General features: G+C 51.9%; 49 protein-coding genes and 1 tRNA gene (2 of these 50 running past the window's edge). 16 read left to right on the forward strand and 34 right to left on the reverse strand.

Annotated elements, in window-relative coordinates; all coding sequences use genetic code 11:
* From atpA to KHQ09_RS15615, 4 genes are all read right to left on the reverse strand, one after another.
* A protein-coding gene (atpA, locus tag KHQ09_RS15600) for a F0F1 ATP synthase subunit alpha (RefSeq protein WP_022709894.1) crosses the window boundary here: on the reverse strand, positions 1 to 1,174 show its 5' portion. It extends 356 nt beyond the left edge of the window; the window shows 1,174 of its 1,530 coding nt (coding positions 1-1,174); its start codon is at positions 1,172 to 1,174; its stop codon lies beyond the left edge, outside the window.
* Complete coding sequence (locus KHQ09_RS15605) at positions 1,174 to 1,734, reverse strand: F0F1 ATP synthase subunit delta (protein WP_022709893.1); 561 nt, start codon at positions 1,732 to 1,734, stop codon at positions 1,174 to 1,176. The genes atpA and KHQ09_RS15605 overlap by 1 nt, the downstream gene beginning before the upstream one ends.
* Positions 1,735 to 2,264: 530 nt before the next feature.
* Entirely contained in the window at positions 2,265 to 2,654 is a 390-nt protein-coding gene (locus KHQ09_RS15610; RefSeq protein WP_022709892.1) for an AGROH133_08824 family phage infection protein, read from the reverse strand.
* A 195-nt stretch (positions 2,655 to 2,849) separates the two neighbouring features.
* Entirely contained in the window at positions 2,850 to 4,985 is a 2,136-nt protein-coding gene (locus tag KHQ09_RS15615; protein ID WP_213600049.1) for a primosomal protein N', read from the reverse strand.
* Between the two features lie 267 nt (positions 4,986 to 5,252).
* Here KHQ09_RS15615 and fsa point away from each other — a divergent pair, with 267 nt between their 5' ends.
* A complete protein-coding gene (fsa, locus tag KHQ09_RS15620) occupies positions 5,253 to 5,906 on the forward strand; it encodes a fructose-6-phosphate aldolase (RefSeq protein WP_121994152.1) in 654 nt (217 codons plus the stop codon).
* 300 nt (positions 5,907 to 6,206) lie between these two features.
* Here fsa and lptE read toward each other — a convergent pair whose 3' ends face one another.
* On the reverse strand, positions 6,207 to 6,740 hold the full coding sequence (gene lptE / locus KHQ09_RS15625) for an LPS assembly lipoprotein LptE (protein ID WP_213600050.1): 534 nt from the start codon (positions 6,738 to 6,740) through the stop codon (positions 6,207 to 6,209).
* Between the two features lie 34 nt (positions 6,741 to 6,774).
* Complete coding sequence (gene leuS / locus KHQ09_RS15630) at positions 6,775 to 9,390, reverse strand: leucine--tRNA ligase (RefSeq protein WP_213599178.1); 2,616 nt, start codon at positions 9,388 to 9,390, stop codon at positions 6,775 to 6,777.
* Between the two features lie 114 nt (positions 9,391 to 9,504).
* Here leuS and KHQ09_RS15635 point away from each other — a divergent pair, with 114 nt between their 5' ends.
* A complete protein-coding gene (locus KHQ09_RS15635) occupies positions 9,505 to 10,197 on the forward strand; it encodes a YggS family pyridoxal phosphate-dependent enzyme (RefSeq protein ID WP_213599180.1) in 693 nt (230 codons plus the stop codon).
* A gap of 303 nt (positions 10,198 to 10,500) precedes the next feature.
* A complete protein-coding gene (gene acs, locus KHQ09_RS15640; protein WP_022709886.1) occupies positions 10,501 to 12,456 on the forward strand; it encodes an acetate--CoA ligase in 1,956 nt (651 codons plus the stop codon).
* A gap of 19 nt (positions 12,457 to 12,475) precedes the next feature.
* On the opposite strand, the gene KHQ09_RS15645 is transcribed toward acs, so the two are convergent.
* Positions 12,476 to 13,354 (reverse strand): NAD-dependent epimerase/dehydratase family protein, encoded by an 879-nt coding sequence (locus KHQ09_RS15645; protein WP_213599182.1) that lies wholly within the window; start codon positions 13,352 to 13,354, stop codon positions 12,476 to 12,478.
* An 89-nt stretch (positions 13,355 to 13,443) separates the two neighbouring features.
* Here KHQ09_RS15645 and KHQ09_RS15650 point away from each other — a divergent pair, with 89 nt between their 5' ends.
* A complete protein-coding gene (locus tag KHQ09_RS15650) occupies positions 13,444 to 13,896 on the forward strand; it encodes a GNAT family N-acetyltransferase (RefSeq protein ID WP_213599184.1) in 453 nt (150 codons plus the stop codon).
* A gap of 18 nt (positions 13,897 to 13,914) precedes the next feature.
* On the opposite strand, the gene KHQ09_RS15655 is transcribed toward KHQ09_RS15650, so the two are convergent.
* Positions 13,915 to 14,166, reverse strand: a complete 252-nt coding sequence (locus KHQ09_RS15655; RefSeq protein ID WP_213599186.1) for a DUF1674 domain-containing protein — start codon at positions 14,164 to 14,166, stop codon at positions 13,915 to 13,917.
* 149 nt (positions 14,167 to 14,315) lie between these two features.
* Between KHQ09_RS15655 and htpX the strand changes: the two genes are divergently transcribed.
* The 4 genes from htpX to purH all read left to right on the forward strand — a co-directional run bounded on the left by htpX (position 14,316) and on the right by purH (position 20,445).
* Positions 14,316 to 15,356, forward strand: coding sequence for a zinc metalloprotease HtpX (htpX, locus tag KHQ09_RS15660; protein ID WP_213599187.1), 1,041 nt, complete (start codon positions 14,316 to 14,318; stop codon positions 15,354 to 15,356).
* Complete coding sequence (locus tag KHQ09_RS15665) at positions 15,353 to 16,792, forward strand: RsmB/NOP family class I SAM-dependent RNA methyltransferase (RefSeq protein ID WP_213599188.1); 1,440 nt, start codon at positions 15,353 to 15,355, stop codon at positions 16,790 to 16,792. Before htpX ends, KHQ09_RS15665 begins: the two co-directional genes overlap by 4 nt.
* A 176-nt stretch (positions 16,793 to 16,968) precedes the next feature.
* A complete protein-coding gene (locus KHQ09_RS15670) occupies positions 16,969 to 18,696 on the forward strand; it encodes a heparinase II/III family protein (protein ID WP_022709880.1) in 1,728 nt (575 codons plus the stop codon).
* A 135-nt stretch (positions 18,697 to 18,831) separates the two neighbouring features.
* On the forward strand, positions 18,832 to 20,445 hold the full coding sequence (gene purH, locus KHQ09_RS15675) for a bifunctional phosphoribosylaminoimidazolecarboxamide formyltransferase/IMP cyclohydrolase (protein ID WP_213599189.1): 1,614 nt from the start codon (positions 18,832 to 18,834) through the stop codon (positions 20,443 to 20,445).
* A gap of 52 nt (positions 20,446 to 20,497) precedes the next feature.
* Here purH and KHQ09_RS15680 read toward each other — a convergent pair whose 3' ends face one another.
* The 8 genes from KHQ09_RS15680 to ffh form a co-directional block, all read right to left on the reverse strand.
* Entirely contained in the window at positions 20,498 to 21,820 is a 1,323-nt protein-coding gene (locus tag KHQ09_RS15680) for an MFS transporter (RefSeq protein WP_213600051.1), read from the reverse strand.
* A 164-nt stretch (positions 21,821 to 21,984) separates the two neighbouring features.
* On the reverse strand, positions 21,985 to 26,793 hold the full coding sequence (locus KHQ09_RS15685) for an NAD-glutamate dehydrogenase (RefSeq protein ID WP_420801456.1): 4,809 nt from the start codon (positions 26,791 to 26,793) through the stop codon (positions 21,985 to 21,987).
* A 198-nt stretch (positions 26,794 to 26,991) separates the two neighbouring features.
* A complete protein-coding gene (locus tag KHQ09_RS15690) occupies positions 26,992 to 27,639 on the reverse strand; it encodes a TPM domain-containing protein (RefSeq protein ID WP_213599191.1) in 648 nt (215 codons plus the stop codon).
* A 12-nt stretch (positions 27,640 to 27,651) separates the two neighbouring features.
* The gene (locus KHQ09_RS15695; RefSeq protein ID WP_213600052.1) at positions 27,652 to 28,461 is read right to left on the reverse strand and encodes a TPM domain-containing protein; all 810 of its coding nucleotides are present in this window, start codon (positions 28,459 to 28,461) and stop codon (positions 27,652 to 27,654) included.
* A gap of 129 nt (positions 28,462 to 28,590) precedes the next feature.
* Complete coding sequence (locus tag KHQ09_RS15700) at positions 28,591 to 29,220, reverse strand: LemA family protein (protein ID WP_022710766.1); 630 nt, start codon at positions 29,218 to 29,220, stop codon at positions 28,591 to 28,593.
* 216 nt (positions 29,221 to 29,436) lie between these two features.
* Entirely contained in the window at positions 29,437 to 29,856 is a 420-nt protein-coding gene (gene rpsP, locus KHQ09_RS15705) for a 30S ribosomal protein S16 (RefSeq protein ID WP_022710765.1), read from the reverse strand.
* A 103-nt stretch (positions 29,857 to 29,959) separates the two neighbouring features.
* Positions 29,960 to 30,277 (reverse strand): chorismate mutase, encoded by a 318-nt coding sequence (locus tag KHQ09_RS15710; RefSeq protein WP_028233597.1) that lies wholly within the window; start codon positions 30,275 to 30,277, stop codon positions 29,960 to 29,962.
* A complete protein-coding gene (ffh, locus tag KHQ09_RS15715; protein ID WP_075657353.1) occupies positions 30,274 to 31,854 on the reverse strand; it encodes a signal recognition particle protein in 1,581 nt (526 codons plus the stop codon). The genes KHQ09_RS15710 and ffh overlap by 4 nt, the downstream gene beginning before the upstream one ends.
* A gap of 521 nt (positions 31,855 to 32,375) precedes the next feature.
* Here ffh and KHQ09_RS15720 point away from each other — a divergent pair.
* Positions 32,376 to 33,215, forward strand: coding sequence for a lytic murein transglycosylase (locus KHQ09_RS15720; RefSeq protein WP_022709787.1), 840 nt, complete (start codon positions 32,376 to 32,378; stop codon positions 33,213 to 33,215).
* A gap of 65 nt (positions 33,216 to 33,280) precedes the next feature.
* Here the strand turns inward: KHQ09_RS15720 and KHQ09_RS15725 are convergent, their stop codons facing one another.
* The 4 genes from KHQ09_RS15725 to KHQ09_RS15740 all read right to left on the reverse strand — a co-directional run bounded on the left by KHQ09_RS15725 (position 33,281) and on the right by KHQ09_RS15740 (position 37,824).
* Positions 33,281 to 33,967: a carbonic anhydrase gene (locus tag KHQ09_RS15725; protein ID WP_075657241.1), complete on the reverse strand. Its 687-nt coding sequence runs from the start codon at positions 33,965 to 33,967 to the stop codon at positions 33,281 to 33,283.
* Positions 33,968 to 34,232: 265 nt separating this feature from the next.
* The gene (gene pdxY, locus KHQ09_RS15730) at positions 34,233 to 35,120 is read right to left on the reverse strand and encodes a pyridoxal kinase PdxY (RefSeq protein WP_116089105.1); all 888 of its coding nucleotides are present in this window, start codon (positions 35,118 to 35,120) and stop codon (positions 34,233 to 34,235) included.
* A gap of 108 nt (positions 35,121 to 35,228) precedes the next feature.
* The gene (locus KHQ09_RS15735) at positions 35,229 to 36,011 is read right to left on the reverse strand and encodes a DUF6065 family protein (protein ID WP_213599192.1); all 783 of its coding nucleotides are present in this window, start codon (positions 36,009 to 36,011) and stop codon (positions 35,229 to 35,231) included.
* A gap of 316 nt (positions 36,012 to 36,327) precedes the next feature.
* Positions 36,328 to 37,824: a CoA-acylating methylmalonate-semialdehyde dehydrogenase gene (locus KHQ09_RS15740; RefSeq protein ID WP_213600053.1), complete on the reverse strand. Its 1,497-nt coding sequence runs from the start codon at positions 37,822 to 37,824 to the stop codon at positions 36,328 to 36,330.
* Between the two features lie 113 nt (positions 37,825 to 37,937).
* On the opposite strand from KHQ09_RS15740, the gene KHQ09_RS15745 reads away from it, so the two are divergent.
* The gene (locus tag KHQ09_RS15745; protein ID WP_213599193.1) at positions 37,938 to 38,819 is read left to right on the forward strand and encodes a LysR family transcriptional regulator; all 882 of its coding nucleotides are present in this window, start codon (positions 37,938 to 37,940) and stop codon (positions 38,817 to 38,819) included.
* Positions 38,820 to 38,828: 9 nt separating this feature from the next.
* Here the strand turns inward: KHQ09_RS15745 and KHQ09_RS15750 are convergent, their stop codons facing one another.
* Positions 38,829 to 39,488, reverse strand: a complete 660-nt coding sequence (locus KHQ09_RS15750; RefSeq protein WP_213599194.1) for a YoaK family protein — start codon at positions 39,486 to 39,488, stop codon at positions 38,829 to 38,831.
* 84 nt (positions 39,489 to 39,572) lie between these two features.
* On the reverse strand, positions 39,573 to 39,827 hold the full coding sequence (locus KHQ09_RS15755) for a GlsB/YeaQ/YmgE family stress response membrane protein (RefSeq protein WP_022709794.1): 255 nt from the start codon (positions 39,825 to 39,827) through the stop codon (positions 39,573 to 39,575).
* Positions 39,828 to 40,176: 349 nt separating this feature from the next.
* Between KHQ09_RS15755 and KHQ09_RS15760 the strand changes: the two genes are divergently transcribed.
* Complete coding sequence (locus KHQ09_RS15760; protein WP_213599195.1) at positions 40,177 to 42,087, forward strand: PAS domain S-box protein; 1,911 nt, start codon at positions 40,177 to 40,179, stop codon at positions 42,085 to 42,087.
* Positions 42,088 to 42,150: 63 nt separating this feature from the next.
* Here the strand turns inward: KHQ09_RS15760 and KHQ09_RS15765 are convergent, their stop codons facing one another.
* The 12 genes from KHQ09_RS15765 to rplU all read right to left on the reverse strand — a co-directional run bounded on the left by KHQ09_RS15765 (position 42,151) and on the right by rplU (position 52,686).
* Complete coding sequence (locus KHQ09_RS15765; RefSeq protein WP_238481661.1) at positions 42,151 to 42,663, reverse strand: RNA pyrophosphohydrolase; 513 nt, start codon at positions 42,661 to 42,663, stop codon at positions 42,151 to 42,153.
* A 76-nt stretch (positions 42,664 to 42,739) separates the two neighbouring features.
* On the reverse strand, positions 42,740 to 44,077 hold the full coding sequence (locus KHQ09_RS15770; protein WP_022712243.1) for a S41 family peptidase: 1,338 nt from the start codon (positions 44,075 to 44,077) through the stop codon (positions 42,740 to 42,742).
* Positions 44,067 to 45,437: a murein hydrolase activator EnvC family protein gene (locus KHQ09_RS15775; RefSeq protein WP_213599196.1), complete on the reverse strand. Its 1,371-nt coding sequence runs from the start codon at positions 45,435 to 45,437 to the stop codon at positions 44,067 to 44,069. The genes KHQ09_RS15770 and KHQ09_RS15775 overlap by 11 nt, the downstream gene beginning before the upstream one ends.
* A 203-nt stretch (positions 45,438 to 45,640) precedes the next feature.
* On the reverse strand, positions 45,641 to 46,123 hold the full coding sequence (gene rlmH, locus KHQ09_RS15780) for a 23S rRNA (pseudouridine(1915)-N(3))-methyltransferase RlmH (protein WP_213599197.1): 483 nt from the start codon (positions 46,121 to 46,123) through the stop codon (positions 45,641 to 45,643).
* 95 nt (positions 46,124 to 46,218) lie between these two features.
* Positions 46,219 to 46,644, reverse strand: coding sequence for a ribosome silencing factor (gene rsfS, locus KHQ09_RS15785; RefSeq protein WP_238481662.1), 426 nt, complete (start codon positions 46,642 to 46,644; stop codon positions 46,219 to 46,221).
* A 138-nt stretch (positions 46,645 to 46,782) separates the two neighbouring features.
* Positions 46,783 to 47,454 carry a nicotinate-nucleotide adenylyltransferase gene (locus tag KHQ09_RS15790; protein ID WP_420801457.1) on the reverse strand — a complete coding sequence of 224 codons (672 nt, stop codon included), beginning with the start codon at positions 47,452 to 47,454 and terminating at the stop codon, positions 46,783 to 46,785.
* Positions 47,455 to 47,462: 8 nt separating this feature from the next.
* Positions 47,463 to 48,743, reverse strand: coding sequence for a glutamate-5-semialdehyde dehydrogenase (locus KHQ09_RS15795; protein ID WP_213599199.1), 1,281 nt, complete (start codon positions 48,741 to 48,743; stop codon positions 47,463 to 47,465).
* Positions 48,733 to 49,902: a glutamate 5-kinase gene (gene proB / locus KHQ09_RS15800; RefSeq protein ID WP_213599200.1), complete on the reverse strand. Its 1,170-nt coding sequence runs from the start codon at positions 49,900 to 49,902 to the stop codon at positions 48,733 to 48,735. The genes KHQ09_RS15795 and proB overlap by 11 nt, the downstream gene beginning before the upstream one ends.
* Positions 49,903 to 49,909: 7 nt before the next feature.
* A complete protein-coding gene (gene obgE, locus KHQ09_RS15805; protein ID WP_213599201.1) occupies positions 49,910 to 50,968 on the reverse strand; it encodes a GTPase ObgE in 1,059 nt (352 codons plus the stop codon).
* 227 nt (positions 50,969 to 51,195) lie between these two features.
* A complete protein-coding gene (locus tag KHQ09_RS15810) occupies positions 51,196 to 51,867 on the reverse strand; it encodes a GNAT family N-acetyltransferase (protein WP_022712236.1) in 672 nt (223 codons plus the stop codon).
* Positions 51,868 to 52,008: 141 nt separating this feature from the next.
* Positions 52,009 to 52,278 (reverse strand): 50S ribosomal protein L27, encoded by a 270-nt coding sequence (gene rpmA, locus KHQ09_RS15815; RefSeq protein WP_022712235.1) that lies wholly within the window; start codon positions 52,276 to 52,278, stop codon positions 52,009 to 52,011.
* A 24-nt stretch (positions 52,279 to 52,302) separates the two neighbouring features.
* On the reverse strand, positions 52,303 to 52,686 hold the full coding sequence (rplU, locus tag KHQ09_RS15820) for a 50S ribosomal protein L21 (RefSeq protein WP_022712234.1): 384 nt from the start codon (positions 52,684 to 52,686) through the stop codon (positions 52,303 to 52,305).
* Between the two features lie 368 nt (positions 52,687 to 53,054).
* Between rplU and KHQ09_RS15825 the strand changes: the two genes are divergently transcribed.
* The 5 genes from KHQ09_RS15825 to KHQ09_RS15845 all read left to right on the forward strand — a co-directional run.
* Positions 53,055 to 53,144, forward strand: a tRNA-Ser gene (locus KHQ09_RS15825).
* A gap of 95 nt (positions 53,145 to 53,239) precedes the next feature.
* The gene (locus tag KHQ09_RS15830) at positions 53,240 to 54,976 is read left to right on the forward strand and encodes a site-specific integrase (RefSeq protein WP_213599202.1); all 1,737 of its coding nucleotides are present in this window, start codon (positions 53,240 to 53,242) and stop codon (positions 54,974 to 54,976) included.
* A gap of 125 nt (positions 54,977 to 55,101) precedes the next feature.
* Entirely contained in the window at positions 55,102 to 56,118 is a 1,017-nt protein-coding gene (locus KHQ09_RS15835) for a hypothetical protein (RefSeq protein WP_213599204.1), read from the forward strand.
* Positions 56,119 to 56,415: 297 nt separating this feature from the next.
* Positions 56,416 to 57,516, forward strand: a complete 1,101-nt coding sequence (locus KHQ09_RS15840; protein ID WP_213599206.1) for an AAA family ATPase — start codon at positions 56,416 to 56,418, stop codon at positions 57,514 to 57,516.
* A gap of 4 nt (positions 57,517 to 57,520) precedes the next feature.
* Positions 57,521 to 57,671 carry the 5' portion of a site-specific integrase gene (locus KHQ09_RS15845; RefSeq protein ID WP_213599208.1) on the forward strand. The gene runs 875 nt beyond the window's last position, so only the first 151 of its 1,026 coding nucleotides appear in the window; it begins with the start codon at positions 57,521 to 57,523; the stop codon falls past the right edge of the window.

Consider the following 57,671-nt stretch of genomic DNA (forward strand, 5'->3'; position numbering starts at 1 on the left):
CCTTAATCGAACCGGCAACCTGTTTCATCGCTTTAATCTGAGCGGCAGAACCCACGCGGGAAACCGACAGACCAACGTTAACAGCAGGGCGGATACCCTGGTGGAACAGGTTGGTTTCAAGGAAGATCTGACCGTCTGTGATCGAAATCACGTTGGTCGGAATAAACGCGGAAACGTCACCGCCCTGAGTTTCAATAACCGGCAGAGCGGTCAGAGAACCTGCACCGAGTTCGTCATTCAGCTTAGCCGAACGCTCGAGAAGTCGGGAGTGAAGATAGAATACGTCACCTGGGTAAGCTTCACGGCCCGGAGGACGACGCAGCAGCAGGGACATCTGACGATAAGCAACAGCCTGCTTGGAAAGGTCATCATAACCGATCAGAGCGTGCTGGCTGTTATCGCGGAAATATTCACCGATTGCACAGCCTGTGAACGGCGCCAGATACTGCAGAGGCGCAGCATCAGAAGCAGTCGCAGCGATAACAACCGAATATTCCAGAGCGCCGCGCTCTTCGAGCACTTTAACGAACTGGGCAACGGTCGAACGCTTCTGGCCGATCGCAACGTAGATGCAGAACAGCTTGTCTTTGTCAGGGCCGTTATCATGGATCGGCTTCTGATTCAGGAAGGTGTCGAGAATGATTGCGGTCTTACCGGTCTGACGGTCACCGATAACCAGCTCGCGCTGACCACGACCAACAGGGATAAGAGCGTCAATGGCTTTCAGACCGGTCGACATCGGTTCGTGAACCGATTTACGCGGAATGATACCAGGAGCTTTAACGTCTACGCGGCGACGCTCGGTTGCAACGATCGGGCCTTTGCCGTCGATCGGGTTACCAAGAGCATCAACAACGCGGCCGAGCAGGCCAGGACCGACTGGAACGTCAACGATGGCGCCGGTACGTTTAACGGTATCGCCTTCTTTAATGTCACGGTCAGAACCGAAAATAACAACACCAACGTTGTCGCTTTCAAGGTTGAGCGCCATACCGCGGATGCCACCCGGAAATTCGACCATTTCACCGGCCTGAACATTGTCCAGACCGTATACACGGGCGATACCGTCACCAACGGAAAGAACCTGACCAACTTCGGAGACTTCTGCCTCCTGGCCAAAATTCTTGATTTGCTCTTTCAGAATTGCGGAAATTTCCGCAGCGCGGATGTCCATCAGCCGACCTCTTTCAGTGCAAGCTTAAGAGAAGAAAGTTTAGTGCGAAGGGAAGTGTCAATCTGACGCGATCCCAGCTTCACAATGAGACCGCCAAGAATCGACGGATCGACAGTGACATTGATTGTCACGTCCTTGCCGGCCACACTCTTCAGCGTCGCCTTCAATTCATTTTGCTGCGCCTGCGTCAATTCGCGGGCAGAAGTCACATCAGCTGCAACTTCACCGCGGCTTTCGGCGGCGATCAGATAAAAAGCTTTGATCATGTCCGGCAATACGAAAAGCCGGCGATTACCAGCAACAACACGCAGGAAATTGCCGACCAGACCGGTGATACCGGCTTTGTCTGCAACTGCGGCGATTGCATGGAGCTGATCTTCAGCAGAGAAGACCGGGCTGTGGATCAGGCGGCGAAGTTCTTCGCTTTCACCGATCATAGCCTCGATGCGGCCAAGATCTTTCTCCACCTGAGCAACGGATTTAGACTCAAGCGCCAGATCAAACAGGGATCCAGCATAGCGCTGAGCAACACCGGAAATGAGCGAAGACGATCCTGTCACGAATAACCATCTCTCTTGGTTGAAATCCCGCTTTTAACGCATAGTTTATCCATGCACAAAAACAGCGATTTTATTGATGTTTTTCAATACCCCCGATGAAGTGCCGATTTGCACCGCCATCTGTGCCCTGCGGACGACCCGCCTGACTGCATTGAAATTCGAAAGCCGTCTAGCATAGACAATCAGGACTCGCAACACGCGAATCCCGCCGTTTCATGCGCTTTACAGTGCTATTTTGATGCTGCGGACAAGTTTCATGAGCTAAAGTTCATAAGCACTGCAGACTGCGAAAATCAGCACCGCTTATAATTATTCAAATATAACAATAGCTTAAATGAATATGCAGGATGATTTTACCGCGAAGAAAATGCCGGATTATCCAAACAGGCATTTCGCTAACCATTTGCAGAATTCCGGCAAAATTATGCTCACATCATACGATTTTTCTTTGGAGCATAATTCAGCCGCAACTGATTCCCGCTTCAGCCTCTGTCTGACAGATTCTGCTGAAGCGCGGCCTGTTTCAAGAGTCAGGCAACAAAGCCGAAAGCAAAGAGCAACGGACCTGCGGCCAGCATCAGCTCAACCACAACGGCAATCCAGTTATAAAAACTGTTAGCCTTATCCGACATCATCGAAATCAGACGGCCGAAAAGCACAAAGCCCCAGACGCAACCCAGCGCCATCCATAAGAACGGTTGCGCGAATAACAGGCAGGCCACGCCAAGGCCGATATAAGGCCCTGCAATTGTCGCCCGTACCGATGAAAGAGCATTGGCACGCAGATCAGGCGCGTTGAGACGCAGAATTTTCAGCGAAATTCCCGGTGCAAACATCAGGATCAAACCAAAGAGCAACGTGATAACGCCCACAGTCCATGCCAGCCATTCACCCTGACTTGAAGGTAGATAAAACGCCACGTTACACCTCTTAAAACCGTCGTTGTTTGTTCGTCAGAGCAAGTTTTTAGCCTGATGGAGCACCTGCCGCTCTGCTCTGACAGCACCGAATATAACTAATTTAACGAGCTATATTCCTGACCTGTGGCCATGGAAAGCAAAATTATCGACATGCAGTATGACAGCGGTCTTATCAGAGATTCTGAAATCCGCAGATTACAGGAAGCTTTGCGGATCAATATCAACCTGAACACGCAGAGAACCACGCGCTTTAGGCGCTGCCTGTAACAAAGCCCGCAGATAGGACTGGATGTCTGAACGCTTCGAGCCCTGTACCAGCAGACGAAAACGGTGCCGCCCGCGAATCACCGCTAGTGGCGCTTCTGCGGGCCCCAGCACTTCTATATCCCCGTCACGCGGTGCCGCACGCCGCAGTGCACGCGCATGGCTCTCTGCCTCTGCCCTGCTGTCAGCTGAAACAATCAGTGCCGCCAGCCGTCCGAATGGCGGCAGCATCCCGCGCTGACGTTCATCGATTTCACGCTCATAGAAAGCCTGCGCATCACCGGCAATAATCGCCTTCAGCACCGGATGATCTGGCTGATAGGTCTGAATGAGACCAACACTTTTACGTCCCGTGCGTCCTGCGCGGCCTGTCACCTGATTGAGCAGCTGGAATGTGCGCTCAGCAGCACGCGGATCACCATTGGCAAGGCCGAGATCCGCATCAATCACACCAACAAGCGTAATCAGTGGAAAATTATGCCCTTTAGCAACCAACTGGGTGCCGATCACAATATCCGCCTCCCCTTTGGCAATTGCCTCCATCTCCATACGCAAACGCGTCACGCCACCAGCCATATCAGATGAGAGTACGATAATGCGTGCATCCGGAAATGTTGCTGCGGCTTCTTCCGCAATGCGCTCCACACCGGGACCGCATGCCACCAGATGATCCAACGCCCCACAGGACGGACAGGCATCAGGACTTTTCTCGTGATAGCCGCATTGATGGCACATCAGCTGACCACGGAAGCGATGCTCCACCAGCCAGCTTGAACAATCCGGACATTGAAAACGGTGCCCGCAAACGCGGCACAAAGTCAGCGGCGCATAACCGCGCCGGTTGAGAAACAGCAAAGCCTGTTCTTTACGTTGCAAAACCTGCCCGACAGCTTCCGTCAAAGCAGGCGACAAAAACCGTCCTGCCGGTGGCGGTGAGCGGCGCATATCAACCGGCTTTAAATCCGGCAAAGCCGCATCAGCATAACGTCCCTGCAATGGCACATAGCGATAGCGTCCCTGATTGGCATTGACCAGACTTTCAATCGACGGTGTTGCCGAGGCCAGAATAACAGGGAACTTGCCGATAGAACCACGCACCACCGCCATATCGCGGGCATTATAAAACACACGGTCTTCCTGCTTATAGGCAGGGTCATGCTCTTCATCGACAATAATCAGACCGGGATTAGCAAAGGGCAAAAACAATGCGGAGCGTGCACCGGCAACAACCTTGACCGTACCTTCCGCAATCTGCCGCCAGACGCGCTCCCGCTGGCGGGGCGCCAAATCAGAATGCCATTCTGCAGGACGCGTGCCGAAACGGCTTTCAAAGCGATCAAGAAATTGCTGGGTCAGCGCAATTTCCGGCAGCAGGATCAGAACTTGTTTGCCAAGCTCGACAGCGCGCGCCACCGCTTCAAAATAGACTTCTGTTTTACCGGAACCGGTCACACCATGAAGCAGCGAGACCGAATAGGTTTGCTCTTCCACCGCTTCGACAAGACATTGTGCTGCAGCCTGCTGATCCTCGGACAGCTCCGCCTGCCCGTAAAACGGATCAGGTTCACCGACCACCGGCGGCGGCGGGATCATCACCTCTTCGAATAGCCCCTGTGCTTTCAGTCCTTCAACCACGCTGCCGGAGACACCGGCTGCATGGGCAAGGCCGGACTTCGTCCAGCTCAGACCATTATTGGCGACCTCCAGCACTTTTTCACGCGCTGCTGTCAGCCGCTCGGCTTTGCCGCCAATATAGCGCAAGCCCGGAATGAACGGTTCAGGATCGAAAGCTGCCGGTGCACGCAGCACCATTTTTGCCACCATACCGGGCGGCGACAGTGTATAATCTGCCGTCCAGCGGATAAAGCGCAGCATATCGCGGCTCACCGGCGGACAGTCAAAAACATGCAGAATGGATTTCAGCTTTTTAGGATCGACCTGATCGCTCGCATCATCAGTGACAACACCGGCCACTTCACGTGGGCCCAGCGGCACGCGCACAATTGAACCAGCCTGAACATCCATCTCCTCAGGAACCAGATAGCTATAGGGACGTTCCGCTGGCATCGGCACAAGAACCGGAACAACACGGCGCGTCTTAATCTCTGTTTTCCCGTTCAAAAAATTATCCCGATCAGTTCCGGCATGCTGTTTTCACCGCTATTTTGCACAACTGCACTTAACCGCAAACACTGCTTATATTCAATTCTTGATGAGATGCGCTGTTATTCACCAAAGGCAGTTTCGGTTTATGGAAATATGCGTTAAACAATCCTATCTTTGTCGGATATAATACCGTCTGTACAGCAAGCCCATAACGGAGGATAAGCTGAAATGAAATTCTTTGTGGATACCGCCGATGTCAAAGACATCCGTGAACTCAACGATCTGGGACTGGTTGACGGCGTTACCACCAATCCATCGCTGATCCTGAAATCCGGTGGCAACATCATTGATGTGACCAAGGAAATCTGCTCGATCGTTAAAGGTCCTGTTTCCGCAGAAGTCACCGCGACTGACTATGCAGGCATGATGAAAGAAGCAGCTGTGCTGGCGAAAATCGCCGACAATATCTGCATCAAACTGCCGGTAACGCTGGATGGTCTGAAGGCGTGTAAGGCTCTGACCTCTGATGGCCATGAAACCAACCTGACCCTGTGCTTCTCGGCCAATCAGGCATTGCTGGCAGCCAAAGCTGGTGCGACATATATTTCGCCTTTCATCGGTCGTCTTGATGATATCGGTCTGAATGGCATGGATCTGATTGGTGAAATCCGCACCATTTTCGACAATTACGATTTTGAAACCCAGATTCTTGCTGCTTCCATTCGTACAGTGAACCACGTTAAGGAAGCTGCACTGATCGGCGCGGACGTCATCACTGCACCGCCTGCCACACTGAAAGCCCTCGTCAAGCATCCGCTGACAGATAAGGGTCTGGAAGCATTTCTGGCAGACTGGGCAAAAACCGGTCAGTCGATTGCTTAATCCGGCAATAAACGAATGAACAAAAAAGCCCGCTTTTCAGCGGGCTTTTTTTATATTCAAAACAATGTCGCAGCGTTTTAGAGCGGTTGCGCTTTCCATTGAAACGTGGAACCGCTCTAATTCTTTGTTTATACGCATTATCCCACGCAAAACCGCTTCGTACTTTTGCTGGAAATGCTTTAAAAAAGCGGATGATCGTGACGAAAATGGTGATTTTCGAGAACCGGAGCGGAGCGTACTTATAGTACGTGAGCACCGGAAGAGAAGAAAATCGCCATTTGCAGGCCGATCAGGCGTTTTTTATGGGAGTTTCTGCATATCCTGAGCCAAAGATAGTACAAGATACTGTGCCAGCTCTTCGGCTGCACGCTGCTGGGCATCACGATGGGCACGCAGGTTCGCAAATTCCTGACGCGGACGGTCATAGGATGAACTGACCTGACGGCGGCCGGTGGCAACAACCTTGCCATCCCTGTCACGCAGCACATAATTTGAGCTCATACGAACAGTACCGGCAGATGCACGACCTTCCGTTGAATCACCAACATCCACTTCAACAGCAGATTCTGTACTTGTCGAGAAACCAAGCGCCAGATGATAGGCCGGCTGTGACGGTTCCCCTGCCCCGCCGGACAGCCCGAAGATCAGGCGGTTACGCACCGCCTGCGCCGGAATGGAATCCACATCATCCACTTTGATGGTTGCCAGCTTGGTTTTAACACTGGAAGGCACACCGCCGACACCGGCACTGCCACTTGATGAATAAAGCGGCTGCACCGTACAACCGGCAACAAACGCTGACAGGACGAGACCTGTCAGCACTGCCAGCCGCATTTTGCGAATCGGCGATTTGTCTTTAGTGTGATGATCAGACAACGACATTCACAATCCTCTGCGGTACAACAACAAGCTTTTTAGGCTGACTACCGTTCAACGCAGCCTGAACAAAGTCAAGAGCCAAAACCGCTGCTTGCACTGTTGCCTGATCCGCATCACGCGCAATTGTAATGTCACCACGCTTCTTACCGTTAATCTGTACCGGCAGCGTAATGTCATTTTCAACGAGCAATGCTTCATCAATCACCGGCCAGCCACGGGTGGCAACCAAGTCCGTCGCGCCCAGCACCGCATTACACTGTTCAGCCAGATGCGGCATCATCGGTGCAATCATGCTGATGAACATATCTGTCGCTTCACGGGTGGCAGCTTTGGTCACATCATCGGCTTTACCGGCAGCAACAGCCTGCAAAGGTGTGCTCAGCACATTCAGCAGCTCATAAAGACGGGCAATCGCACGGTTGAAAACGATTTTCTCGATATCGTCGCCAACGGCTTTCACAGTCTTATGGGCAGCCTTGGAAATCTGTGCGGCATCGCCTTCATAGGCAGCTTTCGGTGCAACACCTTTCAGGTTTTCACCGGCTTCAGAAATCAGACGCCAGACGCGCTGCACAAAACGATGCGCACCTTCCGCACCGGCTTCTGTCCACACGATATCGCGCTCCGGAGGGCTATCCGACAGAGTGAACCAGCGCGCGGTATCCGCACCGTAAGACGAAATAATATCATCCGGATCGACAACGTTTTTCTTCGACTTCGACATTTTTTCAATCGAACCGATTTCTACCGTTTCACCGGAATCCAGCATGGTTGCCGAACGAACACCGTTTTTGTCTTCAATACGGATTTCCAGCGGCGACACCCACTGACCATTATGCTTATAGGTCTCGTGAACAACCATGCCCTGTGTGAACAGACCCTTGAACGGCTCTTCCACTTCCAGATGACCGGCCACTTTCATGGCGCGGGTAAAGAAGCGCGAATAGAGCAGATGCAGGATCGCATGTTCCACACCACCGATATACTGATCGACCGGCAGCCATTCATCAGCAGCCTTGCGGTCAGTCGGTTCATTTTCCCAAGGAGCAGTGAAGCGGGCAAAATACCAGGATGAATCAACAAATGTATCCATCGTATCGGTTTCACGGCGGGCTTTATTGCCGCATTTCGGGCAGTTAATATGGCGCCAGCTGTCATGACGATCCAGCGGATTGCCCGGACGATCAAACGCAACATCATCCGGCAGCTGCACCGGCAGATCATTGCGCGGCACAGGCACGGTTCCGCAGGATTCGCAATGAATCATCGGGATCGGGCAACCCCAATAACGCTGACGGGAAATACCCCAGTCACGCAGACGATATTGTGTTTTGCGGAATGCCTGCGGCTTGCCATAGAGATCAGTCTTTTCCAGACGATCCGCCACTTCATTAAACGCAGCTTCCGGTGTCATGCCGTCGAGGAAACGCGAATTGATCAGCGTACCTTCGTCGCTGTAGGCCGTATCGGTGATTGTGAAGCTTGCCGCATCGGCACCGGCAGGCAGAACAACCGGTGTAACGGTCAGCTTATATTTATTGGCGAAATCCAGATCGCGCTGATCGTGTGCAGGGCAACCGAAGACCGCGCCTGTACCATATTCCATCAGCACGAAATTGGCGACATAGACCGGCAATGTCCATGAAGGATCAAACGGATGCTGAACGCGCAAACCAGTATCGAAACCTTTTTTCTCAATGGTTTCGAGCGTGGCAACAGATGTGCCATGCTGACGGCATTCAGCGGCAAAAGCAGCCAGACCTTCATTACTTTCCGCCAACTGCTTCGCCAGCGGATGATCGGCAGCAATCGCCACAAAAGACGCACCGAACAGCGTATCCGGACGGGTTGTATAAACCTCAATATCGCCTTCGCGTTCAGCAAGCGCAAAACGCAGCTGCAGGCCTTCCGACTTGCCGATCCAGTTCTTCTGCATCAGACGCACTTTGTCCGGCCACTGGTCAAGCGTATCCAGACCGGCAAGCAGTTCTTCGCTGAAATCGGTGATCTTGAAGAACCACTGGGTCAGTTCGCGCTGCTCAACCAGCGCACCGGAGCGCCAGCCACGGCCGTCAACAACCTGCTCATTGGCCAGAACCGTATTATCGACCGGATCCCAGTTGACCTTGGATGTTTTGCGGGTCACCAGACCTTTTTCAAACATATCAAGGAACAGCATCTGCTGACGGTGGTAATAATCCACATCACAGGTCGCAAATTCACGAGACCAGTCCAGCGACAGACCCATGGTTTTGAGCTGACGTTTCATGGTGGCGATATTCTGATAGGTCCATTCTTTCGGATGAACCTTGTTCTGCATCGCCGCATTTTCTGCTGGCATACCGAAGGCGTCCCATCCCATCGGATGGAGAACATTAAAACCGCGTGCGCGCTTATAACGGGCAATCACGTCGCCCATTGCGTAATTGCGCACATGACCAATGTGAATGCGGCCGGACGGATAAGGAAACATTTCCAGCACGTAATATTTTTCGCGTGGATCATCATTGGACGTTTCGAAGATCTTGTTTTCTTCCCAGATCTTCTGCCAATGGGCTTCGCTTACGCGCGGATTATATCGTTCGGTTGCCCGTTCAGTTACCATGGCTGTATTTACTCATGCAAAGAGAATGGAATATGTAGTGCGACCTTCATCATGGATTGGCCAAAGCGTCAACCTTCTCCCATAGTGAAGCGGCAGAAAAAGGAGATTTATACCATGAATGCACCCGCCAGCCCCCTTGCTGACAATCTCAAAGCAGTTTGCACGGCCATTGCGCAAAGTGAACACGAAGCGCAGCGGACAGCAGGTTCGGTGCAGTTGGTTGCGGTTTCCAAGACCTTTGATGCCGCAGAAATCACACCTGCATTGGAAGCTGGACAGCGTATTTTCGGTGAAAACCGCGTTCAGGAAGCTGAAGCCAAATGGCCGCAACTGCGTGAGCACTTCTCCGGTATTGAGCTTCATCTCATCGGCCCGCTGCAATCCAACAAAGCGGCGGATGCTGTAGCCTTGTTCGATGTGATTCAGACGGTTGACCGCGAAAAGATTGCCGCAAGTCTTGCCGGAGAAATCAGGAAGCAGAACCGCGCTGTTAAATTATTCGTTCAGGTTAATACCGGCAGCGAAGAGCAGAAAGCGGGTATTGATCCGCGTGAAGCTGTTGCCTTTGTTGCCCGTTGCCGTGATGTGCACGGGTTGGAGATTGCCGGTCTGATGTGCATTCCGCCGGTTGATGAAAATCCGGGCCCGCATTTTGCCCTGCTACGCAAGCTGGCGGCTGAAGCAGGCGTTTCTGAATTATCAATGGGTATGTCCGGTGACTTCGAGACCGCCATTGCTTTCGGCGCGACTTATGTGCGTGTCGGCTCAGCAATTTTCGGCAGTCGTCCGCCTTTAACAAAGGCCTGACCAAATCTTCTTTCCAGGCTGTGCAGTTTTTCACTGTAATCTTACAGTACAACAACTTGTCGCAAATAATTGTCTTGCTTCACCCTGTAACAATTATAAACTCCGGCGCAATTCCGACAATTGTGCCGGAGGGATTACGCCGTCATTGAACCCTATGAGGGAACGCTATGTGGCACCCCGACACCAATACGGGAGCAGATCAGACTTTTTGCCTGATTTACGATGCGAACCGCACGCATTAACAATGGTGCGGTTTTTTATGCAATGTGCCGGCAAGGAGGGCCGCCGGCGCGAGGAGGAACTATGTCCGAGAAGAAATATCCGATTTTGCCGGAGGCGAAAGCGCGCGCGCTGATCGACAATGACACCTATCTTTCATGGTACAATGAAAGCATCAGCGACCCTGACGCATTCTGGGGCAAACACGGCAAACGTATTGACTGGTTCACACCTTATACCAAGGTGAAAGATACGTCTTTCGAAGATAACGTCTCTATCCGCTGGTATGAAGACGGCGTCACCAATGTCTCTTATAACTGTATTGACCGTCACCTGGAAAAGCGCGGAGATCAGACCGCGATTATCTGGGAAGGCGACAACCCTTATATCGACAAGAAAATCACCTATCGCGAGCTGCATGAAAATGTCTGCCGCCTTGCCAATGTGATGAAAAAACACGGCGTTCGCAAAGGCGACCGCGTTACCATCTATCTGCCGATGATTCCGGAAGCCGCCTATGCGATGCTGGCTTGTGCGCGTATCGGCGCAGTACATTCTATCGTCTTTGCAGGCTTTTCACCGGAGGCGCTGGCCGGTCGTATTATTGACTGTGAATCCACATTCGTCATCACCTCAGATGAAGGTATCCGCGGCGGCAAACCTATTCCGCTGAAAGAAAATACCGATACCGCAATTGATATCGCCGCTAAACAATATGTGTTTGTAAACAAGGTTCTGGTTGTCCGTCGTACCGGCGGCAAGATCAACTGGGGTCGCGGCCGCGATCTCTGGTATCATCAGGAAGTTGCAAGCGTCGATGCGGTCTGCGAACCGGAACCGATGAAGGCTGAAGACCCGCTCTTCATCCTTTATACATCCGGCTCGACCGGCAAACCGAAAGGCGTGCTGCACACCACCGGCGGCTACCTCGTTTATGCCTCGATGACCCATGAATATGTCTTCGATTATCATGAAGGCGATATTTACTGGTGTACTGCGGATGTGGGCTGGGTCACCGGTCACTCCTATATTGTCTATGGCCCGCTCGCCAATGGCGCAACTACGCTGATGTTTGAAGGCGTACCGAACTTCCCGGATCAGGGACGTTTCTGGGAAGTGGTCGACAAGCATCAGGTCAATATTTTCTATACCGCACCAACGGCAATCCGCGCTCTGATGGGTGCCGGTGATGAATTCGTAACCCGCAATTCCCGCAAATCCCTGCGCCTGCTCGGCTCGGTCGGTGAACCGATCAATCCGGAAGCATGGGAATGGTATTATAATGTGGTCGGCGATCAGACCTGCCCGATTGTTGATACATGGTGGCAGACCGAAACCGGCGGCATTCTGATTACCCCGCTGCCGGGTGCAACCGATCTGAAACCGGGCTCGGCAACCCGTCCGTTCTTCGGCATCAAGCCACAGCTGGTGGACGCGGAAGGTGCCGTGATCGAAGGCGCAGCCGACGGCAATCTCTGCATCACCGATTCATGGCCGGGTCAGATGCGTACACTCTATGGTGATCACCGCCGCTTCATTGAGGCCTATTTCACCACCTATAAGGGCAAATATTTCACCGGTGACGGCTGCCGCCGTGATGAAGACGGCTATTACTGGATTACCGGCCGCGTCGATGACGTGCTGAATATTTCCGGCCACCGCCTCGGCACTGCGGAAATCGAGTCGGCTCTGGTTTCGCACCACTCGGTATCGGAAGCTGCCGTTGTCGGCTATCCGCATCCGATCAAGGGTCAGGGCATCTATTGCTATGTCACGCTGATGACCGGCGAAGCAGAGCATGATGAAGATGCGCTGCGCAAAGAACTGACCAAGCATGTGCGCAGTGAAATCGGACCGATTGCAACACCGGATATGATCCAGTTTGCACCGGGTCTGCCAAAGACCCGTTCGGGCAAGATCATGCGTCGAATCTTACGCAAAATTGCGGAAGATGATTTTGGTGCACTCGGCGATACATCAACACTGGCCGATCCGGCAGTGGTGGATGATCTGATCGAAAAGCGTCAGAACCGTAAGTGATAGAATAGAAAAGGCCGGTTTAACCGGCCTTTTTATTTATATAGGTATCGGCCATTGCAGCCATATCCGGCTGGCCGTCATGATAGGTAAAACCAGCTGCCTTCAGATCATTGCCATCAATAATCAGATCTTCAAAAAGCTGCTCATAGATGGCTTTTTTGCCCAAGAGTGTCAGCCCTGCTTTCATCAGCGGGCGCGGCACCGGCACCATTCTGTTCGCTTTGCCCATTGCCTGCCGCAACCTTGTGACAAGCTGTTTTGTCGACAGCAACACCGGATCAGCCAGATGGAAAATCCGGTGATCAATCTGCGCCTGATCAGCCTGAGCCATAAATTCCAGTGCCCGCACCACATTATTACAAGAAACAAAACTGCGCTGATTATTGGCACAGCCAAAGGGCAGAGGCACAGCACTGTCGCAGAGCTTCAATAACAGGCGCAGATTACCGGGAGCACCGGCACCATAGACCAGTGCAGGCCGTGCAATTCCGATCTCAATGCCCTGCATTTTCAAAAGCCCCTGTTCCGCCAGTGCTTTTGTATGCCCGTAATCAGACAGCGGGCGATAGGACAAATCTGTTGTCAGCGGTGACGGATGCCCCGCTACCACATTAATTGTCGAAACAAAGATAAAGCGCTTCACGCCCGCTGTACGAGCCTGTTCAGCCAAAGCCACAGCCAGTCGATGATTAACTGCATCCATCTCTGAGGGATCGGCAGCATTTTTTCCGCTTCTATGCGCAATGCCGGCACAATGAATCACGCATTCCACACCGGAGAAGTCAGGTTCACTCAGTTCATGACGCGCAATAATCTGCACCTCATGCGCCTGCTCCCGCAGATACACGACCAGTCTGCGCCCGATAAACCCGCCTGCACCGGTAACCGCAATTTTCATCTGTCAAATCCGTATCTGAAATCGTACTTTCTCTGATAGCAATGCTCTGACAATAATCATACCGCTTTGCAGCCAAATGAGACCGGATCATGCATTTTCACTTCAGCCCCGCACGTTCAGAAGATTTCAGCAGATTATTGGAGCTGCGTCTGCTCACCATGCAGGAAAGCCTTGAACGGATCGGCCGTTTTGACCCTCAGCGGGCATTTGAACGTTTTCAAAATAGTTTCCGCCCGCAGCACACACGCTTAATCTTGATCGGCAACCAATTCGCCGGATGTGTTGCGTTGGGGCCTGACGAAGGCGACTGGCTTCTGGAGCATTTTTACATTGCACCGGCTTTTCAGGGGTGCGGTTTAGGAAGGCTCGTCTTAGCGCAACTGATTACCGAAGCTGAACAGGCGAAGAAAATTATAAAGCTCAGTGTCTTACAAAGAAGCGATGCTGCAAGGTTTTATGAAAAACACGGCTTTCACAAAACCGGCGAGGATGAATGGGACATCTATTATGCCCGCCTCCCCACCATTTCACGTGAATCATAGAACCGGAAAAATCTGCCTTTAAAAATCAATCGTGCGGCCTTTGATTTCCCAATCACCATAACGCGCCGGATCTTTACCACCGCGACCACCGATTTCTTTTGCCGTTTCTGCCTGCTGTTCTGCGGCGCGGCGCTCTTCAGCCTCCAGCAAAGCGCGCTGGGCAGCAGGCGGCAGGTCTTCAAATTTTTTGCGTGCTGCAGGAGCATCCGATTTTTGATAATCTGCCAATGAAACCACATTATTATTCGCTGATGGTGTTTCATTATCCATGGTTTTTGTCCTGTCCGTCTGCAGCATATATCAAATTAAGTTTTAGCAGTGCTATCATAGCCCGTGTCTTATTGAAGATATAGTCTGCAAGCCCCATTTTATCATCACATGAAAATGACCTTATTGACGAACCGGAACGGAGATACTGAATGAACATGATGCGTACTGCCATGCTGATTGCCTTCATGACAGCCATGTTTATGAGTATCGGTTATCTGATCGGCGGCTCAGGCGGCATGATGATTGCTCTCGTGATAGCTGTTGCCATGAATTTCTTCAGCTACTGGAATTCTGACAAGATGGTGCTGCGTATGTATAATGCGCAGGAGGCGGATGAAAATATTGCACCGGAATATTACCGCATCGTCCGTGAATTGTCAGATCGCGCCGGTCTGCCAACACCTAGAATCTATGTCATCAACGAAGATCAGCCCAATGCTTTTGCCACCGGCCGTAATCCGGAAAATGCAGCTGTTGCTGCCACCACCGGCTTGTTACAGCGCCTGAACAAGCAGGAAGTTGCTGCTGTGATGGCGCATGAACTGGCGCATGTGCAGAACCGCGACACGCTGACCATGACAATCACCGCGACGCTTGCCGGTGCGATTTCCATGCTCGGTAATTTCGCTATGTTCTTTGGCGGCAATCGTGAAAACAACAATGCGCTGAGCATGATCGGCACGATCATCGCGATGATTGTTGCACCGTTTGCGGCGATGATTGTGCAGATGGCTGTCAGCCGCACCCGTGAATATGCTGCTGACCGGCGCGGCGCGGAAATCTGCGGTAATCCGCTCTGGCTGGCCTCGGCTTTGAACAAGATTGCGCGCGGCGCCCATGAAACTGTGAATGAAGAGGCGGAGCATAATCCGGCAACCGCGCATATGTTTATTATCAATCCTTTGAGCGGCCGCGGCGCGGATAATCTGTTCTCCACCCACCCTGATACGGCAAACCGTATTGCCGCTCTGGAGGGCATTGCGCAGGAAATGGGCATTAATTCTGTCTATGATAATACAGATAATGGTTTTCAGAACCGTCAGTCTGGTGCATATAGCCCGACAAATAACCAATCACAGAACCGCCCGCGCAGCACACCGTCACGGAATAATCCGTGGGGGCAAACGCCGCAGAGTGGTTCATCACCGGATGATGAGCCGGAAAAACCCTATAAAGGACCGTGGTCTTGAACGATAAAAACCCTGCCGCAAAACGCACCGGCTTTCGCTCAGATAAAAAGCCGTTTGATAAGCAGAGTCAAAATCAGGATCATAATCTTGGTCAGTCTGAAGTCGAATATCGCGCAAAGCTGGAAGCAGAACATCCGGGTCTGAATGTGCGCCAGTGTGCTGCCAAACTGCTCAATGCGGTGGTTGCCAAAAACACATCGCTGGACGGCCTCACGGATGCGCATCACGGCCATCCGCAATATATGGAACTGGATGACCGCGACCGTTCGCTTGTGCGTGCTATTCTCGGCACGGCTTTGCGCAATCGCAACACCATTGAAACAACCTTGTGCAAGCTGCTCGACCGTCCGCTGCCTGCCAATGCGACTGCCTTGCAGCAATTGCTCCATGTCGGTGCGGCACAAATCCTCTATCTCGACGTGCCGGATCATGCAGCCGTTGATCTGGCTGTAACTTCCGCCAATATCGATCCGCGCAACCGCAAATATGCCAGCCTCGTCAATGCCGTGCTACGCCGCCTCACCCGTAATAAAGAGCGCGCCATTGAGTTGAAAATTCCGAATGGCCCTGAATGGTATATTGAAAGCCTGTCCAAGACCTATGGCAAAAAACAGGCAGAAGCTATTCTGGCGATGCAGGCCTATGAGCCATCCATTGATCTGACGGTTAAAAACAATCCGGCTGCATGGGCTGAAAAGCTCGGCGGCACACTGCTACCAAACGGCTCTGTACGTCTTGGTTCTTTTGAAGGCGCCCTCACCTCGCTGGAAGGTTTTGCGGAAGGCGAATGGTGGGTGCAGGATGCGGCAGCAAGCCTGCCTGCAACTTTGCTCGGTGACATCAAAGGCAAACGCGTTGCCGATCTTTGCGCCGCACCCGGCGGCAAAACGGCCCAGCTGATTATGGCCGGTGCTAAAGTCACTGCATTCGATATCAATAAGAACCGCCTCAAGCGTCTCAAAAGCAATCTCGACCGTCTGCAACTGGACGCAGAGCTGATCGCGACCAATATTCTCGACTATCAAACGGACGAGTTGTTTGACGCCATTCTGCTGGATGCGCCTTGCTCATCCACCGGCACAGTGCGCCGCCATCCGGATGTACTCTGGACAAAAACACCGGATGATATTGTCCGGCTGGCACAGGTACAGGCCAAACTTCTTCGTCATGCCATTTCTCTGGTCAAACCGGACGGGATTATTGTCTTCTCCAATTGCTCGCTCAACCGCGAGGAAGGCGAAGACATGGCACAGGCTATTCTTGCAGAAGGCGTGCTGAAATCCGAACCTTTCAAGGTGCAAGAGCTGAAGGGCATGGAACCGCTGATTACAGATCAGGGCTTCCTGCGCTCAACGCCTGCTGATTTGCCTCATGATGAGCCGAAAATGGCCGGTCTTGACGGTTTCTTTGCTGCACGCTTCCGTCGTCCGGCCTGAAAACCAGCCAATAACTTATCTGTTTCTTAAAAAAACATGCCGATCCACATCATTCCGCAGCTCTTGGTTAACAAAGAGTTCACTATTGCCGTGGAATGATAGATCATAGCGCATGAATAACGAAGCATATCGCCGCCGGATTTATCCATGCGACATGCTCTAAGGAGTACCCTGCCGTGAATGTCGCGCTAAGCGAAACCCCGCATCTGTGGACACTGGCCGTTGCCCAAGGCTGGCGACGTTTCAGCAGACGTGTGCGGCGCGGGCCGATGTTTCGCTGGCGTTTTTCCGGCTTTACACCGGAGCGGGTTCTGATTGCCCCGCCGGATTTGCGCGTTGCCGATCCGCAGCTGGCACAAGAATTTTATCACGGCCGCTATGCGCTGGCCGGTCGTCTGGTGGAAACCGGCGGCATCTCCCCTTTTGCCATTGAACCGCCGACAGATGCATGGGAAGCCTCGCTGCATTCCTTTGGCTGGCTGCGCAATATGCGCGCCGCCGGAACCGAACTGGCTATGGTCAATGCCCGCGCTCTGGTCGAAGACTGGATCCGTATGCATGGCAAGCGCATTGAAGGCATTGCCTGGTCGCCAGAAATTACCGCGCAGCGCATTATCGCATGGCTCCAGCATTCCAACATCATTCTTGCCACCTCCGATCTCGCCACCTATCGCAAATTCATGCGCTCGCTGGCGATGCAGGTACGCTACTTGCGCACCATGACCGGTGTGATGGATGATGGTGAAGATAAATTACGCGCACGTATTGCACTGGCTTTTGCCAGTCTTGCACTGCCGGTCTCGCAATCCATGGCGCGCTCAGCACGCCGCCATCTTGAATATGAACTGAACCGGCAGATACTGGCCGATGGCGGCCATATATCGCGCAATCCTGCCGCTATTCTGGAATTGCTGGCCGATCTGCTGCCACTGCGCCAGACCTATAGCAATGGTAATGAATCGCCGCCCAAAGCGCTGATTGAAACCGTTGAGCGTATGCTGCCCGCTTTGCGTTTCTTCCGTCATCAAGACGGCAGTCTGGCATTGTTCAATGGCGTGGGGCCTACCTTGCCGGAGCGTCTGATTTCCGTGTTGCGCCATGACGAGACAGATGGCGCGCCGCTCACTCATGCGCCGCATTCCGGCTATGAGCGCCTGCATATGGGCTCAACCACTATCATTGCCGATACGGGTCTGCCGCCACCGGTTACCGCCTCGCGCGATGCCCATGCCGGTTGTCTGGCATTTGAAATGTCCTCGGGTCGCCAGCGTTATATTGTCAATTCCGGTATCGACCGTTACGGCCCTCCGGAGTTCCGGCCGCTTGGCCGCACCACGGCAGCGCATTCAACAGCGACGATCAACGACACATCGTCATGCCGCTTCAGCCTCAATTCCAGCATTTCCAGCGTACTCGGCACGCCGATTATTGCAGGCCCGACCAGCGTCAGACGTCAACGGCTGGAAGGCATGGGCGAACAGGGTTTTGTTGCCAGTCATGACGGCTATGTACGGCTTTTCGGTTATACCCATGAGCGGCAGGTTGTACTGTCTCATAATGGCAGTCTGATTGAAGGTGTTGACCGCTTTATCAAATCGCATCTGAAAACCACGCGCAGCGGTAAAAACAAACAGCAATCCGATCTGGTGACAGTGCGCTTTCATATTCATCCGCAGGTCTATATCCGCATGGATGAAGACGGCGTGGTGCATCTGACCGCCGATCACGATGACAGCTGGGCTTTTTCCTGCGCTGATGTGATGCCGCAGCTTGAAGATTCCATCTTCTTCGCCGGTTTCCGCGGCCCTGTGCGCTCGCGCCAGATCGTACTGACCTTCTCTGCGACAGAGAGTGACCACGTCAGCTGGCGCTTTACCCGCACCGGTCTCGGTCAGTATGTATGAATGTCATAAAAATCTAGGATTCCTCGCGCGCCTGTGATACGCCGCCTTTGTCCCACTTTACCGGATTGATGTATGTGACGGGTAATCAGATCCGTCCAGACGCATTGTCCCGACATAAAGCACAAAGAGACCGTCATGGCTGTCAGCTCCAAACATATTCCCGCTCCTGATCTTTTCCCTGTGCGCCGCGCACTGCTTTCCGTATCGGATAAAACCGGTCTGGTAGACTTTGCCCGCGCTTTGCACGCAAAGGGCGTTGAGCTTCTGTCCACCGGCGGTACCGCCAAATCCATCGCAGCAGCCGGTATTCCGGTGCGCGACGTCTCGGAAATCACCAATTTCCCTGAAATCATGGATGGTCGCGTCAAGACATTGCACCCGGGCGTTCACGGCGGCCTGCTCGCTGTGCGCAATGATCCGGAACATGTTGCAGCGATGGAAGCCCACAATATTATCGGCATTGATCTGGTAGTAATCAATCTCTACCCGTTTGAAGAAGTGCGCTATCAGGGCGGTGATTACGACACCACCGTTGAGAATATCGATATCGGCGGCCCTGCGATGATCCGTGCTTCCGCCAAGAACCATGCTTATGTGACGATTGTCACCGATCCCAACGATTATGACAGCGTTGTTGCTGAGCTGGAAACCGGCAATGGCTCTTTGCCTTATGCCTTCCGTCAGCGCATGGCCGGTAAAGCCTTTGCCCGTACCGCTGCTTATGATGCCGCAATTTCCGGCTGGTTTGCTGAAACTACAAAAGAAGAAGCGCCGCTGCACCGTGCACTGGCCGGTAAGCTGCATTCCGTAATGCGCTATGGTGAAAACCCGCACCAGCAGGCAGGTTTCTATCTGACCGGTGAAACCCGCGCCGGTGTGGCCACTGCTACGCAGCTTCAGGGCAAGCAGCTCTCCTATAACAATATCAATGACACCGATGCAGCTTATGAGCTGGTGGCAGAATTTGATCCGGCGAAGGTCGCAGCTGTTGCGATCATCAAACACGCCAATCCATGCGGTGTAGCTGAAGGTGCATCGCTGAAAGAAGCGTATCTCAAGGCCTATGCCTGCGATACAGTTTCAGCCTTCGGCGGTATTGTCGCTCTCAACCGTACACTGGATGCGGAAGCTGCTGAGGAAATCGTCAAGATTTTCACCGAAGTGATTATCGCACCGGATGCAACACCCGAAGCACAGGCAATTGTTGCAGCCAAGAAGAACCTGCGTTTGCTCGTTACCGGCGGTCTGCCGGATGTGCGCGCACCGGGCATTGCCGCGAAAACCGTTGCCGGTGGCCTGCTGATCCAAAACCGTGACAATGGCAATGTTGATGATCTTGACCTTAAAGTCGTGACCAAACGCGCACCAACCGAACAGGAAATGATCGACCTGAAATTTGCCTTCCGTGTTGCCAAACATGTCAAATCCAATGCGATTGTCTATGTTAAAGATAGTGCAACTGTAGGCGTTGGCGCAGGTCAGATGAGCCGCATCGACTCTTCCCGTATTGCAGCACGCAAGGCAGAAGATGCAGCAGCCGTTGCCGGCGGCGAGCCACTGACCAAAGGCTCAGTTGTAGCCTCTGATGCGTTCTTCCCGTTTGCTGACGGTCTGATCTCGGCAGTTGAGGCCGGTGCCACAGCGGTTATTCAGCCGGGTGGTTCTATGCGCGATGATGAAGTGATTGCAGCGGCTGATGCAGCAGGCATTGCCATGGTCTTTACCGGCATGCGCCACTTCCGCCACTAAGCTATATATCCGAACAAAAAAGGCGGCTTTTCAGCCGCCTTTTTTATGTGGGTTACACTGGATTTTTAGCCGGATAAGGAGACTTGATCGCCAGATATAAACCAGCCACGAAGAACAGTACCAGCACTGCAATACCAAGACGTGGGGAGCCGCTAGCCGCTGTCATACTCGCCACCAGAAACGGCGCCAGAAAGCTGGTTGCGCGTCCGGCCAGCGCATAAATACCGAAATAGCGTCCTGCTTCATGCGGCTCGACACTACGGGCAAACCACGAGCGGGAAGATGCCTGCACCGGCCCGAAAGCAATGCCGATCAGCATCCCGAAAGCCAGATAGGCCTTTTCTCCGCCGGAGGAAAACAGACCTGTATTACTGTCCGGCGGAAAATGCACCAGACCATAAAGCGTGTAATCCGGCCCTGTGGAAACGATGCCTAAGGTGGCAATCAGCAACAGCACCAGCGATATCACCACCACCCATTTGGAGCCGAACCAGCTATCGACATAGCTGGCAAACCAGCAGCCGAAAATTGCCACGACATTGAGGATAATACCGAACAGACCGATCTCGGTGATTGACCAGCCAAACATGGCCGCAGCAAAACCGCCGCCCAGCGCCAGCAATGCATTGACACCATCCTGATAGATCATCCGCGCGATCAGAAAACGGAACAGAGCCGCTTTTTTGCGCACTTCATGCAGCGTTTCTTTCAGCTCTGCCAAACCTTCGCCAATGGCAGCTTTCAGCCCCATGCCTTTTTCCTGATCCGGCGTGAAGATAAACATCGGCAGAATGAAAATCAGATACCACAGTGCCGCAATCGGCCCCGTGATACGGGCATCCTCACCTTTCAGTGCATCCAGATGCCAGAATGGTTCAATCCCGATCAGCGTTTTGCCGGTTTCCGGTGATGCCGCCAGACAGGTGACGACAAAGATCAGCACGATCATTCCGGCGAGATAACCCAGCCCCCATGCAAAATTCGACACCCGTCCGATATGCGAGGCTGGGATCAGCCGTGGCATCATGGAATCGTTGAAAACGATAGAAAACTCTGCGGCAACGGAAGCGCAGATGAAGGCCAGCAGAACCCAGACATAGCTTGATCCCGGCTCGGCATACCATAGCAAAGACAGGCTGATGATTTTGATAATGGCAAAGAAACCGATCCACGGTTTTCTTGCACCGGTTTTATCCGCAATAGAACCCAGTGCCGGAGACAAGATAGCGATGATGATACCGGCGAAAGCCACGCCATAGCCCCATGCCGCCTGCCCTGCCACCGGATCATCCGACATACGCGAAATAAAGTAAGGGCCGAAAATGAAAGTGGTGACGACTGTAAAAAACGGCTGAGCCGCCCAATCGAAAAACATCCAGCCCCAGATGCCCTTGTTCCACACGCTGTCATGCGTTGGTCGTTCTGCAGACGGATGTGTGATGCTCAAATCACTGCCCTCAATTCATCATTCCAGTTAGTTAAAACAAAAAGGCCGGTGAAATACCACCGGCCTTTTTGAATTTCGCAAAATGAGCAAGATCAACCCGCAAGATCAGCCATGAAACCGGCTGCCACGGCCAGACGGGAAACACTCAGATCTCCGCCTTCGGTCAGCGCAATCATGCGCTGACGCACACCGTCAATCCGCTCGGCATCACGGGTCAGCCAGCTCTGTACCGGATCAGCCTCACCTTTGAATTTGGTGAGCGCTTCCATCGTCACAGCACGGGTTGCCTGTGTGATTGTGTCTGTGGCGCGCGACAATGCCAGACCATCATAATAATCTGTCACCGGCACCGCAGATGCAGCCTTTTCAATATTGGCAATGCGGAAAGCATCAACAATTTTGAAATAAGCCGTCGCAGCGGTCATCAGCTCTGCCTTGCCCTGATAGGCGATCAGCGCAATATCCGCCATCAGCTTGGCCGACTGCAGTCGGGCAAGTTTGCGCGCCAGCGCTTCACCGGCACCTTTGGCGATATATTTTGCTGTATCTGCGGTAATCAGATCCGCGATGAAATCAGGCATCAGCTCTTCGAGCTTCGGCTCCAGTGCCATGCGTGTCCGCTTCACCGCGCTGACCATTTCGCTCAAAGTCGCATCAAAGCGGTTATTGCGCAGTACCCATGCGGTGGTTGAGAACAGCATTTCTCCGACCAGCGCATAGAATTCATTCTGCACTTTGCCCGGAATCTTATTATCCAGCGCATTGATCGCCTGATAGAGTTGCTCGGTTTCAAAACCATCAGCCACAGCCACATAAGACCGCAGAATTTCTGCCGGTGCTTCGGCCGTCAAATCATTCAGACGGCTGATAAATGTTGGGCCGCAACGATTGATGGCATCATTGGACAGAAGCGTTGCAATGATTTCGCGATGCAGACGGTGATGGGTAATATCCTTGGCAAAACGCTCCTGCATTTCCTGCGGGAAATAGCCGAACAGGCGCGAATGCAAGTAAGTATCATCCGGCAGATTGCTGGCGATCAGATCATCAGACAGCACCATTTTGCCATAGGCCAGAAGCACGGCCAGTTCAGGACGGGTCAGCGCCTCACCGCGCTTCTGGCGGTCTGCCAGCACCTGATCATCCGGCAGATATTCCACCTTGCGATCCAGCAGCTTACGACGTTCCAGAGACGACATCATCCGCATCAGATATGGCAGTTCAGATGCACCGCGTTTTTCAACGAGGGACAGAGCCAGCGGCTGCTCATAATTATTATGCAGAACCAGCGCTGCCACTTCATCAGTCATCTGCGCGAGCAGCACATCGCGTGCTTCGCGGGTCAGACGGCCATCCTGCAGGCTTGGGGTCAGGGCAATCTTGATATTGACCTCAACGTCCGACGAATTCACACCGGCCGAATTATCAATCGCATCCGTATTGCTGCGTCCGCCATTGAGGCTATATTCGATACGGCCACGCTGGGTGGCACCCAGATTAGCGCCCTCGCCGATCACCTTAGCGCGAACTTCACGACCGGTGATACGGATCGCATCATTGGCACGGTCACCAACCTGCGCATCATTTTCCTCATTCGCACGAATATAAGTGCCGATACCACCAAACCACAGCAGATCAACCTGCGCGCGCAGGATAGCACCGATTACTTCATTCGGACTTGCGGTCAGTTTACCCAGACCAATCGCCTCGGCTGCCGCTTCAGACAACGTAATGACCTTCTGCGAGCGGCTGAATACACCGCCACCGGCAGAAATTTTTGAGCGGTCATAATCCTGCCAGCTGGAACGCGGCACGTTAAACAGACGCTGACGTTCCGCAAAACCGATATCGGTATCCGGCATCGGATCAATAAAGATGTCGCGATGGTCAAATGCAGCTACCAGTTTGATTTTTGGCGACAGCAACATGCCATTACCGAAAACATCGCCGGACATATCGCCCACACCGGCAACAGTGAACGGCGTGGTCTGGATATCAATATCCATTTCGCGGAAATGACGCTTCACCGCTTCCCATGCGCCACGGGCGGTAATGGCCATTTTCTTATGGTCATACCCAGCTGAACCACCGGAAGCAAAAGCATCATCCAGCCAGAAATGTTGCGCCTGACTTATCGCATTGGCCGTATCGGAGAAAGTGGCTGTGCCCTTATCTGCCGCAACCACGAAATACGGATCATCGCTGTCCTGACGGATAACATCAACCGGCGGCACAATCTTGCCTTCGATAATATTATCGGTGATCGAAACCATAGTTGAAATGAAAGTGATATAGGCCGCACGTCCTGCTTCAAAGATAGCATTACGGTCGCCGCCAACCGGCAGACGCTTCGGATAGAAGCCGCCTTTGGCACCACCCGGCACAATCACCGCATTCTTCACCTGCTGTGCCTTAACCAGACCCAGCACTTCTGTACGGTAATCCTGCGCACGGTCAGACCAGCGCAAGCCGCCACGTGCCACAGCGCCAAAGCGCAGGTGAACACCTTCCACTTCCGGCCCGTAGACGAAGATTTCACGGTAAGGGCGTGGTTCCGGCAGGCCGTCAACAGCACGCGGGTTAAGCTTGATCGCCAGTGTCACCGGCGCATTGCCGTCCTTGTCATGCATATAGGCATTGGTGCGCAGAGAAGCTTCAACCAGATTGCGGTAACGACGCAAAATCTGGTCATCATCAATGCTTGGTACAGCCTGCAAAGCTGTCTCAATGGCTTCAACAACAGCGCGTTCTTTCGCTTCTGTATCCGCCTGTTTTGCCAGCACCGGATTAAAGCGCAGGTCAAACAATGTGTAGAGATGCGCGGCAATATCGGGATAACGATTGAGTGCCGCAGCAATAAAGTCCTGCGAATAGGTAATACCAGCCTGCTGCAGATAACGGCCATACATACGCAGGATCATAATCTGGCGCGCTGTCAGACGTCCGCTCTGTGCAAGGCCATTATAACCGTCATTATCTGCCTGTCCGCTCCATACAGTACGGAACACATCATCCAGCAGATCACCATCATCGCTGAGATCAACGGCTTTGTCCGATGCGCTGACAATCAGCATATCATGGACATGCACCATGTTCTTGCCGCCGGTAGCCGTCTGCACCGGAAGAGCGAAGGTCTGTTCACTGATGACACGGAAACCCATATTCTCAAGCAGCGGCACGCGCTGCGACAGAGCCAGTGCTTCACCGAAATGATAGAGTTTCAGGAAAGCCGCCTGCGGTTCCTGTGTGTCATAACGGTAGAAATCGACATAAAGCGGATTTTCTTCAGTCAGCGCCTCAATGCGAACGGCATCAACAAGTGCTTCGGACTCATTAAAAGTCTCACGATAGGATTCCGGAAAACCGGAAGCCAGACTGATCACACGCGGGGCGAAAGTCTGTGAGCTTTCCTCTGCCGCATCACGTACACCATCTTCCCATGTACGGACAAAACTGCGGATCTGCTTTTCCAGAGCCTCGCGTGCCATTTCGCTCACGCTGCCGTCATGGCGGCGGATGATGAACTGAACGCGGGTCACACCTTTATCAAGGAAAACCGGATGGAACTCCACGGATTCCCCGTGATAAACATCCATCAGATAATTGCTGATTGCTTCACGCACCACCGAGTCATAGCGGTCGCGCGGCAGATAGACCAGTACACTGACAAAGCGGCTGAAACGGTCAATACGCGGCAATACGCGGACACGCGGACGTTCATCCAGCGCCACGATCAGTTCGGCATGATCGGTCAGGGCATCCAGATCAATCTGGAACATGTCATCACGCGGATAATCTTCCAGCACACGCACAAGAGCCTTGCCGGAATGGTCCGCGGCATTGAAGCCCAGACGACCGATTACTGCTTCCGCTTTACCGCGAAGATAAGGAATTGTGCTCAGGAATGATGTATAGGCCGTCGAAGTGAACAATCCGACCAGACGCATTTCGCCGGTTACTTTACCGTCTGCATCAAACAGTTTGATACCGATATAGTCGATATATTCGCGGCGATGGACGAGCGAGCGGCTGTTGCCTTTGGTAATCAGCAGGCTTTCAGAACCTTTGAGGAAGTCCTGCAATTCCTGTGCGATCGAAGCATTATCCTGCCCCTGACGCAAAACACGAACGGCTTCATCACGCAGAATACCCAGTGATGGTGCATCGGCCTGAATAAGCGTGCCCTGAGCCGCATCGTAACGGAATTCACGCATACCCAGAAATGTAAAATTACCATCGCGCAGCCATTTGAGCAGCGCAATAGCTTCACGACCTTCCGCTGTTTCCGGCAGACCTTTGACCGCGCTATAAGAGGCAATCACCTCATCAAGACGCGCCAGCATCGGTTTCCAGTCACTGACAGCAGCATAAACCTGCCCCAGCACCATTCCGAGCGCCTGCTCCAGAGCTGTTCTTGCGCTTTCATCCAGTTGCGGGAGATGCAGCTGAATAACACTGACCTGTTCCGTACCTGCAACGGATTTACCGGAGGTTGCTTCGCCATGAACCTCATAGCTGCTGCCGTTAAAGGCAACATTGAGTACCGGATGCACAACCATATAGATCATGCCGGAGCGTTCGAGAATTTCCGCCATCGTCGAATCAAGCAGAAACGGCATATTGCGGTTGATCAGAGTTACAACGGTCAGCGGACGGCCGCGACGGCGCAGAATACTGTCATTATCGACGCTGATGACAGGCTTATCGGCCTGATAGGAACCAAGAGCTTTCAAAGCGAGCTTGGCAGCTTCTTCCATATCACCGGCATCATAGGCGGCAATATCTTCCGCCGGCGCCCATTCAAACAACAGCTTGGCGAACTGAGAAGCTACAGGCTCAGAGATATTCTGATAATCGACAACGAATTTGGTCTGAGCGGTATGGTCTGTATCGGCACTCACTGTAAAACTCCTCATTATACAGACCGCCTCTGCCTAAATTACCTTCGGCCTGCTCTTTCTCTCAAATAACAAGCAAATTGTGACAAAAGAACCGTTTTTTTCGATTTTTTCACCCGCAAACAAGCAAAAGTGAAATTAAATCGTTCTTAAAAATCATAAACCCGCTGCAAAAATAAAAATCAGCGGTGGATAAAATTCTTATAGTTCCACCAGATGGTCTTCCAGCTCGTTTTTGTCGCCGTCCTCTTTAGGAAAATGCTGCGCCAGCAGGTTGCCGGCTTTGGCAATCGACTCAACAAACCCATCCGCAACACTTCCCTGTGCTGCATGGCGGCTGAGCGTGGCAACAATCGCATTCCATTCCTGCTGATCGACCCGCTCATTAATCCCCGCATCAGCCACCACTTCCGCATAGCGCTCAGCGAGGGAGACGAATAACAGGATACCCGTGCGTTTATTGGTCAGATGCACATTACGGGCAATAAATTGCTGTAAGGCATTCAGATGTGCCCGCCGGTAGCGCACCCGATGCGGCACCAGCACCATGCGCAATGCAGGTATAAAAGCCAAAAGCGCAACCAGACATATGAAGGCCGCCATAATAGCCAGTGCGAATTTCGGCAGTGACAGATCAAACCAGTAATAATGCGCCACAAAGGCAGCAATCACTGCCGTGACGATCATACCACAACAAGCAATAAAACCCGCCACATAAAAATAATCATCGCTGCGCTGCGCCAGCACTGCATAAATTTCGCCACCTGTTTGCGCTTCCGCATCACAAATGGCAGAGGCAATACGCTGACGGTCTTCCTGAGAAATATGGTTACGCTGAGAATGTGTCATAGCCCTGCCCCTTTACCAGCTGCCCGATGCGCCGCCGCCGCCCGATGAACCACCGCCACCGGAGAAGCCGCCACCGCCGGATGAACCGCCGCCAAAGCCACCACCGAAACCACCTCCATAGCCGCCGCGTCCTGAAGAACCACCGCCGCCGCCCAGTGCAATCGTCACACCCAGCCATTCATATCGGCCGGGGCCGATTTTTCTGCCGAAAACCGGAGCCAGCAAAGTAAAACCAAAACCGCCGAAGAAAATACTGATCCAGAAAATCAGAAAAATAACTTCAATCCAGTCCGTCTGGTCTGCGGCCTCTTTTTGATTGCGTTTTGCGCGCGCCTGTAATTCTGCCCCTTCTCCACGCAGAACCTGCAAAATATCATCGACACCTTTGGTAATGCCGGTGCCATAGTCGCCATTGCGGAATTCAGGAATGATCGCATTCTGGATAATGATTGCCGAGAGAGCATCCGTTACCGTGCCCTCCAGACCATAGCCGACCTCAATACGCACTTTGCGTTCATTGGGCGCTACCAGCAGCAAAATACCGTTATTCTCGCTCTTCTGGCCAATACCCCATGCACGATAGAGCCGGTTGGCATAGGTCTCAATATCCATACCATTGAGGCTTGGAACCGTTGCCACCACAATCTGATCGGATGACTCTTTTTCATAAGCACTGAGTTTGTTAATCAGCTCCTGCTGCTGCGCAAAGGACAGCACCCCCGCCGCATCAACCACACGATCGGTTAAAGCAATAGCCGGTTTATCCGTGCTTTGCGCATAGGCAAGATTTGCGAATGCCAGCAGCAGCACCGCCAGAAGCATTTTCAGTGCAAACCGGAAAGCAGCTTGTTCCGGAATGAGACGCAGACCGGCGAGACGGGCAGAAATCATACCATTCTCCTAAATTGCCAGCAAAAGTTGAACGGGCAGGATTTCTCCTGCCCGCTGTCATCAGTTGAACTGTACTTTAGGAGCGGCCTGAGAAGCCGGATCAATGGTGAAAGTCGGCATCGGCTCATTGTTCCAGAACCATAATGTCTTCCACAACATGGTCGGCATGGTCTTCAGGCCGGTATTATAAACACGTACCGCTTCAATATAATCGCGGCGCGCGACAGCAATCCGGTTTTCAGTACCTTCCAGCTGTGATTGCAGCGCGAGGAAGTTCTGATTGGCTTTCAGATCAGGATATTTCTCAACCACAACCATCAAACGGGACAGAGCACTGCTCAGATTGGCCTGATTATCCTGAAACTGTTTGAACAATTCCGGATTATTCAGCATTTCCGGAGAAATCTGTGTCTGCGTTGCTTTGGAACGGGCTTCAATCACCGCAGTCAGCGTTTCCTGCTCATGGGCAGCATAGCCTTTAACGGTTTCCACCAGATTAGGAATAAGATCGGTACGGCGCTGATACTGGTTCAGTACCTCGCTCCATGCCGCTTTTGCCTTTTCCTCATTGGTCGGAATAGTATTGAAACCGCATGCTGCCAGAAGCGGCATGAACATCAATAAAACAAGTGTAAGCAGCGAGCGCATTTTCAGCGGAACTGTTGTTACAGCAGAAGTCTGACCGGTCATGGGTATCTCCTCATCTTGCACAAGTTTCGCGCAGATCATTGGTTATAAATAAACCGCAAAATCCCATTTGAAAATACACACTTAATAAATATGAAAAATACAAATAATACGCAGCTTTTCAAACCGGTCTTTTAAGACAAAAAAATACCGTGCCGCTTTACAGAGGCACGGTATTTTAATCACGGATATTAACCCGCAAAAACTTCAGAGCAAAAATTACTCTGCAGCCGGAGCTTCTTCAGCAGGCGCAGCAGCGGCAGCAGCTGCTGCTTCAGCGGCTTCTGCAGCCTTTGCAGCGGCTTCTTCTTCAGCCTGCTTAGCCATTGCCAGACGTTCCTGAGCTTTTTTGCCTGGTACGCCTTTGGTTGGGTTGTTGCCGGCTTCACGCTTAGCAATACCAGCCTGATCGAGGAAGCGCAGAACGCGGTCTGTTGGCTGCGCGCCGTGACCGATCCAATACTGAATGCGTTCTGCATTAACAACAACGCGCTCTTCTTTATTAGCAAGAGTTGCATTCCATGAACCCAGCTTTTCGATGAAACGGCCGTCGCGTGGTGCGCGAACGTCTGCAACAACGATGTGGTAGTAAGGGCGCTTCTTGGAGCCGGCGCGTGCCAGACGGATTTTCAGGGACATAGTGTTTTCCTTAAAGTTTATGTCGTGTCACTTAAACAGTAACAATTTCTGAAATACGACCGTTAAAACGATCGCAATGGTGTTTTACACCGCAAAACGAACATCACTGTCCGGTATGATTTGCGGCGGTATGCTCATGATGCCGGATCACTTCCTTCACGATGAAGTTCAGGAATTTCTCAGCAAAATCAGGGTCGAGGCTGGCGTCCTGCGCAAGGTTACGCAGACGTTCCACTTGTCGTTTTTCACGCGCCGGATCAGCAGCGGCCAGACCGCGCTCGGCTTTCAGAACACCGACAGCTTTTGTGCAGCGAAAACGCTCGGCAAGCATATGGATCAGCGCCGCATCAATATTATCGATAGATGCACGCAAAGCGAGCAGTTCGGCAGGAATTGTCTGTTGTTCGCTCATCGTGCTCACTTCTTCTTAGGCAGGCCAGGCAGACCGCCGCCAAGACCAGGAAGTTTCGGACCGCCAAGGCCCGGCAATCCCATCCCTTGGCCACCACCGAGACCCGGCATACCGCCGCTCTTACCAAAACCGGCTGCTTCAGCCTGTTTCTGCAGAGCTTCCAGCTGTTTCGGATCCATTTTAGACAGATCCGGCATTCCGCCCCCGAGGCCACCCATGCCGCCGAGGCCACCAAGTCCCATTTTACCGGCAAGGCCGCCCATCATCTGTTTCATCATGCCGCCTTTGCCTTTGCCCATGACTTTCATCATGTCAGCCATCTGGCGATGCATTTTCAGAAGCTTGTTAATATCGGCTGCATTGCTGCCGGAACCTTTGGCAATACGCTGCTTGCGGCTATGCTTCAGCAAATCCGGATTGGCGCGTTCAGCCTTGGTCATAGAACCGATAATTGCGAGCTGGCGGTCAAACAGCTTGTCATCAAGACCGGCAGCTGCTGCCTTGTCTTTCATGCCAGCCATACCCGGCATCATACCCATGATACCGCCCATACCGCCCAGCTTTTTCATCTGCTTGAGCTGCTCGGCCAGATCATTGAGATCGAACTTGCCGGCCTGCATTTTCTTGGCCATTGCCGCTGCTTTTTCAGCATCAATGGTTTCAGCCGCTTTTTCGACGAGCGAAACAATGTCACCCATGCCGAGAATACGGTCAGCGATACGCTTCGGATAAAACTCCTCCAGCGCATCCATTTTTTCGCCGGTGGCAATTGCCTTAATCGGCTTGCCGGTAACCGCGCGCATCGAAAGCGCTGCACCGCCGCGACCGTCACCGTCCATACGGGTCAGAACGATACCGGTAATACCAACGCGCTCATCAAAGTTACGCGCCAGATTAACGGCGTCCTGACCGGTCAGGCTGTCAGCAACCAGCAGAATTTCATGCGGATTGGCGGCTTTGCGGATATCCGCCATTTCCACCATCAGCGGTTCGTCAATATGCGTACGACCCGCAGTATCGAGGATCACCACATCATGACCGCCGAGCTTGGCAGCCTGTACGGCGCGCGCGGCAATCTCAACCGGTGACTGACCGGCAATAACCGGCAATGTGTCAACACTGGTCTGAATACCGAGCTGGCGCAGCTGTTCCTGCGCAGCAGGACGGCGCGTATCCAGCGAGGCCATCAGAACTTTTTTCTTCTGGCGATCAGTCAGGCGCTTGGCAAGCTTGCCGGTGGTGGTGGTTTTACCCGACCCCTGCAAACCGACCATCATGATCACAACCGGTGCCGGTGCATTCAGATCAATGGACACACCTTCGGTGCCAAGCATTTCCACCAGTTCGTCATGGACGATCTTAACGACCATCTGACCAGGCTTGATGCTTTTCAGAATTTCCGCACCAACCGCTTTTTCACGTACGCGGTCAGTAAATGAGCGAACCACTTCCAGCGACACATCCGCTTCAATCAGCGCACGGCGCACTTCTCGCAACGCGCCTGCAACATCGGACTCGGAGAGAGCCCCGCGTCCGGTCAGACCGTTCAGAATAGAGCCAAGACGCTCCTGAAGTGATTCAAACATCCAAATTTCCCAATCTCTGTTCAGACCGGTCATGTGCCGGATCTGAGTGCAGGTTCATCCCGAAATCATATATGACAGACGGTTTATAAACCGGAGCTGCATCCAAAGCAAAACAGCACCCGAGGGCGCTCTGCGCTGTCGGATGTTGACCTCCGGGATCTCTTTATACCATACGGGTCCCGGTCGGCTGCCTGAGAACATATACTCATAGCGGAATTATCGCGCGTTCTTTACATGATCTGCAGTTTATGAGTCAAGCTTTTGCTGCGTCCTTTACAGGGGAAGCAATCATCAGACGCGTGATTAAATATAAAATGCTTCCGCCCATTTTAAACTGTGACCTAAAAAACGCGGTCAGTCTCAAACGGGACTGTACAAAAACATTGCGCCTCATTCATACCACATTCAACAGACATCGCCGTCATTCATATATACACAGGCCGAAATTATATTTTCTGTAAAACCCTGTTAACCATATAAATCTATAAAGCATCCGAGCAAAGTTCTAACGAGGCAGCTTCATGCAGTCAAAGACTATCAAATCTTCTCTCCGCCAGTTGGCAATTCGTGTTATTGGCGGATCAATCGCTGTTCTGGCCGTTTCCGGCGTTGCACAGGCAGCCCAGTGCGGCAATACCGGCGCAGGCTTTCCGGCATGGGTGCAGGGCTTCAAACAGGAAGCAGCAGCGCGCGGCATCAAAGGCAATGCATTGTCCGCTCTGGACAATGTAAAATACGCAACAGCAACCATTAATGCTGACCGCAACCAGAAAAGCTTCAAGCTGTCACTCGACGACTTCATGAAGAAGCGCGGTTCAACCACAATCATCAATCGTGGTAAAACCCTGAAAAAGCAGAATGCAGCCCTGTTCGCCAAGATTGAACAGCGCTACGGCGTTCCTGCCGGCCCGTTGCTGGCCATCTGGGGCATGGAAACCGGCTTTGGCAATTATCTTGGCAAACAGCACACGCTTTCAGCTGTTGCAACACTGGCCTATGACTGCCGCCGTTCGGAATTCTTCACCAATGAACTTTATGCAGCTCTGCAGCTGATTCAGCGCGGCGATCTCAGCCCGAATGCTGTTGGTGCAATGCATGGTGAAATCGGCCAGACACAGTTCCTGCCATCCAGCGTCATTAAATTTGGTGCGGACGGCGACGGCAACGGCCATATCGACATGGTCGGCTCCCGTGCCGATGCGCTGGCTTCGACCGCCAACTTCCTGAAAGCTCACGGCTGGCGCGCCGGTGCAGGCTACCAGCAGGGTCAGCCAAACTATGTGGCAATTCAGGGCTGGAACGCTGCAACCGTTTACCAGCAGGCTATTGCCATTATGGGTCAGGCCATCGACGGTAAATAATCGTCACTTAAAGACAACAAAAAACCGGCTGAAAAGCCGGTTTTTTTTATTATCTGAATTCAGGTTCAGGCAGCCGGTGTTTCATTACTTTCAGGTTGCACCGGCATTTCATCCGTATCCGGACGAATAAAATCGCCGGTCTGCGAATCCATCACCCACAATTCACCGGTCGAAATATCGAACCATGCACCATGCAGGGAGAGACGACCCTTCTTCTCAAGAATATCAACGCATGGGAAACTGCGAAGATTATTCAGGGAGAAGCGGATTGAAATACGTTCGAGCGCAGTCTGTCGCTCTGTCTGTGTCATCAGCGTGTTGGATGTAACATTCTCTGCGGCCGGTGCCAGCAGGCTCATCCATTTGCCGATAAAGTCTCCCGGAGACAGCGGGCTGCTATCTGTATCAAGCGCCGCTTTAATGCCACCGCATCGCCCATGACCAAGCACAACAATATGCTTGACCTTGAGGCTCTGCACAGCGAATTCCAGTGCCGCAGAAGCAGCATGATATTCACCATCCGGCTCATAGGGCGGGATGAGATTCGCGACATTGCGCAAAACAAAGATTTCACCCGGACGGGTATTGAAAATGATTTCCGGCGCTGCGCGGGAATCACAGCAGGCAATGACCATCGTTTCCGGTGTCTGCCCCTGATCTGCGAGTTCCTTATAGCGCATTCTTTCATCGGCAAAATCCGATGCCATGAAGTTGCGGTAACCGGCGAGGAGTGTGTCTGGAAGATCTACCATGATTTTTCGATAAACCCATATTTTGCCAAGATCAATCAAAGATTAGTCAGAATTTCACACAGCACAGACATCGGGCAGAAATTGCCTTGCTCAATTTACCCTGCATTTTCCGGCTCAAACCGCAAAAACAACCTGTTTTCATCCAAAATCAGGCTATTTTCCGCTTTTTTTTGATCGCATCAAACAATCTATCAAAAAAAAATTTATCTACAAAAAATTTCAAGCTTTGATGCCCCACAATACAAAAAGAGCGCCTCTAAGGCGCTCATCCCGCGACCTGACCGTGATTTGGATGAACCAGACGACGCAACTGCACCATGGCCATCGGTCGCTCCAGACTCGCCGCATCGGCCTCCAGCATCAGTTCATCCGCACCGCGTTTCGCTGCGCGGGCAAGAATTTCGAACACGGCGGCTGTGGTCAGCTGCAATGATTTTTCTTCATTCATGCCGCTCATCTTACGGGCAAGGAACAAAGCCGAGGTCAGATCGCCCATGCCATTGCCGGGTCCGTGAACAATCCGGTGCTCAGCCATCAAAGCCTGCGTCCGTGTCACCAGAACATTACTGATACTATCGCGCATCAGCGCAAAGGCAGAAGTGACCAGCATGGTCTCCGGTCCGGCACGCAAGGCGGCTTCCATCAATTGCTGATTGTCAGCCGGTTCCGTTCCCGTCAACCAGCCCAGCTCATAACGATTCGGTGTGGCGATATCGGCCAGCGGCAGCAACAGATCACGAATGGCAACCGCTGTGCTTTCCGCCACATAAAGCCCCTTCATATCCCCGATCACAGGATCGCAAATATATTGCAGGTTTGGATTTTTGGCTTTCATGGCAGCTATGAGATGCGCGACGGCTTCAACCTGCGCAGCATTGCTCATAAAGCCGGTCAGTACAGCACTCACCTCACCCAGCCATGGCGCACGCTCCAGATCACCGATCAAGGAAGAAAACTGTGCGGCATCAGGAATAATCCGCCCCGCAGGCCCGTGCCCCGGATGCCATGGCAGAATAACGGTCGGCACAGCCCAAACCGGATAGCCAAGCCGCTCCAGTGCAAAGACAGCTGCTCTGTTGCCGATAGAGCCCCGCACCACATGGCTGGAAATAACGATTACGGCATTGGTGCTTGTCGGCGCAGAAACGGTCATGGAAGATATCCGGCATGAATATAACTATGTCGCTATAGAACCCCCGCCGGATTCTATAGTAAAGTCAATTTTATAAGAAACAGGGCTGCAGAGACGATAATCTGTCTCTCAGGCATCAGGCACACTCTCTGCCGGCATCTCGGCAGGCGACTGATCTGTCATTTCAGGCATATGTAAACGTCGTTTATTCACATGCCCTTCCGCCTGCCCCTCGCCTTCAGAATCCGGCTTTTCACCTTTGAAATAAAATTTCTGCCATGCCTGTTTAACAGTCTGCGCATCACCCTTCATAAGGTTCTGATTAAATTCTCGCCGCACCTTTGACCATGTCTCATATTCCTGCTGCAAAACCGGTGCGTCCTCGATCCTGCGGATCACCGGCTTGACCGCATCCATTTTATGATGCTCCGTCAGTTGAAAAAAACAGAACGGCTCCCCCTTTTTAAAGCGCACAATGCCCGGCCGTGTCATGATCCAGTTCATGGTAAAGGGAAAAGGCAGCCAGTCTGTCTCAACAAGACCGGTCAGAGGCTGAATACCATCTTTAACATGGTTGGGCGCACCACCTGCCAGCAATGCGCATTGCGGCGGTGTGCGGAACAGATAGCCGGTATGGAAAGTCACAACGCCGTGGCTGAAATGTGATTCCACAAAATGCGAAAATTCACGGTCGCGACAAGATATAGTGACATCTGTTTTATCCTTACCGCCATTCCAGCAAATCCGGATATCTGTCGGGCACAGAATTTCCCAACCGGTCGTATTCGCCATAGTCAGAGGCAGACAGCGATAAGGAAAACGGATGTGAAAACCATCCATCCAGTCACGCTCGGCACGACCGGAAATAATCTGCGGCGCATTCTCCATAACGCGAAAACATTCCAGATACATGATGCACAACTCCGCGTGTCAGAAACACCCGTTGACGACAGGAAGATTTCCCGTCACCGCAGGTTGTTTATCAATGGCACGGAGCAGCGGGTTTTGTTCACTGGCGGTTTTGTCAGGAAAGTTCACCAATTATGACCTTGCTTGCATAATAAAAACCCCGTTTTTGCAAACGGGGTTTCAGAATGAGGCGCTGCCAATATTTTGGTTATGGCGTGGCGAAAGTGGTGCTTTGCGAAAACCGGAGCGGAGCGTACTAAGGTACGTGAGCACCGGAAGTGGAGCAAAGTGCCATTTGCAGCCCGCCAGAGCCGAAATATCAACTCATTGTCGGAATGACGAATTCAGCCCCATCCTTTACACCCGACGGCCAGCGTGATGTCACGGTTTTGGTCTTGGTGTAGAAGCGGAAAGCATCAGGTCCGTGCTGGTTAAGATCACCGAAACCGGAGCCTTTCCAGCCGCCGAATGTGTAATAGGCAATCGGCACAGGGATCGGCACATTCACACCAACCATGCCAACCTGAACACGGGAGGCAAAGTCGCGGGCGGCATCGCCGTCACGGGTGAAGATCGCGACACCATTGCCATATTCATGGTCATTCGGCAGGGAAAGTGCTTCTTCATAAGTCTTGGCACGGACAACACTGAGCACAGGGCCGAAAATCTCTTCCTTGTAAATACGCATATCTCTGGTGACATGATCGAAGAGACAGCCGCCGAGATAAAAGCCATTTTCATAGCCCTGCATTTTGAAATTGCGACCGTCAACAACCAGCTTGGCACCTTCTTCTACGCCGAGATCAACATAACCGCGTACACGATCGAGCGCTTGTTTTGTCACCAGCGGGCCGTAATCGGCAGACACATCCGTTGACGGGCCAACCTTCAGCGCTTCGACACGCGGGATGAGCTTATCCATCAGACGCTCGGCGGTGTCGTGACCGACGGGAATAGCAACCGAGATCGCCATACAACGCTCACCGGCAGAACCGTAACCGGCACCGATCAGCGCATCAACCGTCTGATCCATATCCGCATCCGGCATAATGATCATGTGGTTTTTAGCACCACCAAAACACTGAACACGTTTGCCATTAGCGCAGCCGCGGGCATAAATATATTGCGCAATCGGGGTTGAGCCGACAAAGCCGATTGCCTTGACATCCGGATCATCCAGCAGCGCATCAACCGCATCTTTATCGCCATTGACCACGTTGAAAATACCGGCTGGCAGACCGGCCTCCATAAACAATTCCGCAAAACGCATCGGCACGCCCGGATCACGCTCGGAAGGTTTGAGAATAAAGGCGTTGCCGCAAGCAATCGCAGGTCCGGCCTTCCACAGCGGGATCATCGCCGGAAAGTTGAATGGTGTGATGCCCGCCACAACACCGAGCGGCTGGCGCATGGAATAAACATCAATGCCGGTACCGGCGGCATCGGTGAATTCACCTTTCAGCAGATGCGGTGCACCAAGGCAGAATTCGATAACTTCCAGACCGCGCTGGATATCGCCCTTGGCATCAGGAATGGTTTTACCATGTTCACGTGCCAGCAATTCCGCTAGGCTGTCATATTCGGCTTCAACCAGTTCCAGAAATTTGCGCAAAACACGCGCACGGCGCTGCGGGTTGGTCGCAGCCCAGGCAGGTTGCGCCGCCTTGGCATTTTCAACTGCTGCACGCACTTCGTCTTTGGTCGCCAGAGCAACCTGCCCCAACACCGCACCATCCATAGGCTGATAAAATTCTGCTGTCCGGCCGCTTGCGCCTGCCACATGCTTGCCGCCAATAAAATGCCCGACCTGTCTCATCACAACTCTCTCCCGGAATTTAAAATCTCTGTCTCATCATCGCCCTGCAAAAAATAGTTTTCAAGTAGGCGAAAAGCGTATCCGTTGTGCAAAAATATATATAAGCTTAAGCCATGAACTGGGATGATATTCGCATATTTCTGGCTGTTGCCCGCTCCGGACAAATTCTCGGCGCGGCCAAGAAGCTCGGCCTTAATCACACAACAGTCTCACGCAGGCTCACAGCGCTTGAAGGCAGCCTGAAAACCACATTGCTCAACAGGCGCACCAATGGCTCGGAACTCACGCAGGCCGGTGAAGAGTTTCTGCTCTCCGCAGAAAAAATGGAAGCAGAAATGCTCAGCGCCCATGCCCATCTGGCCAATGCGGATATTACTGTGGCCGGTACAATCAGGATCGGCGCACCGGACGGCTTCGGTGTGAATTTTCTCAGCCCGAGACTGGCGCGTTTCTCAGCACTCTATCCCGATCTGACCATTCAGCTCGTGCCTGTTCCCCGCTCTTTTTCCCTCTCACGCCGTGAAGTTGATATTGCCATCAGCGTCGAGCGACCGGAGACCGGCAGACTGATCGCCCGTAAACTCACCGGTTATAATCTCGGCCTTTATGCGCACAAAGACTATCTTGAGCGTTACGGCACACCGCAAACTGTTGAGGATTTAGATCATCACCGGCTGATCGGATATGTGGAAGATCTGGTTGCCACACCGACACTGGATTATGCACGGGAAATCAGCCGCGATTGGCAGCCTGCCTTTGAGGTTTCCAGTGCTTTGGGACAGGTTGAAGCCGTCAAAGCTGCAGCCGGCATCGGTATTTTACACGGTTTTATTGCCCGCGAATATTCCGATCTGATCGAAATACTGCCCCATAAACGTATCAAGCGCTCCTACTGGCTGTCTTATCATGAAACAGCCCGCACCTTGCGCCGCATCCATATTGTTGCGGATTACATTTCCGGTCTGGTGGAGCAGGAGCGCCATTTATTTATTTAGGCGCGATGCTCACTTCTCTTTGAGCCGGTAAAAAAACAGCATCAGGGTCAGAACCGCGACGGGCAGTAAAAGCGACCAGATACCCGTGCTGGTATATAAGACAGCCCCGCAGGCTGCACCAAAGACCAGTGAAAGCCACACATAAATATGCTGCAGCCAGCGGTACCGCGGAGCCTGCCCGCGTAAACTATGCGCCAGATCATTCGCGGCGTTAAAAATCGTTCCGGTCACGAAAGTTGTACCAAGCCGCGCTGCCCCATGCGGTTTAAACACAGCATTTTGCGCACCCATTGCCGCCGCCAGCAAAACAACCGGCATTGGTGCCAATCCTTGGATCTGACAGAGCAACATGGTGCTTAAGAGAAGTGTGATAACCAGCAGCATAACCCGCGCTGAATACCAGTGCTGCTCACGGGCACTGATAAAAGAGGCAAGAAACGCCCCGCTGAAAAACAGCCCGATCAGCAGCAGCGGCATAAACAGGCTTTGTCCGCGCAGCAATTGCAGCGCGCGACCATCAGGTCCGCTCATTGCCAGCCCGAGCTGCGTTGTATTTCCGCTCATGAAAGAGGCAAAATAACCGCCCAGCTCTATGAAAGCGAGCGCATCAACAAAACCGGCAACGGCAGTGAGAACCAGACCGGTCAGCAAACGGGCGGGAGGCGTCATCACAACTCACTAAAACAAGCGTCAGGACAAATGAAAGCCCGCCGGACTCTGTTCCGGCAGGCTGTAATAATGAATTTTAAAAGATCACGCTCGTTTTACAAGTCTCAGTATGACCAGCAAGATAACAGCACCGATAAATGCATTCACAATCGCGGCAATGACACCGCCACCGATCGCGAAGCCAAGACGCGGCAACAACCAGCCAGCCAGAAACGCGCCGATCACACCAACGACGAGATTTCCGAGCAAACCGAAACCACCACCGCGCACGACCTGACCCGCGAGCCAGCCGGCGACGAGACCTACGATAAGAAAGACCAGTAAACTTTCTGCACCCATTATTATCTCCGATATTAATTGCTGCCTGTTTCAGAATTTACTGCATCCCGCTCATTATTCCGACAACAATGACCGGTCGCATCATCAGGATAACGCATTAAAGACCACATGGCTGCATAATAAAATCAATAAATATAACAGGATCAGAGCAGTGCCGGTAAAATCAGGAGCCGGTTTTTCATAAACACAAGGCACAGACATAAACAGACGATACAAAGCCCGGCTTTGCAAATTAATACTATTTTAAGAAGCGCCTTATTTTCATCCTCAAAATCAGAGATACTGCCCTCCAAATATTCCGCTTGTTAAAATCGTGTAAATTTATACATTTGCTAAAGTACAAGCTCGCATGGGGGATACGCAGGTGGAAGCCAGATGGGATACCTCAGTCAGTAATCTTTTCGGATTGTCCGAAGCATCTTCATTATTTCAGGCTGTTTTACCGCGCTTTACAATCATGAACGGACTAAATGATCCGGTTCTTGATAATCTGGTTGCGCTGACTGCCAGACTCTGCGACGCACCGGTCGCGGCTATCAATCTCATTTCCCAAGAGCAGCAGATTTTTAAAGCCGTTTACGGCCTGACGCTGAACGCCCCTCCTCCCGGACATAATTTTTGCCGCCAGACATTGCTGGCCGATGATATTTTTATCGTCAGCGATGCAAGCACAACGCCGCTCTTTGCCGGCGAACCGTTTGTAACCGGCACCTCGCCTTACCGTTTTTATGCCGGAATAAAACTGACCGGCCATGACGGCACCATTTTCGGCACGATGCTAATACTCGATAAAAAGCCGCGCCATTTATCTGCCGAGCAACTCAAGGACCTTCGCAGGCTGGCACAGATCGCCGGTTCGCATATGGAAATGCAGGCGCGCCATCACCGGCAGCAACACAAAGAGCAGCTGAACCAGCTTATTATCGATAATGCGCTGGACTACGCGATTATCACCACAACACTGAGCGGTCAGGTCACCAGCTGGAATGCAGGCGCGCGCAGATTATTCGGCTGGACAGAAGAGGAAGTGCTGAAATCTTCCGTCGATATCCTGTTCACGCCGGAAGAGCGTGAAAAAAATGTACCGGAAATGCGCCGCGTCAGCGCCTTGCATCACAGGCAGGATGCGGTGGAGCGCTGGCATATGCGCAAAGACGGCACCCGGTTCTGGGCAAGCGGCCAGCTTTTGCCGCTCTACGATCAGGATGGCCATATGCAGGGTTTTCTCAAAATCCTCGTGGATCGCACATTCGTTCGCGAGCAGCAGGAACGCTTGCGCGAACAGGAGGAAATGCTTCGTCTTTCTCAGGAGGCCGGCGGGATTGGGGCATTCGATATAAATCTGATCAGCCGCACCATCACCGTCACTAACCAGATCCGGCAGATTTACGGCATTGCGCCGGACACCAATATTACGATTGAGCTTTTTGAAAAGCTGATGTCGCCGCGCAATTGTGACGAGCATAAAACCGATACGGCAAAATCCGGTTCTCTGGCATTGCCCCGTTCCGGCTATAGCGAATATCTTATTCACCGGCTGGATAATAGTGAACAGCGCTGGGCTGCACTTTCAACGGAACTCATCAGCGACGATCAGGGTGCTGTGGTGCGCATGCGCGGTATCGTACAGGATATTACAAACCGCAAAAATGCAGAAGAACAACAGGCTATGCTGACCGCAGAACTGGCTCATCGCAGCAAGAATATTCTTGCGGTTATTCAGGGCATTGCCAATCAGACATTGCGCAGTACGACCAGCGCGGAAGATGCAAGAGCCGCCTTCGAAGCCCGTATCATGGCGCTGAGCAAAGCGCAGGACGTGCTGACCCAAGGGGCAAAATCTGTCAGTGCCGAACTTGCGGATATTGTCACCAACAGCCTGTCCGTTCATGCAGGAACCGGTGAAAAACGCATAAATATCAGCGGCATTCCCGTTACGCTTGGTTCACGGCAGGCTTTATCCATGGTCATGGCTCTGCATGAGCTTGGCACCAATGCCGTCAAATATGGTGCGCTCTCAACACCTGACGGACATATCGAAATCAGCTGGCGTGTGGAAAACGGCCGTTTCCGGTTCTACTGGATAGAAAAGAACGGCCCGCAAGTGGAAAAGCCAGCGCGGCGCGGCTTCGGCTCGCGACTGATTGAGCGTACCCTTGCAGCCAGTCTCGGCGGCTCTGCCGAGCTGCATTATTTATCGCAGGGGCTGGAGTTCAGGCTCGATGCTCCGGCCAATAATATGCGCTACGATCCGGCATAAAAACGCCGCTCTTTCGGACAAGATAGCATCCAAAAGAGCGGCGCTTTTGTAAGAGATAAAATCTCAGACCAGATGTCTGAAAGCCTGAATGACTTCGTCATAAACAGGGCGCTTGAACGGAACGATCAGTTCCGGCAGCTCCATCATCGGTTTCCATGCCCACATATCAAATTCAGCATCATGTCCGCCCGGTGGCGGGTTGATTGCAATCTCGCTTTCGTCGCCCTCAAAACGATAGGCAAACCAGCGCTGTGTCTGACCGCGATATTTGCCATTTAAGGCAATACCGATCAGATGTTCCGGCAGGTCATAATTGATCCAGTTCGGCGCTTCTGCCAAAAGACTGACGCTACGCATACCTGTTTCTTCATAGAGCTCGCGCAACGATGCCGTTGCCGGATTTTCACCGGCATCAATACCACCCTGCGGCATCTGCCAAAGCTGCGTTGCACCTTCCATCTCACCATTCGGCTCAATGATACGGCGTCCTGCCCAGACTTTGCCTTCGCTGTTCAAAACCATAATGCCCACACAGGGGCGATAAGGCAGCGATGCGGGGTCACGCTTTTCAGTCATGTTTTTCATTCCGTTTATTTATCACCAGAGACAAAAAACGCGGGCACTGCCCCGCGTTTTTCTGAAGTGTACAAGCTTATTGTTTATCAGGCTTTGGCAGATCTTTTTTAGGATCCGGCGGGAATGCCGCATTGGCCATTTCACCGCGCAGCAGCTTCAGAGCTTCGCCAAGCTGAATGTCGTCCTTTGGCTCCAGCGGCACATAGGCCGAAGAACCTGAACCACTGTCATCTTCCTCAGCACCCTTGATATGGCCTTTCAGTCCGGCCTCACCCTTGGTTGTGACATCACGGCCTTTCAGCTCATCCGGCAGCGGCTGTTCCACCTTGATATCCGGTGTAATGCCCTTACCCTGAATCGACTTGCCCGATGGGGTGTAATAGAGCGCTGTCGTCAGACGCAGCGAACCGTTTTCACCAAGCGGAATGATGGTCTGCACGGAGCCCTTACCGAAGGACTGTGTCCCCAGAACCGTTGCACGACGGTGATCCTGCAAGGCACCGGCCACAATTTCAGACGCACTGGCTGAACCGCCATTGATCAGAACGATAACAGGTTTGCCTTTGGTCAGATCGCCTGCGCGGGCATCAAAACGGGTAACATCCTGCGGGTCACGGCCACGGGTGGAAACAACCTCGCCCTTGTCAAGGAACGCATCCGATACAGACACAGCCTGATCGAGCAGACCACCCGGATTGAGACGCAGATCGAGCACATAGCCTTTGAGCTTGTTCTCAGGAATCTGTGACTGAATATCCTTGATCGCTTTTGTCAGATCGTCAGAGGTTTTCTCGGTGAAGGAAATCACACGCAGATAACCGACATCATTCTCAACGCGGTAGCGGACAGCTTTGACCTTAATGATCGCGCGTTTGATCGACAGTTTGATCGGCTTGTCTGCCCCCTGACGGATCAGGGTCAGTTCAATCGCCTCATCAACCGGCCCGCGCATCTTGTCAACAGCATCATTCAGCGACAAGCCGCGCACTTCCGCGCCATTGATCTGCGTGATCAGGTCACCGGCGAGAACGCCGGCTTTCGATGCCGGTGTATCATCAATCGGTGCAATGACCTTAACCAGATCATTTTCCATAGTCACTTCGATACCAAGACCGCCGAACTCACCCTTGGTCTGCACGCGCATATCCTGCGCGGCTTCAGGGTTGAGATAGGAGGAATGCGGATCAAGCGAGGTCAGCATACCGTTGATGGCGGTTTCTATCAGCTTCTTATCTTCCGGCGGCGTCACATATTGCTGGCGCACACGTTCAAAAATATCGCCGAAAATTGCGAGTTCTTTATAGGTATCATTACTGGCAGCATTTGCACTTGAAGCCGGAGCCCCCTGCACAGCAACCATCGCCGAAGCCCCCATCAAGGCACCTGCGAAAAGAAGCGACAGTTTACGTATCATCTTGTGTCCTTCCGGAATGCCTGTCGGTCCACCACGGGGTCGGATCGACGGATTTCCCATCTTTTCGAAATTCTATGTAAAGCATCGGTGAAGAATTACCACTCCCCAGTGAAGCAACACTGGTTAAAAGCTTATCTCCCATGGTTCCGACCGGCTCACCCGCCAGCACAAACCGGCCCTGCGCAACATTGATTCTGCTTAATCCTGCCATCACGATATGATATCCGCTGCCAACATCAAGGATTAAGAGTTGTCCGTAGGAACGAAAGGGCCCCGCATAAAGTACAACGCCATCAGAAGGTGACGTAATCGTGGCGTTTTGCGGCGTTTGCAGCATTTCTCCTGCACGCGGGCGGCCAAAATCATCTTTCTGACCGAATTTTTGTACGATCTTACCACTGGCCGGTAGCACAAGCTGTCCGCGCAGAGATGCAAAATTCGCACGGGACACCAGCGAATTCTCGCCGGACTGTGCTGCGCGCTCCTGTCCGTCTGCCAGTCGCTGCTGCTCGGCATCGCGTGCGGCATCGGCCGCCGTGCGGACTTTATCCATCCGCTCCTGCAGCGAGGCAATCAGATCTTTCAGGCTGGTCGCTTTTTTCGCCAGTTCTGCGGCATGGGCACGTTCAGTCTGCAATTCTTCTTCAGACTGGCTGTAAAGCTTTTGCTTTTCTTCCAGCAGCAGTTCCTGTTTCTGTCGCTCTTCAAGTTGCGCTGTGCGACTGGCAATCAGCCGCTCCTGCTCATCTTTGATCGAAGCCTGCAAACGCTGCATCTCTTTCAGATCAGCCATCAGTTCCAGCGTCTGCGCCCGCATTTCCGGTACCACCGCACCGAGCAGCACGGCAGAACGCACGGAGGACAGCGCATCATCAGGGCGCACCAGAATGGCAGGCGGCGGGTTCAGCCCCATACGCTGCAAAGCTGCCAGCACTTCCGCCAGAACTTTACGGCGGGAACGCAATGACAGCCGGATACCATCTTCCTGCTCGCTGAGCGCAGTCAGTTTCTGTCCCGCAGCCTCAATATCTTCCGAGAGTTTCTTGTCTGTCTTGGCAGACTGGATCAGCGCAGCAGTAATGGTTGCCTGATCTTTTTTCAGTTCTGAAACGCTTGTTTCCAGCTGCTGCAGCTTTTCCTTGGAAAGCGCAATCTCGCTGTTAATAGCATCCAGACTGCCTGAGACTTTTTGATGCTGTTCTTCGAGCGGCACCGGCGGAGGAGCGGATGGTGCTGCCTCCTGCGCAAGAGCCGGAACCGGCAACAGCAGCAACAAACCGGCAGAAAACACGCATCTGACCTGTCCGGCACAAATGCGGCTCATCTTAAAAAGCCGGAAGAAAATGCTGCTGTTATTCATCAAAATTCGAATACTGATCCGTTGCGATCACTCAGTTATAGCGGTGAATCTATAACAAAGATTATCCGTGTCAAAATCCGTCTGTAAATGCTCTATTTATTTGTGATTACGCGTATCTTATCTGATCGGAGCGGGATAAGAAATCAGTTCGGTGAACTGATTTCCCCGCATAGGTGCTTCACATTTTTCGGGATACGCTCAAATTACACCCGGTGATAGGGATGACCGGAAAGAATAGTCACCGCACGGTATAATTGCTCGGCAATCAGAATACGTGCCAGCTGATGCGGCCAGGTCATTTTACCCATCGCCAGCACCAGATCAGCCCGCGCCCGCAATTGCGGATCATGACCGTCCGGCCCGCCAAGCGCTAAAATCAACTGTCTTTTGCCGCCGTCACGGATTTTACCCATTTGCTCGGCAAAGGCTTCAGAACCAAGTTCTTTGCCGCGCTCATCCAGCAGGATCAGAGCTGCGCCATTATCCAGAGCTTCATAGACTCGTGCAGCTTCATCGGCCTTACGCTGATCCGCATTGCCGCCCCTGCTTTCGGTAATCTCACTGACGCCGGTAAACTCAAATCCCAAGGCCGTTCCGGACTTGGAAAAACGGTCAAAGTATCGCTCGGCCAGTTCCCGTTCGGGACCGGCTTTCATTTTTCCAACCGCAAAAACTGTAACACGCATAATCAAAAAACCTCTGCCTGCCATAGCATGTCAGGCAGTTTGAGCAGCATGCCGTCACAATCCGGCATGCCTGATCTTACAAATCATCGTGCAAATTAATGCACTGACTTTTTACGCGGATTAAATTCATCCGCTTCCGGTGTGAGCCAGATTTTTTCGATATTATAGAACTCACGGACTTCCGGATGGAAAATGTGGATGATGATATCACCCGTATCAACCAGAACCCAGTCTGCTGCTTCAAGACCTTCGATCTGAACATCACGCACACCGATTTCTTTCAGCGCACGCAGCATATGATCGGCCACAGCACCGACATGGCGCTGGGAGCGACCGGAAGCGATCACCATATAATCGCCCAAAGCGGATTTACCGCGCAGATCAATGGAAATGATATCTTCTGCCTTGGAGTCATCAAGGCTTGCAAGCAGAACCTCTAAAGCATGAGACACAGTGGCTTCGCCGCTGACCTCAGCTGGTGAAGGCGTGTTAACACCCTTCTTTTCAATTGCTGTTCTCAATGAGTACCTTTCCGTAAAGAACAACGCCACACGGCAACTACTCCCCGTGTAACTATAAAAGTGGCAGAGTCCTGTGTCTGTTTCAAGACACGGACTCATGGAAATTTGACAGGAAAAATAACCTGCTGATTTTGCGTCTTATTCTCTCATCTCTTGCCGGCGCAATTGCGTGGATGAAAGATCAGACTGCGGCCCGTGGATAAAAACCCATGCCGGAGCCGGCTGTGTTGCAAGTTTTGCAGCATCTGTTTCAGGCAGGCGTGCCGCCTCAAACTGCTGCGCCATCACGGAATCTTCCGCCGCCATATTCGAACCCGGCCGGTTGATAACAGCAATCGGATAGGTACGGGCAATCTCATCCCATTCCTGCCAGTGATGGAAATTCATCAGATTATCCGCGCCCATAATCCAGACCAGATGCTTGTCCGGATTATGTTTGCGCACCAGCGCCAGCGTATCTGCCGTATAGCGCACCTGATAACTGGCTTCAAATGCCGTCACATGAATACGCTTATCAGTGATAAGCTCTTCACTCAGCGCAATGCGCTTGGACAGCGGTGCCAGTTCGCTTGTATCTTTCAGCGGATTGCCGGGTGTCACCACCCACCATACCTCATCCAGCCCCAGCCGTTCCAGTGCCAATTCTGCCACCAGAACATGGCCTGCATGAGGCGGGTTGAAAGAACCGCCAAACAAACCGATTTTAGCGCCAGACGGTGCAACAGGCATGTGCAGATAGTCTTCAGCAACATCCTGAAACGCTTGCGGCATCGCGGTCTTGTCTGATTGATCTTTCACTGGTTTGGACATGCGTGTGTTTAAACCCGTGTCTGTCCGTTACCGCGCACGCGGTATTTGAACGAAGTGAGCTGTTCAACACCAACCGGTCCGCGCGCATGCATCTTGCCGGTCGCGATGCCGATTTCCGCGCCCATACCGAACTCGCCGCCATCGGCAAATTGCGTGGATGCATTATGCAGCAAAATGGCTGAATCAATCTCGTTGAAGAACCGCTCAACAACCGCTGTATCTTCCGCAATCACAGCCTCTGTATGATGCGATGAATAGCGATTGATGTGCTGCAATGCACCATCAATACCATCAACCAGCGCTACGGAAATGATCGCATCCAGATATTCCGTTGACCAGTCTTCCGCAGTCGCCGGTTCAGCTTGTGAGTAAAGCGTGCTTACTTCTGCATCACCACGGATCACACAACCGGCTTTTGCCAGCTCATCCAGTACCGGCACCAAATGCGTCTCAGCCACTTTGCGATCAACCAGCAAAGTCTCTGCTGCGCCACAAATACCAGTGCGGCGCATTTTGGCATTGAGAACGATCTTCTTTGCCATTTCCAGATCAGCACTGGCATCAATATAAACATGGCACAGGCCTTCGAGATGCGCAAAAACCGGCACCCGCGCCTCTTCCTGCACACGGGCGACAAGGCTTTTACCGCCACGCGGTACAATCACATCAATCGCACCGTTCAGACCTTTGAGCATTTCACCGACTGCAGCGCGGTCTGTCACCGGCACCATCTGAATGGCAGCTTCCGGCAGACCTGCGGCCTTCAAGCCTTCAGCCAATGCGGCATGAATTTCACGGGATGAATGCGCGGAATCCGAACCACCACGCAGGATCACCGCATTACCGGCTTTCAGGCAGAGCGCACCGGCATCGGCTGTCACATTCGGGCGGCTTTCATAAATCACGCCGATCACGCCAAGCGGTGTACGGACACGCTCAATATGCAAGCCGTTCGGGCGATCCCATTCGGTCATCACTTCGCCGACCGGATCTCTCAGCGCTGCAATCGCGCGAATACCATCAGCCATTGCGCGAATGCGTGTTTCATCCAGTTTCAGACGGTCAATGAAAGATAAGGCAGTGCCTGCAGCTTCCGCTGCTGCAACATCCAGCACATTGGCATTAAGGATCAGGTCTTTGCGACGCAGCAAGGCATCGGCCATAGCAATCAAAGCTGCATGTTTGCGCTCGGCACTGGCAATCGCCAGCGGACCAGCCGCAGCACGCGCTTTACAGCCAAGCTCTGCCATCAGTTCAGCAACTGCCAGAGTGTCCTGCTTATCCTGCATTGCACATTTCCCCCTCAGCGCTCGCAGCACCTTGCGCACGGCTGCCACGGATCACCAGATCATTGCGGTGCACCATCGAAGAACGCGCGAAATAGCCGAGAATTTCCTCAATCTCACCGCTCTTATGACCGGCGATCTTCACGGCATCGGCAGCATCATAACCGGCCAAACCACGGGCAACCTCACGGCCTTCCAGATTAAGGATGGAAACCGTATCGCCGCGCTGGAAATCACCGCGGACTTCCCGCACACCGGCGGGCAAAAGAGACTTGCCTGATTTCAGCGCTTTCAAAGCACCGTCATCAATCACCAATTGCCCTGCTGCATCGAGATGACCAGAAATCCAGACTTTCCATGCATTAACCGGCGCATCGGACGCTTTAAACAAAGTTGATCGCTCACCACGATCAATCGCCGCCAGCGGGTTCATCCGGGTGCCGGAGGTGATAATCATCGCAGTTCCGGCCGCATTGGCAATCTTACCGGCATCCAGCTTAGTTTTCATGCCACCGCGCGACAATTCAGAAGCAGCAGCACCGGCCATAGCTTCAATATCCGGTGTAATCGCTTCCACAACCGGTAAAAACTGTGCATTCGGATCTTTATGCGGCGGCGCGGTATAAAGGCCGTCAATATCAGACAACAGAATGAGCAGATCAGCGCCAATCATTGTGGCAACACGGGCAGCTAAGCGATCATTATCGCCATAACGGATTTCGTTGGTCGCTACTGTATCATTCTCATTGATAACCGGCACGGCCTTAAGCTTCAGCAGCGTTTCAATCGTTGCGCGGGCATTGAGATAGCGGCGGCGCTCTTCCGTATCAGACAATGTGAGCAGCACCTGCCCTGCCATGATCTGATGGGCACCCAGCACATCAGCATAGGCTTTCGCCAATGCAATCTGCCCTGCTGCTGCTGATGCCTGACTTTCCTCAAGTTTCAGAGTGCCCGAAGGTAGTCCCAGAACCGTGCGCCCAAGTGCAACCGCACCGGAAGACACAACCAGCACTTCCACACCTTGCGCCTGCAAAGCCGCAATATCGGCAGCAAGACTTGTCAGCCAGTTCTGCTTCAACCCCTGAGCACGATCAACCAGAAGCGCCGAGCCGATTTTGATAACAATACGACGATAATTCTTCAGCGCCCCGATCGTCATGATCTGCTCACTTACCTTTATAATCCGACTTGGCTTTAGCGTCCGCTTTCGCAGCTTCGAGATCTGCTTCTTCCGCACGGCTCTGGTCGATGATCCGTGCCAGTTCGCGCAGCGTTGTCTCAATACCTTCACGGCTCACAGCCGACAGCAACAACGGTTCACGGCCACACGCCTTTTTCAGCGCCTTCATCTTGTCTTTGCGTGCATCGGGATCAAGCGTATCGGCCTGCGACAGTGCGATAATCTCGATCTTATCAGTCAGACCGTGACCATAAGCTTCCAGCTCACCACGAATAACCTTATAGGCTTTCGCCACATCTTCTTCCTGTGCCGAAACCAGATGCAGCAGCACACGGGTGCGCTCCACATGACCGAGGAAACGGTCACCGAGACCAATGCCTTCGCTCGCACCTTCAATCAGACCCGGAATATCCGCGATCACGAATTCACGCGCATCCACACGGGCAACACCAAGATTCGGATGCAGCGTGGTGAAAGGATAATCAGCGATCTTCGGCTTGGCAGCGGTCACACTGGCAAGGAAAGTCGATTTACCGGCATTTGGCAGACCAACGAGACCCGCATCCGCAATCAGCTTCAGGCGCAGCCACAAGGTGCGCTCAATACCTTCCAGACCCGGATTGGCACGACGCGGCGCCTGATTGGTCGAGGTTTTGAAATGCAGGTTACCGAAACCGCCATTACCGCCTTTGGCAAGACGGTAGCGCTGGCCAACAGTAGTCAGATCGCAGATCAGCGTTTCATTGTCTTCTTCAAAAATCTGCGTGCCAACCGGCACTTTAAGAATGACGTCATCGCCTTTACCGCCGGTCATATTACGACCCATGCCGTGCATACCGGTTTTCGCCCGGAAATGCTGCTGATAACGATAGTCGATCAGTGTATTCAGACCATCCACGACCACAGCCCAGACGTCACCGCCGCGACCACCGTCACCGCCGTCAGGACCACCGAATTCCAGAAATTTTTCGCGACGGAACGAAACCGCGCCAGCACCGCCATTTCCGGAGCGGATATAAATTTTTGTCTGGTCGAGGAACTTCATGTGCTTGCCTTTTCCGGCACAGGCCGGCTGTCGGATAGTCCGATATTAAGAGGTAATAAATTGCAGATATATGCGACCGCAATTTTAACTGAGATATTTAAACTGAGCCAATACAGCAAAAAACCGGACTTGAAAACCGCCGCCCGCTGCAGTTGCAAACTATAGTTTCAGTGCAGACGCACACAAAGTGAGCAGCGGCTTTTATCCTTATGTCGCAGTGCAGAGCATTATTGCCCTGCACCACGCAATTCCAGCCATTGCTGACGGGTCATGATATAGCACTCAACCGGCACATCTCCGTCAACAACAGAGTGACCAATGGCAGAGCCCGTATGTCTGAAACCGCATTTCTCAATCACACGCTTTGAGCCTTCATTGCGGCTTTGCGCACTGATATAAATCTGCTCCAGCGACAATTCACGGAACGACAAATCGATCAAAGCCGTTGCAGCTTCTGTGGCATAGCCTTTGCCCCAGTAAGGCTCACCCAGCCAATAGCCGATCTCATAGCCGGGGCCATATTTATGATCGTGCAATGTAAGGCCGCCGATAAACTCACCCGTATCGGCAAGCGTAATCGCATAAACAAACTGCCCGATCGCACCGGACGCTGCGAGCTTGATAAAATCAACCGCATGTTCACGCGAATATGGATAAGGCAACCGTGCCAGCATACGCGCCACATTAATATTGTTTGCCAATGCAGCGATCGCATCAATATCTTCTTCATGCGGCGGGCGCAGCACAAGACGCTCTGTGAGCTGCACTGGGGAATCCCGCAAAGTCACTTTCGCACCATAGGCTCCTGTCAACCCCGCACCTCTGAGATCATCATCGGTGGCCAGTGCAGCCTGTCTGCTTTCGCTTCTTAATTCTGTTCCGCTCTGCAATTTTGTCATTCTTGCTTTCAGGCCTGCCGGCCATCCTCCGGGAAAAATAAAAGGGGAGACGGTTTCCCGTCTCCCCTTCAATATTTTGTCCGTAAAGCGGCTTCATATATCGGGTTCAACAGGAACACCGGTATATGAATGGAGCACCGGTTACTCCGCAGCTTCAGCCATCGGGTTCACGGATACAAAGGTTCGGCCGTTTGCTTTTGTCTTGAAAGACACAACGCCGTCAGCCTTTGCGAACAGGGTATGATCTTTACCCATGCCGACATTTGCACCCGGATGCCACTGGGTACCGCGCTGGCGAACAATGATGTTGCCTGCGATAACAGCTTCGCTACCGAATTTTTTCACGCCAAGGCGTTTCGACTCTGAATCGCGACCGTTACGCGATGAACCGCCAGCTTTCTTATGTGCCATCGGTATTCTCCTTTAATTCGTTGATTACTCAGCAGCTTCAGCTTTTGGCGCAGCCTTTTTCGGCGCGGCCTTTGCTTTAGCGGATGGCTTTGCGCCACCGGTGAGGATTTCCGAAATGCGGATAGTCGTCAGTTCCTGACGATGACCGCGTGTACGCTTGGAGTTCTGACGGCGACGCTTTTTGAACGCGATAACTTTTTTCGCACGACCCTGTTCAACTACTTCCGCAGTTACTACAGCACCTTCAACGCGCGGAGCACCAACAGTGGCGTTTTCACCTTCGCCAACGATCAGAACTTCTGCAAATTCTACAACATCACCGGCTTCACCGGCAACTTTTTCAACTTTAAGCACATCATTGGCGGCAACGCGATACTGCTTACCACCTGTCTTAATGACTGCGAACATTTGTTTTCCTTTCGGGTCGTTCGTTTCCGGTTCTCCCGCCGAGCAGGGACCGTCTTCTTGTCAGTCGTGACAGTTTGATTATTTATCTTAGCAAAAACATCAGTTTAAGGTCTGATAAACACACAACAAAAGTCAAAGGGGATTCTCATCCTCCTGCGACGTGGCCGCATATAGTGGCAAAAACACCGCCGCGTCAAGGTTTTTCAGATCCTAAAGCACATTATCTACGAAATTATGATGCGTTCTGAACGATTAGGACTTGTCTAAATCCGCTGTCCGCGTTATGAGCGCGACACACATTCAGCAAATCGCATGATTTGATATGAAAACAGATTGTTTAGTCTGAAACTTTCATATGATGACACAGCGGAGAGGTGGCTGAGTGGTTGAAAGTACCGCACTCGAAATGCGGCGTGGGGGTAACTCCACCGTGGGTTCGAATCCCACCCTCTCCGCCAGTTTTATGATAACCCCTTAAAACAATTCAATAATATTTTGCGATGCGTATGCCACCGAGGCACTGGTACATTTCATTGGTACATCGGGGTACAATTTGTCTCGTAAAAATATGCCTCGGCTCTATCGTCGCGGCAACATTTTCTACTTTCGTGCAACGGTGCCGCATAAATGGCGCACAGCAATTAAAGCTTTAGAAATCAAGTTCTCCTTACAAACAGAAAATCGTTTACTAGCGAAAATCAGATGCCGCTTTCTGAGCAATTCATTCGACATTTTCTTTCGGGAGGAAAACTTGGCCAAAATTACGATTGCGCAAATACACGAAGTGGCGCGTGAGTACTTCCAAGATGAGCTTAACAAAGCGCTTGAACTCGTTACTGATGTGATTGACGACCCGCTGATCAATATCGACGAGGAAATATTCGGCCTTCATAAAAGCAGGAAAAAGCTTCAACAGACGCTTACCACCGGAAAATACGATGAACTCTGCACTCATGATGCAGAACTTATATGGAAAGAATTAGCTCAAGAAAAAACAGATCTGGAGATGCGTGATTATCTACGCCGCACAATTACTAAAGCGATGATTTTACGGAAAAGTTATTTACTCTCCGAATTAACCGGAACGACCTATGACGGTTATACTAACGACCCGATATTTAATGGGATAATGCCGACCCATATCCCCTTGCACCCTATGAGTGAAAAAGAGGAAGAAGCTGACAAGAATGAACAACCGTCCTTGCTGCTCTCAGACGCTATTCAGGATTATCTCAAATTAAAGAAACCTATCTGGGTAAAAAAAACCATCGGGGATAATTTGCGATCCCTTAACTTGCTTACTTCAGTCGCGGGGTGCGGTAAAAATATTGCTGATATTAATAAAGACGACATTATTAAAGTTCGAAACACGCTAATGAATATACCTGCCGGGGTTTTATTAGCTGAAAAGCCTCTGGATAAAAAATACATCGATCCTATAGACAATACCGGAACCTTTGAAAAACTGTCTTACACAACACAAGACAAGTACTTCACTATGATACGCACCTTCTTAAAATGGGCAGTAGATGAAGAGCGCATTCCAGTCATGCCAGGTTCCAGTATAAAAATCATGAAAAACCATAAAACTCATGCTGAAGGCGAGCGTGATCCTTATTCAATACCCCAATTAGAAAAGATTTTTAGCAGCCCTCTTTACACTGGGAGCAAATCTCCCTCCCGTCGGGCTAAAATAGGAAACTACACGAAACAAGACGCCTATTTTTGGATACCAATCGTAGCCCTTTATTCAGGTATGCGATTAGGTGAAATTATACAGCTTAGCATTAACGATATAAAGTTAGAGTACGATGTTTGGTTTTTCGATATATCCCGTGATGATGACGACGACAAAATTATCAAGACCTCATCGTCAATTAGAAAAGTGCCTATTCACCACCAGTTAATCAAACTAGGGCTAATCGAGTACTACCAACAAAATCGGGCAGCAAAAAAAACGCGTCTTTTCTATGAAATTAAACGTTCTGCCTCTGGCGGATATTCGGATAACTTCTCGAAATGGTGGACACGCTATATGGAAAGCACCAAAATTCGTACACCGAACACTGCTTTTCACTCCTTTCGCCATACCTTTATCGATGCTTTACGAGAAGGAAATGTTAACGAAGGCATTTCTAGATCTTTGACTGGGCACTCATCAAAACGTACGGGTGATGTGCATTCCAAATATGGCAAAGGGGCGAGTATCAAACGCCTGAAAACGGAAATTGATAAAGTAGACTACCCCTTCCTTGAAACACACTGGAGCGCAATAAAAGATGCTTTGTAGGCATTAATTTTTGTCACTTATTTTGCATCAAATACAACATAATAAGTGACAAAATTGCGTTGATATGTTATTCATATTTCATGCCTAATTATTACAGCTAGTGAAGCGAAAATTAGGTTTTGGGAATGCCGTTAACATTTGTTTATAAAAGCAAGTCTTCTAACAAGACAGAAACCCTCCCAGAAAAATCTAGTATCAATTTCATTCCTAAGCCATTCATAGATAAAATCTCTATCGTAGTTGATTTGCTGCCGCATGATGGACATGACTTCTACACACAGTTCTTTACTGATATTGCAGAGCCAGATGTTTACAGGGACGCTCCCAAAGCGAAGTTCGGCGGTTTTAAAACGGCGAAACGAATTGCATTACCAAGCCTAGTAAAAAAGCTGACTAGCGAGCCTAAAGCTAACAAAAGCATCATCAAAAAATACCCTCTCATCCAGCTTGCATATGACAAGAAGATCAAGCAGGTGAAAAAGCTTCGCCTTGAGTTTGTGCCTGTCGATCTCGGCAAACAAGGTATGCAAGAGCTTGCGGATGAAATCAGTGGCCTGATGCATGATGGTTGGGACTATCTATTACAGCACGGTCGCGTCACTCGCCTTGATGTCACCGTTGATTTTCCTCACCTAAGTACAGAGGATATCCATTTCCTGCCGCAGCAGATGCTAACCTATACAACGTGGGAGCTGGACGGTAAGCGACAGACCATTACAAGCGGCAAGAAGCAAGGTAATCAAACCTTGATCTATGACCGCGGCGCAAAACGCACAGCAATGGGACAATCCGCCGAAGGTAAGAATGGTGTGCGGATAGAACGTAGGCTAACCAAGATAATGCCTAGTCTGCAAGTTGCTCAGCTTACGAACTTTTCAAATCCATTTTTAATGTTGAGTTTCGTGCAAGAGTTAAGTGTCTTACCACAGCCAATCCTACCAAAATCATCAGAATGGATATGGACGATGTTCTGCGATAGCGTGAAGCAACGTTCATTGCAGGGCGCTTTAGCATTACTTTCAGAAGCGCGGCGTACACAGTTCCGTAGTCATCTAAAATTGCATGGATCACACTGGTGGCAACCTGAGCTCATCTGGGAAGAATGGAAACCTATGCTGAAAGAATTGCATCTGAGCAAATAGCGAGATTGTTGAATAATAGCCTAACTCATGTGCAATTGATTGCACACGGTTTAAAATGAACCGCCAAAGCTTTCTTGTGCAATTAATTGCACAAAATCCCGTTGTCACGGCCTGAGGCTGGCACAAGAGCCACACAACCCCATGGCCCCCCGTTTTTCTACCCATAATGGGGTAGCGTTATTGCGAAGAATACGCGCATAATATCCGAATGATAATTATTGAATTAATTGAATAATTACTTGGACTTAGATCGGTATTTGCTACGATTTCCTGTATAGAAACCTATGGAAATCTGTAATGAACAACGGCTCTGAAACACCAACACAAAATCCTTCCTTTGAATTTATAAACAACTGTATAAACTCGGCTGATCCTTGGCAGGCATCTAGCCTGTTGCAAAAGGCAATCCGGCGCGGTGAGTATGATATTGCAATACAAGCTGCATATCGGTTTCATAGTCTGAGAGGGAATGCGATTTGGCGGCGCCTGTTAATTATCGCCGTAGAAGATATCGGCATTGCCTCTATAAATGCCATGACATTCGCCGCGCTTGCTTGTGATGCAAAATGGCGGGGCGGTGTTGATAAGAGCTTGGCTGTAATTGCCAGTGTTGTGCGCTGCCTGTGTGATGCTCCCAAAGACCGGTCTACCGATTATCTGGCTTGCGCTGCCAGAAAACACTCAGCCTTCGAGCCATTGCGCTGCCGTGTTGGTAGCAGCTCTCTTGATGAGAGAATTGCTATGGCCGCTAGTTTACAACTCCCATTGGTTCTTAGAGGTGTTGCAGCGTGGTATTCCTCGGGAATTGAAGCCCGCGGTGAGAAGCGCGTCGGAGCAGGTAATCTTGCTGGCCTGCTGGACAGTTTCGCTGAAGCCCGTGTTCCACGCGATCTGCTGGAGATCACGTCGATTGCTTGCCGTCGAACCCGTGAACCAATGTGCATTATGCTTCCGGTTTTGTGGATGGAAGCATTTATGACCACGCCCCGATTTACCCCCTACATTCAGGACAAAAACTTATCAGCATCCGAATACACTCATGGCATGCCGCTATATTGCTTTGACAAGCATACCCGCATTGGCAAACTGGCCATCACACGGTTCTCTGTGCAAAATACTGAAGTGGCAGACTTCTTCAATCATTACATACCGGACTTCAGAATACGGGATGCTGTCGCAATGGCAGCTTATTATGTGGATGCCGTTCCTATATCGCGGCAGCTTGTATGGGATGGCTGCGCAGAACTGGAAAGACTAGGCACTGAAAGCGACTTCGAGCCATGCGGTGCTCCGCTTCATGCTGTGAGTAAATTAATCAAAGTTGTACGGAACAATCTTGGTCATCTGAATGCCATTCGCCACGAGCTGTTCATGCAGCAAATAAGCGACAGGGATTGAGGTCATGATATTCGCCCGACACCATCAAGAGCTGGCCTCCAACGATCACGACAGCCAAATTGCAATTAATTGCACACAACCCTTTGATGAAAATGCTTGTGCAATTACTTGCAATCTTAATGTCGATGCGATTAACGCCGCGCCAGCGGCTGTTC

Origin of the sequence: Pseudochrobactrum algeriensis (assembly GCF_018436245.1) — a bacterium.
GTDB lineage: Bacteria > Pseudomonadota > Alphaproteobacteria > Rhizobiales > Rhizobiaceae > Pseudochrobactrum > Pseudochrobactrum saccharolyticum.

Bases quoted from the DNA above. Each gene is read 5' to 3' on its own strand.
- KHQ09_RS15690 (WP_213599191.1), bottom strand. From the start codon at position 27,639: ATGACACATTCTCAGCGTAACCATATTTCTCAGGAAGACCGTCAGCGT.
- KHQ09_RS15680 (WP_213600051.1), bottom strand. From the start codon at position 21,820: ATGTTTTTCGATTGGGCGGCTCAGCCGTTTTTTACAGTCGTCACCACT.
- KHQ09_RS15840 (WP_213599206.1), top strand. From the start codon at position 56,416: ATGAACAACGGCTCTGAAACACCAACACAAAATCCTTCCTTTGAATTT.
- KHQ09_RS15655 (WP_213599186.1), bottom strand. From the start codon at position 14,166: ATGGATAATGAAACACCATCAGCGAATAATAATGTGGTTTCATTGGCA.
- KHQ09_RS15740 (WP_213600053.1), bottom strand. From the start codon at position 37,824: ATGAGACAGGTCGGGCATTTTATTGGCGGCAAGCATGTGGCAGGCGCA.
- pdxY (WP_116089105.1), bottom strand. From the start codon at position 35,120: ATGACCGTTTCTGCGCCGACAAGCACCAATGCCGTAATCGTTATTTCC.
- rplU (WP_022712234.1), bottom strand. From the start codon at position 52,686: ATGTTCGCAGTCATTAAGACAGGTGGTAAGCAGTATCGCGTTGCCGCC.
- ffh (WP_075657353.1), bottom strand. From the start codon at position 31,854: ATGTTTGAATCACTTCAGGAGCGTCTTGGCTCTATTCTGAACGGTCTG.
- KHQ09_RS15765 (WP_238481661.1), bottom strand. From the start codon at position 42,663: ATGACTGAAAAGCGTGACCCCGCATCGCTGCCTTATCGCCCCTGTGTG.
- KHQ09_RS15720 (WP_022709787.1), top strand. From the start codon at position 32,376: ATGCAGTCAAAGACTATCAAATCTTCTCTCCGCCAGTTGGCAATTCGT.
- rlmH (WP_213599197.1), bottom strand. From the start codon at position 46,123: ATGCGTGTTACAGTTTTTGCGGTTGGAAAAATGAAAGCCGGTCCCGAA.
- htpX (WP_213599187.1), top strand. From the start codon at position 14,316: ATGAACATGATGCGTACTGCCATGCTGATTGCCTTCATGACAGCCATG.
- KHQ09_RS15745 (WP_213599193.1), top strand. From the start codon at position 37,938: ATGAACTGGGATGATATTCGCATATTTCTGGCTGTTGCCCGCTCCGGA.
- KHQ09_RS15770 (WP_022712243.1), bottom strand. From the start codon at position 44,077: ATGATACGTAAACTGTCGCTTCTTTTCGCAGGTGCCTTGATGGGGGCT.
- lptE (WP_213600050.1), bottom strand. From the start codon at position 6,740: ATGCGGCTGGCAGTGCTGACAGGTCTCGTCCTGTCAGCGTTTGTTGCC.
- KHQ09_RS15810 (WP_022712236.1), bottom strand. From the start codon at position 51,867: ATGACAAAATTGCAGAGCGGAACAGAATTAAGAAGCGAAAGCAGACAG.
- KHQ09_RS15635 (WP_213599180.1), top strand. From the start codon at position 9,505: ATGAATGCACCCGCCAGCCCCCTTGCTGACAATCTCAAAGCAGTTTGC.
- KHQ09_RS15645 (WP_213599182.1), bottom strand. From the start codon at position 13,354: ATGAAAATTGCGGTTACCGGTGCAGGCGGGTTTATCGGGCGCAGACTG.
- KHQ09_RS15695 (WP_213600052.1), bottom strand. From the start codon at position 28,461: ATGCTTCTGGCGGTGCTGCTGCTGGCATTCGCAAATCTTGCCTATGCG.
- KHQ09_RS15700 (WP_022710766.1), bottom strand. From the start codon at position 29,220: ATGACCGGTCAGACTTCTGCTGTAACAACAGTTCCGCTGAAAATGCGC.
- purH (WP_213599189.1), top strand. From the start codon at position 18,832: ATGGCTGTCAGCTCCAAACATATTCCCGCTCCTGATCTTTTCCCTGTG.
- KHQ09_RS15775 (WP_213599196.1), bottom strand. From the start codon at position 45,437: ATGAATAACAGCAGCATTTTCTTCCGGCTTTTTAAGATGAGCCGCATT.
- KHQ09_RS15795 (WP_213599199.1), bottom strand. From the start codon at position 48,743: ATGCAGGATAAGCAGGACACTCTGGCAGTTGCTGAACTGATGGCAGAG.
- KHQ09_RS15835 (WP_213599204.1), top strand. From the start codon at position 55,102: ATGCCGTTAACATTTGTTTATAAAAGCAAGTCTTCTAACAAGACAGAA.
- proB (WP_213599200.1), bottom strand. From the start codon at position 49,902: ATGACGATCGGGGCGCTGAAGAATTATCGTCGTATTGTTATCAAAATC.
- rpmA (WP_022712235.1), bottom strand. From the start codon at position 52,278: ATGGCACATAAGAAAGCTGGCGGTTCATCGCGTAACGGTCGCGATTCA.
- KHQ09_RS15750 (WP_213599194.1), bottom strand. From the start codon at position 39,488: ATGACGCCTCCCGCCCGTTTGCTGACCGGTCTGGTTCTCACTGCCGTT.
- acs (WP_022709886.1), top strand. From the start codon at position 10,501: ATGTCCGAGAAGAAATATCCGATTTTGCCGGAGGCGAAAGCGCGCGCG.
- KHQ09_RS15735 (WP_213599192.1), bottom strand. From the start codon at position 36,011: ATGTATCTGGAATGTTTTCGCGTTATGGAGAATGCGCCGCAGATTATT.
- KHQ09_RS15615 (WP_213600049.1), bottom strand. From the start codon at position 4,985: ATGCCAGCGGAACGTCCCTATAGCTATCTGGTTCCTGAGGAGATGGAT.
- KHQ09_RS15725 (WP_075657241.1), bottom strand. From the start codon at position 33,967: ATGGTAGATCTTCCAGACACACTCCTCGCCGGTTACCGCAACTTCATG.
- leuS (WP_213599178.1), bottom strand. From the start codon at position 9,390: ATGGTAACTGAACGGGCAACCGAACGATATAATCCGCGCGTAAGCGAA.
- KHQ09_RS15790 (WP_420801457.1), bottom strand. From the start codon at position 47,454: ATGTCCAAACCAGTGAAAGATCAATCAGACAAGACCGCGATGCCGCAA.
- KHQ09_RS15650 (WP_213599184.1), top strand. From the start codon at position 13,444: ATGCATTTTCACTTCAGCCCCGCACGTTCAGAAGATTTCAGCAGATTA.
- fsa (WP_121994152.1), top strand. From the start codon at position 5,253: ATGAAATTCTTTGTGGATACCGCCGATGTCAAAGACATCCGTGAACTC.
- KHQ09_RS15755 (WP_022709794.1), bottom strand. From the start codon at position 39,827: ATGGGTGCAGAAAGTTTACTGGTCTTTCTTATCGTAGGTCTCGTCGCC.
- rpsP (WP_022710765.1), bottom strand. From the start codon at position 29,856: ATGTCCCTGAAAATCCGTCTGGCACGCGCCGGCTCCAAGAAGCGCCCT.
- obgE (WP_213599201.1), bottom strand. From the start codon at position 50,968: ATGAAGTTCCTCGACCAGACAAAAATTTATATCCGCTCCGGAAATGGC.
- KHQ09_RS15760 (WP_213599195.1), top strand. From the start codon at position 40,177: ATGGGGGATACGCAGGTGGAAGCCAGATGGGATACCTCAGTCAGTAAT.